This is a genomic window from Blautia caecimuris, assembly GCF_024622975.1.
Taxonomy (GTDB): Bacteria; Bacillota; Clostridia; order Lachnospirales; family Lachnospiraceae; genus Blautia_A; species Blautia_A caecimuris.
In genome coordinates this window covers 115,344-173,014 of the sequence record NZ_JANJZT010000003.1, presented here as the reverse complement: position 1 = coordinate 173,014, position 57,671 = coordinate 115,344, and the positions used below count along the sequence as shown (strand labels likewise).

The window sequence follows — 57,671 nt, the reverse complement described above, 5'->3', positions numbered from 1 at the left end:
GGACTGGAAATGGATGCGATCTCTTCGGCAGTTATCGGCGGAACACTGCTTTCCGGAGGTGTGGGAACTCCGATCGGAACCATGTTCGGTGTTCTGATCAAGGGAACTATCTCAAGTCTTATTACAGCGCAGGGAACACTTTCCAGCTGGTGGGTAAGAATCGTACTTTCCGCGCTTCTGTGCTTCTTTATTGTAATCCAGTCTGTACTGGCTTCTGCAAAAAAGAAAAAATAAAAAAGAAAGATGATCGGACCGTAATAACCGGCGCGAGAAAAAGAAATGGGCTGCTTTTAAGCAGCCCTGATATCGAGGAGGAAATGTGAAATGAAGACAGGGAGAAATTATAAATTCTGGTTTTGTACAGGATCTCAGGATCTGTATGGGGATGAGTGTCTTAGAAAGGTTGCAGAACATTCCAGGATCATTGTGGAAGAGCTGAATAAATCCGGCATATTTCCTTTTGAACTGGTGTGGAAACCCACTCTGATCACCAATGAGCTGATTCGCAAAACCTTTAATGAAGCCAATGCAGATGAAGACTGTGCAGGTGTGATTACCTGGATGCACACATTTTCTCCTGCAAAATCCTGGATTTTGGGACTGAAGGAATACAGAAAGCCTCTTTGCCATCTGCATACCCAGTTTAATCAGGAGATTCCCTACGATACCATTGATATGGACTTTATGAATGAAAACCAGTCTGCTCACGGAGGCAGAGAGTATGGTCATATTGTGTCGCGTATGGGAATTGAGAGAAAGGTGATCGTAGGACACTGGGCAGACAGAAAGGTTCAGGAACGGCTGGCATCCTGGATGCGTACAGCAGTGGGAATCATGGAAAGCAGCCATATCCGTGTGTGCCGTGTGGCTGACAATATGAGAAACGTGGCAGTTACGGAAGGGGACAAAGTAGAGGCGCAGATCAAATTCGGCTGGGAAGTTGACGCTTATCCGGTCAATGAGGTTGCAGAATATGTAAAAGATGTAAGCAAAGCAGATATTGATGTTTTAGTAGAAGAATATTATAATAAATATGATATTCTTCTTGAGGGAAGAGACCCGGAAGAATTCAGACGTCATGTGGCAGTTCAGGCAGGTATTGAGATCGGTTTTGAACGCTTCCTGGAAGAAAATAATTATCAGGCAATAGTGACACATTTCGGTGATCTGGGAGCTTTGCAGCAGCTTCCGGGACTGGCAATGCAGCGCCTGATGGAAAAAGGCTACGGATTTGGAGCGGAAGGCGACTGGAAAACAGCCGCGATGGTCCGTCTTATGAAGATCATGACAGCAGGGATCAGGGATGCAAAGGGAACCTCCTTTATGGAAGATTATACATACAATCTGGTGCCCGGCAGAGAAGGAATTCTGCAGTCTCATATGCTGGAAGTTTGTCCGAGCATTTCCGATGGAAAAGTCGGCATTAAGGTTTGCCCGCTTTCCATGGGGGACAGAGAGGATCCGGCAAGACTTGTGTTTACTTCCAAAACAGGTCCGGCCATTGCCACCTCTCTTGTAGATCTGGGAGACCGTTTCCGACTGATCATCAATGATGTAGAGTGTAAAAAAGCAGAGAAACCAATGCCGAAGCTTCCGGTAGGAAGTGCGTTCTGGACTTCGATGCCGGATCTGGCAACAGGAGCAGAGGCATGGATCCTTGCGGGAGGCGCACATCATACTGCATTTTCCTATGACCTGACAGCGGAACAGATGGGTGACTGGGCGGCTGCAATGGGAATTGAGGCTGTATACATTGACAAAGACACAACCATCCGTAATTTTAAGAATGAACTGAGATGGAACGAGGTTGCATTCCGTAAATAACCGGATGGAGGACTAAGGAAAATTCGGGAGGATTTACAATGGGTGTAAACGAAGCAAAGAATTCAATAAAGAATAATAAAACAGCTCTGGGTATTGAGTTTGGTTCTACAAGGATCAAGGCGGTCCTGGTAGATGAAAATAACATGCCTATTGCATCAGGAAGCTATGACTGGGAGAACCGTCTGGAAAACGGAATCTGGACCTATCATCTGGAGGATATTCATGCAGGACTTCAGGGCAGCTACCGGGCTCTTGCCGAGAATGTAAAAGAACAGTATGGCGAAGAGCTTACCAGCGTGGGCGCGCTTGGTGTCAGCGCCATGATGCACGGATACATGCCGTTTAATAAAGACGGCGAGCTTCTGGTTCCTTTCCGTACCTGGAGAAACAATATCACAGGACAGGCTTCTGAGGAACTGATGGAGCTGTTTCAGTATAATGTTCCTCAGAGATGGAGTATTGCGCATCTTTATCAGGCGATCCTGAATAAGGAAGAGCATGTGAAAGATATTGATTATATGACAACTCTGGAGGCATATATCCACTGGAAGCTGACAGGGAAAAGGATCCAGGGAATCGGAGACGCTGCCGGAATGTTCCCGGTTGATTCTGAAACAAAAGATTACAACGAGGAAATGGTGCAGAAGTTTGATAAGCTGGTGGAGCCATATGGCTTCCCGTGGAAGCTTCGCGATATTATGCCTCAGGTCATGGTGGCAGGACAGGACGCAGGCTGTCTTACAGAGGAAGGCGCAAGACTTCTGGATCCTTCCGGAAAGCTTCAGGCCGGAATTCCCATGTGTCCTCCTGAGGGTGATGCGGGAACAGGAATGGTTGCCACAAACAGCGTAAGACAGAGAACCGGAAATGTTTCGGCAGGAACTTCTGTTTTTGCTATGATCGTTCTGGAAAAAGCTCTTTCCAGACCTTATAAAGAAATTGATATGGTCACAACACCGGCCGGAGATCCGGTTGCCATGGCACATTCCAACAACTGTACTTCAGATCTGAATGCCTGGGTAAATGTATTTAAGGAATTTGCAGAAGCTATGGGCATGGAAGTGGACATGAACAAACTGTTTGGAACACTGTACAACAAGGCTATGGAAGGTGATGCGGATTGCGGCGGTCTTCTGTCCTACTGTTATTTCTCCGGAGAGCATATGACCGGATTTGAGGAAGGACGTCCTCTGTTTGTCCGTTCTCCGGAAAGCAGATTCACACTGGCAAACTTTATGAGAACCAATCTGTATACCTGCCTTGGCGCCATGAGAGTAGGCCTGAATATTCTGCTTGATAAGGAGCAGGTAAAGATTGACCGGCTTCTGGGACACGGAGGTCTGTTTAAAACAAAAGGCGTTGGACAGCAGATCCTTGCAGACGCTGTAAATGCCCCGGTTTCTGTTATGGAGACAGCAGGAGAGGGCGGCGCCTGGGGAATTGCTCTTCTGGCTTCCTATCTGATCAATAAAGAAGAGGGAGAGACTCTTCCGGACTTCCTGGACAGCAGGGTGTTTGCCGGAAATGAGGGAAGTACTCTGGATCCAAAGCCGGAAGGTGTGGAAGGCTTTAATATATTTATGGAAAGATATATGAAAGGTCTGAACATTGAAAAAGCAGCAGTAGAGTCTGAAATCTGGTAAAAATAACAAAATAAAAAAGTTCCCGATTTTCATTTGTACGAAAATCGGGAACTTTTTGTCTTGTTACAGAAACTGCTGATCATGGCTATGAGGTATGTTCAAAGCAGTTATAAAGTACAGTTTTAATAAGGTCTTCCGGTAAAAATAGCTACAGATCTCGGCCTCATAATGAAATTTCCTGTAATCCGTATTTCCTGCCCCTGAGGGTAAAAATATCGTCCCTGTCCATCGCCGTAAGTATTGACGCTCAGATACCAGAATCCACGTTTGTGAAGATCAGGAAGTGTGATGGAAACATCTTCCCAGTAGGAATTAACCGCAATATATACAAGATCATCTTTTCCTTTTTCACGGTCATATCCTGCAAAGCTTACAGCAAAGGTATAAGCATCTCTTGGAATGGAGATATCCTGTGCGTTTACATTATGGGTGTGGATAGAGTCCATGCCGCATACTGCATCAGGAAGTTTTTTACGGATAACAAGATGATCTTTTCTGTAGGAAATCATAAACCTGAAAAATTCAAACAGATCTTTGTTTTTTTCCAGAAGAGTCCAGTCCAGCCAGGAAATTTCGTTATCCTGACAGTAACTGTTGTTATTTCCGTACTTGGTATTTCCGAATTCGTCACCGGCAAGGAACATAGGTGTTCCGCGGCTGCACAAAAGCACTGCGCAGGCGTTTCGTATCATGCGGTATCGAAGCTTCAGAACCTCGGGATCGTTTGTCTCACCCTCTGCGCCGCAGTTCCAGCTTCGGTTGTCGTTTGCTCCGTCTGTATTGTCCCAGCCGTTATTTTCATTATGCTTTTCGTTATAAGAATAAAGATCATACAGAGTAAAGCCGTCGTGGCAGGTCAGAAAGTTGATACTGGAATTATAGCCTGCGTAATTGCCACCCTGTGAATCCTTGTACATACCGTAAAGATCGCCGGAGCCGGAAATACTCCAGGCAGCATCCCAGGAACTCCAGCAGTCTCCCTTCAGAAAGCTTCTGAGAGAATCTCTGTATCTTCCATTCCACTCTGCCCAGCGTCCGCTTGCGGGAAAGCTTCCCACCTGATACATTCCGCCTGCATCCCAGGCTTCTGCGATCAGTTTGACATTGCGCAGAAGAGGATCTGAGGCAAGCGTACGGAGAAGAGGAGGATTGTTCATAGGGGAACCGTCCTCATTTCGTCCAAGGATGCTGGCCAGATCAAACCGGAACCCGTCTACACGGTAGTTGACCGTCCAGTACCGGAGACATTCCAGGATCATCTGCTGTACTACCGGATGATTGCAGTTCAGAGTATTTCCGCAGCCGCTGAAATTATAGTAATTGCCGTCCGGCGTCAGCATGTAATAAATATTATTATCGAATCCTTTGAAACAGAAGGTTCTTCCCAGTTCATTGCCCTCTGCAGTATGATTGAACACCACGTCCAGGATTACTTCAATTCCGTTGTCGTGAAGGGCTTTGATCAGAGTTTTCAGTTCCGTTCCTTCCCGGTTGTATTCATTGACAGAGGTAAAACTTGTATTGGGGGCAAAAAAGCTGACAGTATTATACCCCCAGTATTCCAGAAGACGCTCCCCGTTGATTTCTCTGGCATTCATGGTTTCGTCAAACTCAAAAATAGGCATCAGCTCTACGGCATTGATTCCCAGCTCTCTGAGATAGGGGATCTTTTCCATCAGCCCTGCAAAGGTGCCTCTGTTCTGGACTCCGGAGGACTCATGTACGGTAAAACCTCTTACATGAAGCTCGTAAATAATAAGGTCACAGAGTTCTTTTTTGGACTGAGGCATATCGCCCCAGTTAAAGGAATCTTTTACAACACGGGCGTGGTAGGTTGGATCCCAGTGAGTACCCCAGGTCCTCTGGCCGGAAACTGCCTTTGCATATGGATCCAGAAGAATATTTTTTTTGTCAAAAAGCAGTCCCTTTTCAGGATCCCAGGGGCCGTCTACGCGGTAGGCGTATTCAAAGTCCCGGATATCCAGACCGTAGACGATCATGGAATATACGTCGCCGATTTTATAAGCCTCCGGAAAGGGAAGAACAGCAAAAGGTTCTTCCTCTTCACGGTGGAAAAGAAGAAGCTCACAGGCTGTTCCGCCACAGGTGTGTATGGTAAAGTTCACGCCGTTCTGAAGAGGAGTAGCTCCGTTCAGATCAAACATTCCCGGACTGACCGGAAATCCGGAGATTTCTCCGGTTGGATAAACATCCAGAGGCGTTTCGGATACAAATTTCTGATGATAGGATTTCATAATAGAAATAGCCTCCTGTTTTTACTATTCCATAAAAAGTTTTTCACATTTTGAAAGTATGTCCTGATTTCTTTTTTCGTAATCTACATGCATGGTATGGATCTTTCCTTCAACAAACATTTCCATTCCCTGAACAAGACCGTCTTCGCTGTTGGGAAGAAGCGTTCCTCCGTACTGCCGGATAAAAGCTCTTGCCCCGTTTACATCACAGGCAGCTGCGGGAACACCGAGAATATCGGCTTCAGGAACTACCAGTACCTGGCCTTCATAGTAAGAAGACAGCAGGAAAAAGTCGCAGGCTTTTACGACAGGGAAGGGATTGCTCATATATTTGATCAGGATAATGTGACTGCTGGATTTCACAGATGCTGCCAGTTCACAGGTACTTGTGTACAGGTTTCCCATTCCTCCAATGATGATCAGCCAGGTATCAGGATGATTTACCCAGAAACGGTCAAATGCCCGGATCAGTCTCTCATGACCTTTTTCCGGGGAAAAACGGCCTACATTGATAAACTTGCGATCACTGCTGTTCAGGATTTCCTGAAGTTTTTCAATGGAAACAGTGGACTCTGTATTTTTATCAAAGATAAGTGGTTTTTCAGATTTAGAACGAATGAGATCAAGATCCATATAATTGGAAATGACCTGGATTTTTTCTGGATGCCCTCCGATTCGTTCTGCTGCGCCCCTTATATCCTCTCCTACAGGTATTACGTGATCATAGGTTGAATAGGCTTTTTGGAGAAGAGGACGACTGACATTATGTTTTTTTGTAATTTCCATTTCCATATCATTATGGGCCCAGATGCTTTTTTTACACGGGGCATAACTAAAAAGTGCAATCATATAGTTTCCGTATCCGTCATAATGAACGGCATGGTCAAAAGAGATACATCCAAAGTGTTTTTTCCATTCCCTTTTATATGCGTGATCAAGGCGTTTGCCAATGCCAAAAGCTGTAATCCCCCAGTTCATATAAAGAATCTGAGCAGCAGCAGTCAGTATATCAAGATTCATCTCAGTGGCAAGTGGATAGAAATGGTATCCCTCTGGGATATTATTAAGTTTTTCCGGATGATCCTTTATAGAATGGGTTCGGAAAACAATATAGTATTCACAGGAGGATGGATCCAAATGATGTATAAGGCTATAAAAGGCAGTGGTAATCCCATTAGGGAGAAGGCTGCCTGTATAAATAAGGACTTTTTTCTTTTTTGTGCCGGGCATAGATGTACTTTTACATATTTTTTCTCCCAGAAGAACATGATGACAGATATTTCTGGTTGCATTTGTCTGTTCGAAAGTGCAGTATTTCTGGAGAAAAGCATCATCCGGATGTCCGGAATCAGTATTCAGCTCTTTTACCAGCTCCTCAGGAGTACGTACCAGTGGGAAGGGGTAATCAGAGATATCTTCATACATTCCTCTGCTTCCCTGATAGTATTCAAGATCATAAGCAAAAAGCAGGATCCTGCGACCGGTAACAGCAAAATCATACATGACACTGGAGTAGTCTGTAATCAGCACATCACAGGCATTGAGAACTTCATAAGTGTCATATCCTTCCGGAAAGAGACGGATATGACGGTAGGAATTTAATGTTAACTGGCTCTGTACAAATGGATGCAGCTTTACCAGCATGATCTGATTTTCATGAAGCAGTATATCAACGCGGTTCAGATAGTCTTTTATCTGATTTACATAATCCTCTTCCTGCACAGAAGAGGAGGTTCCACGGAAAGTAGGCATATAGATACTCAGCTGTGTACCGGCATATCCGAGAAGCTCTTTCAGTTTTGTACCCTGCTCAGGATGAAAGAATATGCAGTTGCGGGGATAGCCTTCATGAAGAACGGTCCCCTGATAGAGCTCTTTCAGATTATATGCTCCGGACATTTTTTCTTCCATATAAAGATTAGGGAATACAAGATAATCAGATTGAAGAAGATTCCGCATTACGTTTCCGGTATCATACCGTTCTTCCGGATTGTCCTGTCCCATTCGCTTCAGCGGTGTTCCGTGCCATACATTCAGATAGGTCTGACCGTCTTTTTTTATGTAGCGGCCGGGGAAAGTAGTATCATTGATCAGCCATCCGGCTTTTGCCAGATGATAGTAATAGGAGGGTTCTCTGGTGTAAACAAATTTATCTACTGAGATCCCGTACCGTTCCAGTTTTTTCTGAATCTGCTCTTTTTTGTTTTTCTGAACAGCCAGGACTTTATAAAACCCTTTATATTCCGGCTGATTCAGTTCCTTTAAAATAGCAAGGATATTGCTCTCCAGCGCAAGGCCGCTTCGTGAAACAAGAAGAATTTCTTTTTTGTCAACAGGAACTTTTTCATAGAAAGTATTATAAAATGGATACCAGGCTCCACTCTTGAGTTTTTTCTTTACTTTGGATATAAATGATGGCATAAAATCACCGCCTTAAAAATATTTTACAGATCGTTTGTCAGATGCAGTTTATCAAGTACATAAAATACAAGGCTCAGTATCATGGCAACCACACAGGCAAGAACCATTCCGGTAAGTTTTACATTTCCCAGATTCAGAGCGATTCCGGAAAGGCCTACAATAAATACCACAGAAGTCAGCGCCAGATTCCGGGATTTTCCGTAATCCACCTGATTATCTACCAGCATACGAAGACCTGAGGTTCCGATCATTCCATACAGCAGGAAGGAGATTCCGCCAATAACAGGCCCCGGGATGGTGTTGATCAGGGCTGCAAGCTTGCCAAGGAAGGAACAGCAGATAGAAAGTACGGCTGCTCCGCCGATGACCTGTACGCTGTAGACTTTTGTCATTGCCATTACGCCAATGTTTTCCCCATAAGTGGTAGTAGGAACAGAGCCTACCAGACCGGAAAGGGTAGATGAGAAAAAGTCTGCAAAAAGAGAACGGTGAAGTCCTGGATCTTTCAGAAGATCTTTTTCTACAATTTTACTGGTAACGATCTGATGACCAATATGCTCTGAGGTAACCAGAAGAAGCGCTGGCAGAATTGTCAGGATCGCTTCAATATTAAAGGACGGCGCCTGGAAGTTGGGCAGAGCAAAAAAGGAAGCTTCTTTTACTGCCGTGAAATCCAGAATGCCGCAGAAGCCTGCTGCTGCATATCCGGCAATGATCGCGATCAGAATCGGAATAACAGACAGGAAGCCTCGGAAAAGAATCTGGCCAAATACAGCCACTCCCAGAGTCACCAGAAATACGATCACGTTTCTGGAGTCAATTTTGTCATCCAGAAGTCCGGCAGTGCTGGCAGCGCTTCCTGCAAGCTCCAGTCCGATGAGTGCCACAACAGGTCCCATAGCGGCTGTAGGCAGAACAACGTTGATCCAGTCAGTTCCGCAGCGGCGGATGATCAGTGCAAGGATCATTCCGGCGATTCCGAGAACCACGAATCCGCCCAGTGCATATTCATAACCGAACTTGTCTGCAACCAGAAGGCCCGGGGATAAAAATGCGAAGCTGGATCCCAGATAGGCAGGCGCTTTTCCCTTTGTGATAAGAATGAACAGCAGCGTTCCCACACCGTTCATCAGAAGTACCACGGCCGGATTGATTCCGAACATAAAAGGAACCAGCACAGAAGCTCCGAACATGGCAAACATGTGCTGGATACTCAATGGTATCAACAGTTTTACAGGTACTTTTTCTTCTACTTGGATAATTTGTCTTTCCACTCTTTTCCTCTCTTTCTCGTGAGTACACGATGTAATCGGAATTATTATAGCATAGGAGACAGGGGAATACTATTCAAATTCATAACAATCAGTCATAACTTAAGAAAATCTAAAATTTTACATATCTTATGGTAAAATCCACAGGATAGTGATATACTATAGCTTACAGGAAAACAGTGCGGGCAGAGTATTCGGATGTCTGACCTGCGTAACGGCAGCATGGATGCCGATAAAGAAAGAGAGGATGGTGTGCATATGAATATGAATACAAAAATCGAAGAATTGCTGGCAGTTTTAAAGAAAAAGGAAGACGACAAACAGAAAAATACAGTCCTCTGGGTGTTGGCGATCATTGGTGCTGTGGCAGCAGTAGCAGGAATCGCGTTTGCCGTTTACCGTTTCTTCGCTCCGGATTATCTGGAGGATTTTGAAGAAGATTTCGATGATGATTTTGACGATTATTTTGAGGATGAGGAAGAATAAAAACCGACAGCTCCGGTTGATACCGGGGCTGTTTTCTTGCAGGTCCGTTGGGCAAAAAACATGCCATACCTGAGAATCACAGAAAAGGAGATATTAAGGACAGACATTATATGAAAAAAGGCGAGATATACGAAGGAATCATAGAAAAAGTGGATTTTCCCAATAAAGGTTATGTAATGGTGGAGGATCAGAAAGTACTTGTAAAAAACGGAATGCCTGGTCAGAAGATCCGCTTTGTTATTCAGAAAAAACGTTCAGGAAGAGCTCAGGGCCGTATTCTGGAGGTACTGGAAAAATCACCTCTGGAAAAAAGAGAGCCTGTATGTTCTTCATTTCCCCAGTGTGGAGGCTGCATGTACCAGACAATGCCATATGAAGAGCAGCTTCATATGAAGGAAAGACAGATTCGTGAGCTTCTGGAGGAAGTCCTGGTAAAGGAAGGACAGACAGACCTGAATGGAAAAGCAGATTTTGTGTGGGAGGGAATCCATGGAAGTCCGGAAGAGTTCTGTTACAGAAATAAAATGGAATTTTCTTTTGGAGATGAATATAAGGACGGGCCTTTGTCTCTGGGACTTCACAAAAAAGGAAGTACCTATGATGTGCTAAATACAGACGACTGCAAACTGGTCCATAAAGACATGACAGATATTCTTACCTGTGTGCGTGATTATTTTCTGGAAAAAGGGGTACCCTATTATAAAAAAATGCAGCATACAGGATATCTGCGTCATCTGCTTCTGAGAAGAGGGGTAACTACAGGAGAAATTCTGATCCATCTGGTAACTACAAGTCAGGAGGAGCATGATCTGGAACCTTTAAAGGATCTTCTTCTTGCACTGCCTCTGGAAGGAAAAATTGTAGGGATCATGCATATCATCAATGACTCTCTTTCCGATGTGGTAAAAAGTGACGAGACCAGAATCCTGTATGGTCAGGACTGGTTTTATGAAACTCTCCTGGGGCTGAGATTCCGGATCAGTACGTTTTCCTTTTTTCAGCCAAATTCCCTGGCGGCGGAGGTTCTGTATTCGATTGTCCGCACATATGTTGAAGATGCAAGAGGCATGGAGGTCTTTGATCTTTACAGCGGAACCGGAACCATTGCCCAGCTTCTGGCGCCGGTAGCAAAAGAAGTGATCGGTGTGGAGATTGTAGAAGAAGCAGTGGAAGCAGCCAGACAGAATGCTGCTCTGAACGGGCTGTCCAACTGCCGTTTTATTGCGGGAGACGTACTGAAGGTTCTTGATGACCTGGAGGTAAAGCCGGATATGATTGTTCTGGATCCGCCCAGAGAGGGGATTCATCCAAAAGCGCTTCCGAAAATCCTTTCCTATGGGGTAAAGAGGATCGTGTATGTATCCTGTAAGGCCACCAGTCTTGCCAGAGATATGGAAACCTTTCTTCATGCAGGCTATCGTCTGGAAAAAGCCTGCTGTGTAGATCAGTTCTGTCAGACAGTCTGGACGGAGGCTGTGGCGGTATTTGTCAGGGAGTGATAGGCATGGAAAACAAAGTGGAGCGAAAGAAAAAATTTATTATAAACGTTGTATTTTATGCCCTGATCGCGGTACTTGTATGGGTCGGATGCAAATATCTGGTTTCACCGATGATGCCGTTTATCATTGCTTTTCTGGTAGCGGCTCTGATCCAGGTACCGGTAAGGAAGTTCAAGGTATCAAAAAAGCAGAAAAAGCTTTTGTCTATTGTTTTTTGTGCTGTATTTTACGGGCTTTTGCTTTTGCTGGCAGCCTGGGCCAGTCTGAAGTTTCTGGACGGAGTGGAAAATCTGATACGGCAGGTTCCGCATTTTTATAATACTACAATAGTTCCGGTATTTGAGACAATTTCCAATTATCTGGAGGAGTCCATGACATCGGTACATCCTTCTGTGGCAAATACCATTGAAAATTCCTTTGAGGAAATGACAAATAATCTGGGCTCCTATGTATCCAGTCTGTCTGTAAAAGTTGTACAGATCATATCCGGAGGGATCAGCGGAGTACCGGGATTTGTTATTAAGCTTGTGATCACTGTTGTGGCAACTTTTTTCTTTGTTGGGGATTATGATGGAATTATTGCATTTTTTAAGAAGCTTCTGACACCGAAACAGGTAGCGCTGGTGGAAAAAGGACAATCCTATGTAAAAAACGTTCTGTTTATTTATATCAGATCCTACAGCTTTCTGTTCCTTCTGACCTTTACAGAGCTGTGCATCGGAATGTTCCTTCTGAAAATGCCTTATCCGGCGCTTCTGGCCCTGTGTATTGCAGTGTTTGATATTCTTCCGGTTCTGGGAACCGGCGGTGTGCTTCTTCCCTGGGCGGCAATTCTTTTTATTATGAAAGAACATGGACTGGCAGTGGGGATACTGATTCTGTATCTGGTGATCCTTGTTGTGAGAAATATGGTAGAGCCAAGAATTGTAGGAAAGCAGATCGGGCTGCATCCTCTGGCAACACTGGCAGCGCTTTTCCTGGGACTGAAGCTTTTTGGTCTGGTGGGTCTGGTTGCCTTTCCGGTAGCCCTGACTGTACTTGTGAATTTCAGCAGGGAAGAACTGATGGAAAAATTATAAAAATATATACAAGAAGAAATATAAAAGAGCTGTGGCCCTGGGACACAGCTCTTTTATTTGTTTTGATTCAGGGGAAAACAGGATCAGCCTGTTTTATTCTGGTTCCGTGAAGTTGTTTTGTTCAGAAAATATGAAATATCAGAAAAACTTACCGGTCAGAAAAGAAATAAGACCGCCTGCCCCACAAAGGCACATAACAAGAATGGGATTCCACTTCCACTTTCTGAGAATGAAAAAGGCTCCAAGGAAAAGCAGGGCGTTGGTCCAGTCAACAGAAGAGAGAGACACAGGAAGCTCTCCCCACAATGCGGTCTGGCTAAGAGAAAGGCCTGCGGCAGTAATCAAAGCCACAACAGCAGGCCTCAGACATCCGAGAACTGTGTCAATGGCAGTGGTTCCTTTATACTTTCTGTAAATCAGTGAAAGAAGGGAAACCAGGATAACGGCAGGAAAAATGGAGCCAAGAGTGGCTGTTACAGCTCCGGGCAGTCCGGCAATGCGAAGTCCTACAAAAGTAGCAGAATTAATTGCCACAGGGCCGGGGGTCATGGAAGAAATCGTGATAAGATTGGTAAATTCCTGCATACTGAGCCAGCCGTGACCGTTTACAATTTCACTCTGGATGAGCGGAATGGCTGCATAGCCTCCTCCTACACTGAAAAGTCCTATTTTCAGAAAGCTGAAAAAAAGCTGTATATAGATCATCTGGATACCTCCCTGTGAAAGCGCCGGATTATCAGAAGCCTGACAGTCCCAATGACTGCAGCAGCCAGAATAATATAGATGACGCTTACATGAAAAACAAAATTCAGAACAAAAGCCCCTGCCATAATAAAAACGGAAAGGCTGCTTTTTGTTTTAACAGTTGCCATGCCAAGGTCGCAGGCAACATCCAGAACTGTGGCGGCAACTCCGGCTTCCATGCCGTGAAGGACAGCGGATATCAGAGGGCTGGAGGCAAAGGCGGAATAAAACAAGGAGATCACTGAAAGAATGATCATAGGAGGGAGAATGGTTCCCAGAACAGCAGTAAGCATTCCTGCAAATCCGCAGATTTTCCAGCCTATTAAAATGGCGGCATTTACAGCTACTGCTCCGGGACAGGACTGAGCCAGAGCTGCGAAATCAAGCATTTCCTCCTCATCGATCCAGTGAAGATCATGGACAAATTTTCTGCGCATAAATCCCACGATCACAAATCCGCCTCCAAAGGTAAAAGCACTGATATATAAAGTGGAAAGAAAAAGAGTTTTCAGTTTTTTAAGATTTTGATGCCTGAGAGGTGTATCCATGGAAGTCTCCTTTTTAAGGTAATCAGTTATTTGAATAAGACTATTATACAGGAAGAAACACTTTTTGAAAATACCGGTGAAATAAAACAGAAAGTAATTGACTTTTTCCTTTTTCCTGTATATAATATAAACAAACATATGAATAACTGTTCATATGATAAAACGTAAACGAAAAGGAGATAAAAAATGAAGAAAACCTATAAGATCGAAGTAGACTGTGCAAACTGCGCGAACAAAATGGAAGAGGCTGCAAAAAGAACAGCCGGAGTAAAAGATGCCACTGTGAATTTTATGATGTTAAAAATGAACGTGGAATTTGAGGATGGACAGGACCCGAAGGCTGTTATGAAAGAGGTTCTGAAAAACTGTAAAAAAGTGGAAGATGACTGTGAGATCTATCTGTAATAAGTGAAAGGATAAGGTGCGGATATGAACAAAAAACAGAAAAAAATGCTGACTCGTATCCTTATTGCAGCAATAATGGTTGCAGCGTTGTCTCTGGTACCTGTTCAGGGGTATCTAAGGGCAGTTCTGTACATGATTCCGTATCTGGTGATCGGATATGATATTCTTTTAAAAGCATGGAAGGGAATCAGAAACAGACAGGTATTTGATGAAAACTTTCTCATGGCAGTAGCTACAGTGGGCGCCATCTGTCTGGGAGATTTTAAAGAGGGAACAGCAGTTATGCTGTTTTACCAGATTGGGGAACTGTTTCAGAGCTACGCAGTGGGAAAAAGCCGACGGAATATCAGCGAGCTTATGGATATCCGTCCGGACTATGCCAATGTAGAAAGAAACGGAAGTCTGGAAAAAGTAGATCCTGATGAAGTGGAGATCGGCAGTATCATTGTAGTGCAGCCGGGAGAAAAGGTTCCCATTGACGGAATTATCACAGAGGGAAAAACAACGCTTAACACAAGCGCTCTTACAGGAGAAAGCCTGCCCAGAGATGCAAAAGAGGGTGACGAGATCATCAGTGGATGCATTAATATGACAGGTGTTCTGAAAATCCGCACTACAAGAGAGTTCGGGGAATCTACGGTTTCCAAAATCCTTGATCTGGTGGAGAATTCCAGTTCAAGGAAATCCAGATCCGAAAATTTTATATCCAAATTTGCCCGTTATTATACGCCTGTAGTCTGTTACAGTGCGCTGGCGCTGGCAATTCTTCCGCCGCTTGTCCGGCTGATGCTTATGGGACTGGATCCCCAGTGGGGAGACTGGGTTTACCGTGCGCTGACATTTCTGGTAATCAGCTGTCCCTGCGCCCTTGTGATCAGTATTCCCCTCAGCTTTTTTGCAGGAATCGGCGGAGCAAGCAATGCCGGTGTACTGGTAAAGGGATCCAATTATATGGAAACTCTTGCTCAGACCAGATATGTGGTGTTTGATAAAACAGGAACACTGACAAAAGGTGTGTTTGAGGTCTGCGGTGTGCATCACAATGTAATGGAAGACCATAAAATCCTGGAATATGCGGCGCTGGCAGAGTGTTCTTCTTCCCATCCTATCAGCCGGAGTCTCCAGAGAGCTTACGGAAAAGAAATAGACCGTACCCGTGTAGAGGACATTGAAGAGATCAGCGGAAACGGCGTGACAGCCAGAGTGGACGGTATTCCCGTTGCAGTCGGAAACAGTCGGCTTATGGAGCGGCTGGGAGTTGCCTTTAAGGAGTGTCATCAGGTAGGAACCATTGTCCATGTTGCCATTGACGGTTCCTATGCAGGCCATATCCTGATTGCAGATGTTTTGAAGCCAACTGCAAAAGCTGCGGTAGCAGAGCTGAAGAAGTCAGGTATTCGTGAAACAGTAATGCTGACAGGTGATATTGACCGGGTTGCTCAGCAGGCAGCAGCAGAAACGGGAGTAGACCGGGTATACAGTGAGCTGCTTCCGGCTGATAAAGTGACAAAAGTAGAAGAGCTTCTGGAGAAAAAGAACCCCAGAGAAAAGCTTGCATTTGTAGGTGACGGAATCAATGACGCCCCGGTTCTTTCCAGGGCAGATATCGGAATTGCAATGGGAGCTCTGGGTTCAGACGCTGCCATTGAGGCGGCAGATGTGGTTCTGATGGACGATGATCCTCTGAAAGTAGTAAAGGCAGTAAGGATTGCAAAAAAATGTATGAGGATCGTTTACCAGAATATTTATTTTGCTATTGGAATCAAGATTCTGTGCCTGCTTCTGGGCGCAGTGGGAATCGCAAATATGTGGATTGCTATTTTTGCAGATGTAGGCGTTATGGTAATTGCAGTTCTGAATGCCATTCGCGCGCTGTTTGTAAAAAAATTATAATACCCGTGCAGAAAATCCCTGCATGTGATATGATAAAAAGGAAAGGCAGGGAAATTACATGGCAGAAACAAAAGAGAGTCTGTGCTGTGATACAGAGGAAATTCATGAGGAGCTTTTAAAAATCGTGGATGAGACAATGCCTGATGAGACAGAACTGGATTCGCTGGCAGAGCTTTTTAAGGTTTTCGGAGATCCTACCAGAATCAGGATCCTGTTTGTTCTTTTTGAAACAGAGGTGTGTGTCTGTGATCTGGCAAGAGCGTTGAATATGACCCAGTCGGCAGTTTCCCATCAGCTTCGGATCCTGAAACAGAGCCGTCTGGTAAAGAACAGAAGAGAAGGAAAATCCATGTTTTATTCTCTGGCGGACGACCATGTACGAACAATGATCGCCCAGGGAAGGGAACATATACTGGAGTAGAGATAAGCTGCTGTTTATATTTCTTACAGTAACAGAAATTTCAGAAAAGAGGCTGTGAAACCACAGCCTGTAAAAAGAAGGATCAGGGGTTCGCAAAGAATCCGGGATCCTTTTTTGTCTGCCGGGAAAGTCGTACATTCCATACTGATTTTTCAGTGGATGTATGATAAAATAAACAGGTAACTGTAAGTGAATAAATATTAAAATTTATATCGCTAAATAAGGCAGTACAGAATTTTGCGCAATAGAATCTATAATATATGGACACAAATAAATTTTAAACTATATATGTGCATCCAGCAAAGACAGAACAACGAGAATGTGTACCTTTTGATTTGATCATTTACAGCAGGTAATCCGGGATGTATTCTGAGCAGGTTATGGGGAATAGTGATCATATTTAATGAAGAGGAACTGGTTTCTTCTGTTATGCAACAGACAGAAACGGATAAAGTACACAGTTTTGTGAAGTGCAGCATTATGATTAAGGGGGGAAACGGGTGAAGAATCAGGAACTGTATCAGATTATGGCAGACCATATGGAGAAGAATAAAAATATGCTGGCCACAGTAATAGAAGGAGAAAATACAGGAAAACGTCTCTTTTTTACTGAGGGCAGGCTTGTGGCCGAAAGCGGAGAAGACAGGCTTTCACCAGAGCTGATAAGCCGGCTGGCAGAGACAGAGCAAAGCAGTATTATTGAAGCGGACGGATGCCGGATTTTTGTGGAACTGTTGGGAAAACCCGGAAAGCTTGTGATCTGTGGCGGAGGTCATGTGGCGCAGCAGGCAGTAATTCTGGCAAAACATACAGGGTTTCATGTGACTGTGCTTGAAGATCGTCCGTTTTTTGCGGATCAGGCCCGGGCGGCAGGGGCAGATCAGGTAATCTGTGATGATTTTGCTTCAGCCCTGGAAAAAATTCCCGGAGGCAGTGATACTTATTTTCTGGTTGTTACAAGAGGCCATCGGTATGATGGAATCTGCCTTACTGCAATTTTGAAAAAGGAACGGGCATATGTGGGAATGATGGCAAGCCGGAAGCGCGGGATCCTTCTGAAAAAAAAGCTGGTGGAAGAGGGATTTCCGGAAAGTGAGGTAGAACGTCTCCATACGCCGGTAGGACTTTCCATTTATGCGGAGACTCCGGAGGAAATTGCAGTCTCCATAGTGGCAGAACTGATTATGGTAAAAAACAGTATAAAAAAAACAGGCGGATATGATAAAGAACTTCTGGCATGCCTGACAGGGGAAAGCTATCCGGAGCAGAAAAAGGCTCTTGCGACTATTGTGGCAAGGCAGGGCTCTGCTCCCAGAGAAATCGGAACAAAGATGGCAGTACTTTCAGACGGAAGAATCGTTGGTACGATCGGAGGCGGATGTATGGAAAGCCGCATCCGGAATCAGTGTCTTCATATGCTGAAAGAGGAAAATCCCCAAAGCCGTCTTGTGCTTGAGGACATGTCCGGACAGGAGGCAGAAGAGGAGGGGCTTGTCTGTGGAGGAAGGATCAGGGTTTTTCTGGAAGTACTGTAAGCGTGTATCCGAAAATACAGTGATCAGACTGCGGAGTGGAGATATTATCACAGAGTTGCGGACATTATGGAATAAACAGGAAGATTTTCTGATATATTCAGATGATTCTATAGCAGGAAATGAATGCCGTATGGCGCCAAAAAGGGAAACGGCAGTTTTGAGGGTATATAACTGCCGTGAGAAAATATGGAATACAAATATGCCGGAAGGTGTGTTATAATAAAACTCACAGCAGGTTCCGCAAAACTGTAAACGGAACAGAGAATATCAGAATATCAGAATGTCAGTTTCAGTATATTTTACTTTTAATTAAACGGAGGACAGGATTATGAAAAAAAGAAGTGTGATCGCAGCATTACTTTGCAGCTTGTGTCTGACAGCCGGAGGTGCGGTTCCGGCTATGGCAGATTCAGCCAGAGTTGTAACACTTGGCGCAGACCTTACCCAGGATCAGAAGGATACCATGATGCGCTATTTTAAAACAGATGCCAGCCAGGTTCAGATCCTTACTATCACCAATCAGGATGAAAGAGAGCATCTGGGAGATTATATCCCGCTGGAGCAGATCGGAACAAGAACCCTGAGCTGCGCTTATGTAAAACCTACACAGTCAGGCGGAATCAAGGTCCGTACTGCAAATCTGAATTATGTAACCGGAAATATGATCGCCAATGCTCTTTCTACTGCAGGAGTAACCAACTGTGAAGCTGTTGCGGCATGCCCTTATGAAGTATCCGGAACAGGCGCTCTGACAGGTGTGATCATGGCATACGAAAGCGCAAGCGGACAGAAGCTTGACAGCACCAAAAAAGATCTTGCAACAAAAGAGGTTGTGGTGACCGGTGATCTTGCGCAGCAGGTAGGAAACGATAATGCGACCAATATCATCAATCAGGCAAAGCTTCAGATCATTGGCGATAATATCCAGAACGCAGATGAAATTTATAATATTGTAAACAACATTGCTGTTCAGAATAATGTTACTTTAAGCCAGGAGGAAATGGAAACGATCGTTGCTCTTCTTCAGGAGATCGCGCAGCAGAGCTACGATATCGAGCAGATGAAAGAGACTCTGGAAAATATTCAGCAGAATCTGGATAAAGAAGCTGCAGATGATCCTGTTTTTGACGGAACAGCTCAGGATGACGGCGTAGTTGATGCAGAGGATGACAATCTGGTAGACGAGGACAGTACAGACGGAGAAGATATTACACAGAATGTAGATCCGGACGCTCTTGGTGAAGACATTAAAGAAAGCTCCACAGAGGATCCGTCTCTTCAGGAAGAAACCATGGGAGAGGCTGTGGAAGGCGAGGACGGCGCAGTTGATGAAGAAACAGGAATCCCTGAAGCTACAGAGGACGGAACTGTTCTTGACGGAACAGCCCAGGATGACATGAGTGTGACACCGGAGGAAAATACAGCAGAAGATCCTCTGAATACAGATTCTTTAAGTGAAGAAGCAAAAGCATCCTTTGAACAGGCAAAAAGCTTCTGTAAGGGAGAGTATGAGGGAGATACGGCTTCTCTTCAGAGTGTAATGGGAGAGGATGCCATGGCATCAGTTACAATTACACCGGAGGTTGGTGCAGATCTGACTCAGAAGGTACTGGAATCCTATATCAAGGTACTGAAAGACGGAGGAATGAGCTATGTTCCGGCTGATACAGACATATATCTGTCAGCAGAGCTGAACATGGTAAATGCAGAGATGAGACTGATCTTCAGTATGGAACTGGATCCGGCTGAGGATGACATTCTGGTAAATGAAACACCGGAGACAAGACAGGCACTCTACAGTGACACTATGAAATTCTTTGAAAATCTGTATGGAGAGAGCAGCGTTTCTGCTGAAACCACACAGGAAGAAGTAATGGAATAATCCTGCATATGGCGGCTGTGCCATATCGGGCAAAAGGGTGTTTTGCCCAGGAGCAGATATGAGTTAAGATAACATATTAAGATCTCAGTATTAGAAATAGTACTGGGGTCTTTTATTTTCGGGAGAGAGTATCTCAGGTACAAACTTTTTAGTATAACAAAACATTCCACAAAGATTTTAGGATAAGCAGATCTGTCCTTTTTGTTTTTACAAAATACGGAAAAGTCACGCCAGAATATCATCCTTCATAGAATGTGATTATTTTGTGTCTTAGCGGAAATACTGGAAAATTCAGACTGTGTGTGCTACAATAAATGGAAATGCTGACGAATACAGTGGAAATATGTTTCCGAAAGGAGAAAAATACATGAGTCTGGCAGTAGTAACGCTGAAAAAAGGGGAAGGACGTCTCCTGAAATCCGGCGGAATGTGGGTGTTTGACAACGAGATAGCTTCTGTGATGGGAAGCTTTCTCAACGGAGATATTGTCCTGGTAAGAGATTTTGACGGATATCCTCTGGGAAGAGGATTTATTAATACCAACTCCAAAATCACAGTGAGGCTGCTCACACGGGATGAAAACCAGAAGATTGATGAGAAATTCCTTGAGCAGAGAGTAAGAGATGCCTGGGAATACCGGAAAAAGGTAACAGATACAGGAAGCTGCAGACTGATTTTCGGAGAAGCTGATTTTCTTCCCGGACTTGTTGTTGACAAATTTTCTGATGTGCTTGTTGTTCAGTCTCTTGCCCTGGGAATTGACCGCCTGAAGCTGCAGATACTGGAACTTCTGAAAAAGGTTCTGGAAGAGGACGGTATTGCTGTCAGAGGAATTTACGAGAGAAGCGATGCCAAGGTAAGACGTCAGGAGGGAATGGAGCTTTACAAGGGCTTTATCGGTCCGGAATTTCCTACTTTGGTAGAAATCGAAGAGAATGGGGTAAAATATCAGGTAGATATAAAAGACGGACAGAAAACAGGATTTTTCCTGGATCAGAAATATAATCGTCTGGCTATCCAGAAGCTCTGCAAAAATGCAAAAGTGCTGGACTGCTTTACCCATACCGGTTCTTTTGCCCTGAATGCAGGAATTGCAGGCGCCAGTGAAGTGACAGGAGTAGACGCCTCTCAGCTTGCTGTAGATCAGGCCACTGCCAATGCACGGTTGAATGGACTTGACGGTACGGTTAAGTTTATCTGTGAGGATGTATTTGAGCTTCTTCCTGAGCTTGAGGAACGCGGAGAAAAATTTGACGTTGTGATTCTGGATCCTCCTGCTTTTACAAAGTCCAGAAATTCTGTAAAAAATGCGGTGAAGGGGTACAGAGAGATCAACCTGAGAGCCATGAAGCTGGTAAAAGACGGCGGCTTTCTGGCAACCTGTTCCTGTTCACATTTTATGACCTATGAGCTTTTTACAAAAACAGTCGGACAGGCTGCGCGCAGCACCCATAAGAGACTGAGGCAGGTAGAGTACAGAACTCAGGCACCGGATCATCCGATTTTATGGGCGTCTGACGAATCCTATTATCTGAAGTTTTATATTTTTCAGGTGTGCAGTGAACGATAAGTAAAGACAGGAGATGCATTGACATGAAGGAAAAGTTTATAAAATTCATGGAAGGACGCTATGGTGTGGACGGATTTGCACGGTTTACCATGGGAGTTGCCCTGGTATGCATTGTGGCTTCTGTTTTTTTCCGTAATGGAAGCACCACGGGAGCGATTCTGAATACCGTGGGTCTGGCTGCCATCATTTATACATATTTTCGTATGCTTTCCAGAAACATTCAGAAACGTTATGCGGAAAATCAGAAGTATCTTTCCATGACAGCAAAAATCAGACAGTGGTTCAGAAAAGAAAAAAATATGATGGAACAGAGAAAAACACATCATATTTATACCTGTCCCAGCTGCGGACAGAAAATCAGGATCCCCAGGGGAAAAGGAAAAATTGAGATCGACTGTCCGAAGTGTCATACAAAATTTATCAAAAAAAGCTGAAAAGCCTGAGGATAAGCAGGAGGAGTTATGTTTGGGTATGTTGTGATGAACCGGCCGGAAATAAAATTTAAAGATTATGATCTGTATCGGTCTTTTTACTGTGGATTATGCAGGGAACTGAGGGAGCGCTATGGAATCTCAGGTCAGATCACACTGACCTATGATATGACTTTTGTAATCCTTCTTCTCAGCGGTCTGTATGAACCGCCCACAAAAAAAGGAACCAGCCGCTGCATGGTTCATCCGGTGAGAAAACAGCCGGTACGCAAAAATAAAGTGACAGAATATGCGGCTGATATGAACGTGTTTCTTGCTTATTACAAATGTGTGGACGACTGGAAGGATGAAAAAAAGCTTTCCAGACTGGCATACAGCAGACTTTTGAAAAATAAGGATAAAAAGGCGGAAGCTCTCTGGAAGAAAAAGACAGCAGTCATTATAAAACATCTGAATGAGATTTCTGCCATGGAAAAAGCAGGAGAAACGGATATTGATAAAATATCTGGATGCTTTGGGAAAATTATGGAGGAGATTCTTGCCTGGAGAGAGGACGAATGGGAACCTGCTTTAAGGCGAATGGGGTTTTATCTGGGAAAATTTATCTATCTGATGGATGCCTATGATGATGTGGAGAAGGATCTGGAAAAAGGAAATTACAATCCTTTTGCTCAGGATTATATAATGGAAGGGTTTCAGGAACGCGTATGCCAGATACTGATCATGATGATGGCTGAGGCGTGCCGGGAATTTGAGAAACTTCCTATTATTAAATATGCAGATATTCTGCGAAATATTTTGTACTCCGGCGTATGGTGCCGGTTTGAGGCAGTTTCAGAGCAAAGGAAGAAGAAACAGGAGAAAGAACATGTTTGATCCGTACAGTATTCTGGGTGTGTCGAGGGATGCATCTGATGAGGAAATAAAAAAGGCATACAGAAAGCTCAGCCGGAAGTATCATCCGGATGCAAATATCAATAACCCCAATAAGGACCAGGCGGAGGAAAAGTTTAAAGAGATCCAGCAGGCCTATGATCAGATCATGAAAGAACGGGAGTATGGTTCTTCGGGAAATTATGGATATGGCGGAAATACGGGATATGGAGGCTTCGGCGGATTTGGCGGCTATGGCGGAAGTCAGAGCAATAGCGGATATCGGGATGAGGAGGCCATTCGCAGACAGGCTGCTTCCAATTATGTTCAGAGCGGTCATTATCAGGAAGCAATGAATGTTCTGTCCTCATTAAAAGAAAGAAATGCTCAGTGGTATTATCTGTCAGCGGTTGCCAATATGGGACTTGGGAATAATGTAAATGCCATGAATCATATCCGTGAGGCTGTGCGTCTGGAGCCTGATAATATGCAGTACCGCATGATGCTTCAGCGTATGGAGGGCGGCGGAAGCTGGTATCAGGAACAGCAGAATCCATTTGGCGGAATGCCCACAGCTGGCAATGATCTCTGTATGAAATGTCTGATGGCAAATCTTGCCTGCAGCTGCTGCTGTCCGGGAAGCGGAGTCATCTGCTGCTGACAGCGATGGTACAGACCGCCGCGAATGGTAATGTAATGTAATATGCCATTACCGAAGATCATTTGTAATGGATTCTGATCAGGTTGCCGTAAATGAAGCGAACAGTAACTGATGCGGCAGAAATTTGTCAGGAACAAAAGAAAAAAATTGACATTATTCCTCTGGAAGATTAATATATAAGCAGAAAAAACGAGGAGGAAATTATTATGAGTATTCGAATTGGAATCATGGGATATGGCAACCTGGGCAGAGGCGTGGAATGTGCAGTGAAACACAATCCGGATCTGGAACTTGCGGCAGTTTTTACACGCCGTGATCCTGAGACAGTAAAAATACTTACAGAGACAGCTAAGGTCTGCCATGTGGACGAAGCAGAGAAGATGAAGGACGAGATCGACGTTCTGATCATCTGCGGCGGAAGCGCAACAGATCTTCCGGTACAGACACCTAAATATGCACAGTGGTTCAATGTTGTAGACAGCTTTGATACACATGCAAGAATTCCGGAGCATTTCGAAAATGTGGATAAAGCGGCAAAAGAAAGCGGCCATGTGGGAATCATCTCTGTAGGCTGGGATCCGGGAATGTTCTCTCTGAACAGAATGTATGCAAATGCCATTCTTACCAATGGAAAAGATTATACTTTCTGGGGAAAAGGCGTAAGCCAGGGGCACTCTGATGCAATTCGAAGAATTGACGGAGTAAAAGACGGCAAGCAGTATACAATTCCGGTAGAGGCTGCTCTGGAATCTGTAAGAAACGGAGAAAATCCTGAGCTGACAACAAGACAGAAACATACAAGAGAATGTTTTGTTGTTGCTGAAGAAGGCGCAGATCTGGCCCGCATCGAGCAGGAGATCAAGACCATGCCAAACTACTTTGCCGACTATGATACAACCGTACATTTTATTTCTGAAGAAGAGCTGAAACGTGATCACAGCGGGATTCCTCATGGCGGTTTTGTTATTCGTACCGGAAGCACCGGATGGGATAACGAAAATAAGCATGTGATCGAGTACAGCCTGAAGCTGGATTCTAATCCGGAATTTACATCTTCCGTGATCGTGGCATATGCAAGAGCTGCATACCGTATGAGCCAGGAAGGACAGAAAGGCTGCAAAACTGTTTTTGATGTTGCGCCGGCATATCTGAGCGCTATGGACGGAGCAGAGCTGAGAAAACACCTCCTTTAAAAATAAATAAGACAAATATTACAAAAGAGTGAAGTCAGAAAGACTTTGCTCTTTTTTGTTCTGTTTTACAATTTGTAATAAAAATATTGACGCATGGAAAAAGTTGAGATATAATAAATACACAATATTGTAACAAGATTGTAAAAAATAAAGTCCGAGAAGAGGAAATGTTTATGAATAAGGTATGCAAGCGCTGGAAATTCTGGGGTATTTTACTGGGGCTGATGCTATTTGCAGCCGGCTTTTCCATGCATTCCACTACTGTAGAAGTTCAGGCGGCACCTGTGAATGGATTTCATACAGTAGGTGGAAAAACATATTATTATAAGAATGGCAAGAAAATGACCGGGACTCAGAAAGTGAATAATAAGTATTATTATTTTGATCCCAATCAGTCAGGTGCAATGTTGAAAGGCTGGTACAAGAACAGTAAGGGTGACAGACGTTATTTCGACAAAAAGACAGGGGAAATGCGAACCGGACTGAGACCGATTAATAGTGAGTATTATTACTTTGATGCAAAAACAGGATGGGCTCAGAAGGGGTTCCAGACAGTCAACGGATATACACGATATTTTCAGCCTGCAACATTTACCATGTCTACCGGATGGATGAAAAATTCAAAAAATCAGAAATGGTATTTTGAAAAAGGAAACGGACGAATGAAGACAGGATTGCGTCCTATTGATGGAAGATACTATTATTTTGATCCTAAGACAGGAGCTGCAAAACAGGGATTCATTGAGTTCGAGGTTGGAATGAGATATTTTTATGGTGGAGGAACCTATGCTATGGCAACAGGATGGCATACTTCACCAGAGGGAGAGAAAAGATATTTTGACCCTAAAACAGGTGTCATGAGTAAGGCAAAAAAAGAAGTTGACGGAAACTGGTATTATTTCAGCAAAATCGATGGTGTTGCCAAAGGCGGATGGCTGAATGAAGACGGTCGAAAAAGATACTTTGATCCTAAAACATTAATTATGGTAACAGGAACAAGGGTCATTGACGGAAAAACTTATACGTTTGATTCCAAGGGACTTTTGATTTCTTCAGAGGATGATTATAATAAGCCTGTAACTCCATCAACTCCTACTTCTGAACGTACTGTTAAGAACTATCTTTTAAATGCATTGCAACCGGTAGGAAGAACATTGTACATCTGGGGTGGAGGGCATAATGACACAGATTCCACACGAAAGGGAATCAGCCCTAAGTGGACATCATTCTTCAGTAGTCAGAACAGCAGCTATAATTACAATAATTACAGATATCAGACAGAACTCGGACTTGACTGCTCGGGATATATAGGCTGGGCTACTTATCAGGTAACAGGACGTTATTCCACAGACGTTTCAGGAAACATTGGAAGTTTGTATAAAGGATACGGTTGGGGTACTATCTGTAATCAAAATTATCTAAGCAGTCATGATTATAAACTGTATCCGGGGGATATAGGATATGATGAGAATCATACCTGGATGATTCTGGGACAATGTAAAGATAAGAGTGCGGTGATCCTTCACTCCACACCGAATGCAGGTGTACAGATTTCCGGAACGCCTACACCGAATGGAAATTATGGAAGCCAGGCAATTGCCCTTGCAGAAAAGTATATGGAACGTTTCCCGGGGTATCAGAAAATGCAGAAGACCAACAGTAGCTTCTACCATACTTCATCAGGCGCTTATGTCCGTAGAGGAAATTACTTCAGATGGAATTCTTCCACCCTGAGTGATCCCCACGGATATAAAAATAAAACAGCAGATCAGATTCTTGCAGATCTGTTTAGTTAAATAAAAGTAAATATAATGATTTAGAAAGAGATGTTTCGTAAGGGAGCATCTCTTTTTTGTACTATCTGTAATAAGTACAGTATGGAAAAGATTGAAGATGAAAGAGCATTTCTTTTTTACAGTTTGGACATTGCAGAGGATCGTAGACTATAGTAAGTAGAAACAGTGTACGCCAGGTATTAAAATCAAGAAAGTTCCGATGTTTTGATTTACGGACAGTTTTATGTAGCTAAGTTTCGATTTCGCGGTATTTGGCACAAAATCTATAGTAGCATATCATTTTGAAATTTTTTCAAGGATATGCTGGATGAGTAATTTAATAAAATTAATTGCCGGAAGAGTTTTTATGATAAAAAATCAAACAGAAAAACAAAATCTGCTGCGGTTAATGGATTAGGATGAAATAAACATTTCAAAATATGAAATAAAGGAATTATGTGATAAAAAACTTTTCTTTTTTTGAGTCTTTTGTCAATGGAATTTTACAGAAAAATATTTTACAATAGGGACAGTAAAATCAATGAAACAGAGTAGCAGAAGAACAGTATTTTAATAGTTTCTGTAAGACAATTTATTGAAATTGGGAGGTAAAAGATGAAGGTTGGATTTATCGGACTTGGAATTATGGGAAAACCTATGTGCAAAAATCTGATTAAAGCAGGTCATGATCTTATCGTTACTACTCATAATCCGGATACCTTAAAAGAGATGGAGGCGCTGGGCGCCAAAGCAGTTCATAATGGAAAAGAGGTAGCAGAAGAAGCAGAAGTGATTATTACCATGCTTCCAAACTCTCCTCAGGTCAGAGAAGTTGCGCTTGGAAAAGGCGGAATTATTGAAGGTGGCAGAAGGGGAATTGTTCTGATTGATATGAGTTCCATTGACCCTACAGAGAGCAAAGCGATTTCGGCAGTACTTGCAGAAAAGGGAATCGATATGCTGGATGCACCTGTATCCGGAGGGGAGCCGAAAGCCATTGACGGAACGATTTCAGTTATGGTTGGCGGAAAAAGAGAAACCTTTGATAAATACTATGAACTTCTTATGAATATGGCAGGGTCAGCTGTCTATGTAGGTCCGATAGGCTCCGGAAATGTAGCCAAGCTTGCCAATCAGATTATTGTAGCAGTGAATATAGCGGCTGTTTCAGAAGCTCTGACTCTGGCGACAAAAGCAGGTACAGATCCTGAGCTTGTATATCAGGCGATCCGAGGAGGACTTGCAGGATCCACGGTGCTTGATGCAAAAGCTCCGATGATGATGGACAGAAATTTTAAGCCGGGATTTCGTATTGAACTGCATATGAAAGATCTGAACAATGCATTAAATGCAGGACATGCGGTGAATGCAGCACTTCCTCTTACAGCAGAGCTTATGGAAATCATGCAGTCTCTGAAAGCGGATGGCTGTGAAAAGGAAGATCACAGCAGTATTGTAAAATATTATGAAAAAATTTCCAATGTTTTTGTAGAGCGGGAAAGGAAGTAAAAACAGAAAATTTCTTTGATGCATCCCCGGTCAGGTATGCCATGAGCCTGGCCGGGGATATTTGTATATGGTACTTGAGGATTACGAAAAGGAGAAATAATTATATGTCAAAAATAGCAGTTCTTCTTCCAAAAGAGTATATGCTGGAACAGGCGCGCAAGGTGATACAGGAAAAAAATGCGGATATAAATATATTGAAAGTAATAAAAACATCAGATTCTGTATATGAAGCGCGTAAGGCAATGGAGCAGGGGGCAGGAATCATTGTTGCCCGGGGAGTGCAGGCAGCATATATCAGAGAATATACCAATATACCGGTGGCAGAAATCATACTGACAGGTCAGGAAATAGCGCTTATGGTTGCGGCGGCAAAAAAGATTATACCTGAAAAGAAACATCCCCAGATTGCCCTGATCGGTTTTGAAAGTATGTTCAGCGATACATCTTATTTTGATGAGCTGTTTGGAATCACATTAAAAACTTATTTTATGAAAAGTATGGAGCAGGCTGCAGAAAAGGTGGAGCTTGCGATCGCAGAGGGGGCAGATGTACTTCTGGGAGGAGATACAGTGAACAGTCTTGCTTCACAAAGAAATTTTCCCTCCTGTTTTATAAATTCCACAGAGGAGTCTATACGTTCAGCTCTTGCTATGGCAGAGCATATGGCGTTGTCAGCAGAAACAGAAAAAACATATGCGGCGCAGTTTGAAACAGTTCTTGATAATGCCAATAATGGTATTTTTGAGATTGACGAAAAAAGAAAAATTACAATTATTAATCGTACAGTAGAGGAGCTGCTGAAAAAATCTGCCGAGAAGGTGAAAGGAGAGGCTTTAGAAAGCTTTTTTCCGGAGCTTGATATAAAATATGTCAATGACGTACTGGAAGGAAGAAGGGATATGTTTACAACTTCTACATATCTTGCCGGAATACCGATGATGATAACAGTTGCTCCTGTTCAGTATGAGGAAAAAATCTGCGGCGCTATCATAAGCTGCTACAGGTATATATCAGCTCAAAAGAGCAGTACGGACGAGCTGCATTCTCATTATTTGAAAGGATATGTGGCGAAAGCACGGTTTTCAGATATGAGAATTACCGGAAAAGAGATGGAATATTGTGTGGAGCTTTCCAGAATGTATGCTCTTTCTAAAAGTCCGGTATTGATACGGGGGGAGGGAGGAACAGAAAAAGAGTTCCTGGCTCAGTGCATCCATAATAATAGTTCTTATAAAACAGGACCTTTTGTGACGATCAACTGCAGCGGAATGTCGGAGCAGATGCAGATGGACCGTATTTTCGGCAATCCGGCTTCTGAGGATATCGGAATTCAGAAAGGCGGACTTGCAGTGGGAGATCTTGGAACAGTACTTATCGCAGAGATTGAAAAGCTTACTCCTGTGTGTCAGTACAGACTGTATCGCGCCATACGGTATGAGGATCTTATTCAGAACGATTTAGAGCGAAGCCAGACTCTTGATAATCGTATTATAGCCACAACATCTGTTGATTTGGGACAGCTTGTAAAGGAAGGACGGTTCAGAGAGGATCTGTATTATCTTTTGAACGGGCTTGTGGTAGAAATACCGCCGCTCCGCAAAAGAAAAGAGGATATTCGCTCTATAGTCGAAGAATGTCGTACAAAATTTTCAAGAAGATATGCAAAGTTTCCTAAAATATCAGAGGATGCCATGGAAGCGCTGATGGAATTTCCGTGGCCGGGAAATGAGCTTCAGCTGGAGACCTTTTGTGAGCGTATGCTGCTGACAACCTTGAAAAAAACCATTGCCGGTGATTTTGTACATTTTCTTCTGAATGAACTTTATCCGCAGACGGAAAGTGAACAGGAGGACGGAAAAACAGTTATTTATCAGCATCCTGAGGCTGCTGAACTGCAGACCCTTCTGGAAAAATACAGAGGAAACAGAAGCGCAGTGGCAAAAGAGATGGGAATCAGTACAACAACACTGTGGAGACGTATGAAAAAATACGGGATTATAAACCGGTATGATTTACTGGAAAGAAGACAGTCGGCTGAAAAGGATGTTTTCAAATAAAAATTTTCAAAGTCATTTTTTCAGAGGAGATAAAAATTATGGCAATTCATATTATTGATGAGGCAAACAGATGCCTTAACTGTAAAAAACCGAAATGTATGGAAGGATGTCCGGTGCATACCCCTGTTCCGCATATTATTCAGCTGTTTAAGGAGCATCAGGTTATGGATGCGGGAAGAGAACTGTTTGAAAATAATCCGATGTCTCTGATCTGCTCCATTGTATGTAATCATGAAATGCAGTGTGCAGGGAACTGTGTTTTGGGAAAAAAGGGAAGTCCGGTACACTTTTCCAGTATTGAAACCTATATTTCCGATATGTATCTGGACAGAATGAAGGTAAAAACAGCAGAACAGAAAAAACAGAATGTGGCTGTCATAGGAGCCGGACCGGCAAGGATGACAGTAGCGGTGATTCTTGCTCAAAATGGATATCAGGTAACGATTTTTGAACAGCAGGATAAGATCGGCGGGATTAAACAGTACGGAATTCCGGAGTTTCGACTTCCCAAAACCATTCTTTCCAGATATCAGAAAAAACTTCTGGAACTGGGAATCAGAATACGACCCAATACAGCCATTGGCACAACCCTGACCATTGAAGATCTTCTTCGGGACGGGTATGCCAGTGTGTTTGTGGGAACAGGAGTATGGAAGGCGAGAAATCTTGGAATACCGGGAGAATGTCTTGCCAACGTACATTTTGGAATTGATTACCTTGCCAATCCTTCTGCATACAGTCTGGGAGAAAAGGTTGCTGTGATCGGTATGGGAAATGCAGCAATGGATGTAGCAAGAACTGCTTTGAGAAACGGCGCTCATCAGGTGACCATGTATGCCCGGGGCAGACGGATAGCTGCCAGTTCCCATGAGATGGCTTATGCAGAGCTGGATGGCGCAGAGTTTGTTTTTGGAAAAGCAATTGAGCGGATCACGGAGAAAGGGCCTGTATTTAAAACTTCCATTATGGATGAGAATAACAGAGTAACAGGATATGAAGAAGGAGAAGAGCAGACAGAGGCGGATTCTACGATTATTGCCATCAGTCAGGGACCCAGAAACCGTCTGATCCGTACTACAGTAGGGCTTGAGGGATCAGACAAGGGGCTTCTGATCGTAGATGAAAATCATATGACAACCAGAAAGGGGATTTTTGCGGCAGGAGATGTGGTTACAGGGTCTAAAACAGTTGTTCATGCAGTAGAAGCTGCAAAAAAAGCAGCAGAAGCAATGATGCGTTATATGGAAAAAGAAGGAGCATGATCAAAGCTCCTTTTTCCAGAATTCTTCCGCCAGAGCTATGAAGTCTCTGGTGGATTTGCTTATATAGCGGTTTTTGTGGCAGCAGGCCATAATATTCCATGCAGGGTTATCCGGAAGTGTAAAATAGCGGATGCCATATGGAGAATTTCTGGCATAGTATTCTGGAATGAGTCCGCAACACATTTCCGCATGTATCATAGTGGCAATTGTGGCGTTATTAGAGGTCTCAAAAAGTACATGGGGAGTAAATCCGGCTTTTTTAAAAATCTGATCTGTCATTTCCCTTAAGGTAGATTCCTGGTAGGTGAGAACAAACGGCTCCTCCCGGAGCCGGTAAAGATCAAGCTCCTGAAGTTCGGAAGACATATCAGTCATATCAGCAACAGGTGTGCCGTCAGAGCTGTCCAGTGGAGTTGCCACCGGATGGCGGAGAGGAACACCGGCCAAAATTCTTTCTTCAGAAAGATTTATGTATGTAAGAGAAGCCTTCTGCTGGGAAGGCGTTAAGGTGACAAAGCCCAGATCCAGGCTGCCGGACAGAAGAAGCGACTGCTGTTTCTGTACACTGAGCTCCCTTGGTATAACTGTGATACCCGGATACATCCTGTGGAATCGGGGATAAATATGAGAGAACATGATAATGCCCCGTCCGGGAGTAAATCCAACGGAAAGCTGTCCTTTTTGAATTTCAGCAAGATCGTGGATCCGGTAATAGGTATCTTTTTTCATCTGAAGCATTTTACGTGCTGCGCTCAGATAGATTTCTCCTGCTTCTGTTGGGTGCCAGTCAGTGCGTGAACGGTGAAAAAGCGGGACACCAAGTTCTTTTTCCAGCTTCAGAAGCTGTTGATTCAGGGCAGACTGAGTAATATAAAGCTTTTCCGCTGCCCGGGTAATATTATTTTCTTCTGCAATTTGTACAATATATTCAAGCTGTCGTAAATCCATGGCAAATTCCTTTCTAAAAAATATGGTTTTTCATCAATATCAAGAGGCAGAGACGCAGCTGGGATAATAAGAGCTGATTTTACTTTACCATTTTTTTATCAAAAGGTCTATACTTCTATTAATAAAATTAATAGATAACTAATATTTATTAATTTTACTTATACAATATCATATATTATAATAGTAGCATAAAAACAAAGGAGGAATTCCCATGTCACTCTTAGTGAAAGTTCACAGTTCTGATAATGTTGCCATTGCTGTGAAACAACTGAATGCAGGAACTGAGATCGAAGGTCTGCATATTAATCAGGATATTCCCCAGGCGCATAAGGTTGCCCTGACTGACATTCCGGCAGGGAGCCCGGTTATCCGTTACGGCGTGATTCTCGGTTATGCCATGAATCCGATCAAACGCGGCGACTGGATCAATGAATTTATGCTGGAGCTTCCGACACCGCCGTCGGTAGATAATATGGAATATGGAAAAAATATTGTAACCGAACTTCCGGAGCCTCCGGTAACTACATTTGAGGGATATGAAAATCCGGATGGAGGATACGCGGGAACAAGGAATATTCTGGGAATCAGCACAACGGTACAGTGTGTGACAGGTGTACTTAATGTAGCAGTTAAAAAAATGAAAGAAGAACTTCTTCCCAAATACCCGAATGTAGATGACATTGTTCCCATTAATCATGCATATGGCTGCGGTGTCGCTATCAATGCGCCAGAGGCAAAGGTTCCTATACGGGCTCTTCGTAATCTGGCAAAGCATCCGAATTTTGGCGGCCAGCTTATGGTTGTAGGACTTGGCTGTGAGAAGTTTACAGTAGATATGCTTCTTGACCAGGCAGACATATCACCGGAAAATGTGATTATTTTGCAGGAATTAAGGGGATTTGACGCTATGGTGGATGCGCTGATGAAAATGGCAGATAAGAAGCTTGCCATTTTGAATCAAAGAAAGCGTGTTACGCTTCCTCTTTCAAAGCTTTGTATCGGAATGCAGTGCGGAGGCAGCGATGCTTTTTCCGGCGTTACAGCGAATCCTTCAGCCGGTTATGCAGCAGATATGCTTGTAAAAGGTGGAGCAACGGTTCTGTTTTCTGAGGTGACAGAGGTTCGTGACGGAGTCCATTATCTGGCAGAACGCTGCATCAGTCCTGAGGTCAGAGATAAACTGGCGACAGAAATGCGCTGGTATGATAATTACCTTGCAGAAGGAGAGGTGGACAGAAGCGCCAACCCGACACCGGGAAATAAAAAGGGAGGTCTCTGCAATATTGTGGAAAAGGCAATGGGGTCCATTGCAAAATCAGGAACCTCTCCTATTGTAGAAGTGCTTTCACCGGCAGAGAAGCCCGGCAGACACGGACTCATTTATGCGGCTACACCTGCCAGCGATATTGTCTGCGGTCCCTGTCAGCTTGCGTCAGGAATCACTGTCCAGGTATTTATGACCGGACGGGGAACGCCTTATGGTCTGGCAGCAGCACCTGTGATCAAGGTTTGTTCAAGAAATGAAATGAAAGAAATGTGGCAGGATCTGATTGATGTAAATGCAGGCCCTATTGCTATGGGGCAGGCAACGATCCAGGATGTCGGAACAGAACTGTTTTATAAGATCATTAACGTAGCAAGCGGAAGGGAGCAGTCCTTTGCGGAAAAATACAAGCTTCACAATGATCTGTGCATTTTTAACCCTGCGCCTATTACCTGATTTTTGTTTACCATATTCGATGGAAATTCCTGTTTACCCTCTTTCTTTTGGGAATTTCCATAAAAAGCTGTCGGTATATGCTGGCAGCTTTTTTATGTGAAAAAACAGGACGGATAAAAAATTTTACAATGTAAAAGTTATGTAAAGTGGAAAAACAAAATTCTGTGAAAGAAATGAATATTTTTGAAATAAAAATGAAACAGAAATATTTCATAAAATGAAAGATTGAAGTATATATATAAAAATTACCTGTTTATCTTGAGTATTTTGCGAATTGAATAACAAAAGGGATTGTATATAATAAAATGCATAGAAAAGAACGGTGGCCGTAACCTTTTAAGCACATTGAGGAGGATATATTGATGATACCAGTTGTAGAAAAAATGGAAGTTTATCCGGTAGCCGGACATGATTGTATGGAACTTAATCTGTCTGGCGCACATGCTCCATATTTTACACGAAATATTGTAATACTGACAGATTCTACCGGAACAGAAGGAGTAGGAGAGGTTCCGGGAGGAGAAAAAATTACAAAGGCACTGGAGCAGGTGAAAGACCTTGTGATCGGAACCAGTATTGCGGATTATAAGCAGACCTTAAATAAGGTACGCGGCTGGCTTGACAAAAATATAAAGGATGATGTCCGCGGACTTCAGACCTTTGATCTTCGTACAGGGGTTCATGTGGTCACTGCTGTTGAAGCGCCGCTTCTGGATCTTCTCGGAAAGTTTCTTGAGGTTCCGGCAGCAGCTCTTATGGGAGACGGAATCCAGAGAGAACGGGTACAGTTCCTGAGTTATCTCTTTTACATTGGGGATCGTAAAAAAACAGATCTTCCATATGAAGAAGAGCCGGATGCAGAGTGCGACTGGTATCGTCTGCGCCATGAGGAGGCTCTTACCCCGGAAAGCATTGTAGCGCTTGCAAAGGCAACTCATGAGAAATATGGCTTTGTGGATTTTAAATTAAAGGGCGGCGTTCTTCCTGCAAAAGAAGAGCTGAAAGCTGTCCAGGCAATTAAAAGAGAATTTCCAAATGCCCGGGTAGACCTTGACCCCAACGGATGCTGGAGCCTTGAAGAAGCACTGGAAATTGCGCCTCAGCTGAAAGAGTGTCTTGCTTACTGTGAAGATCCATGTGGAGCAGAAAACGGATTTTCCGGCCGTGAGATCATGGCTGAGTTTAAAAGAGAGTCCGGAATGCCTACTGCAACAAATATGATCAATACAGACTGGCGTCAGATGTGCCACTGCCTTTCTTTAAAAAGTGTAGATATTCCGCTGGCTGACCCGCATTTCTGGACCATGAACGGTTCTGTGCGGGTAGGTCAGATGTGCAATGACTTTGGGATGATGTGGGGATGCCATTCCAATAATCACTTTGATATCAGTCTTGCAATGGTTGTTCAGTGTGCTGCTGCAATTCCTGGAAAAATGAACGGAATTGATACTCACTGGATCTGGCAGGAGGGACGTGAGCGCCTGACAAAAGAGCCGATGCAGATCGTAGACGGATGCATTGATCTTCCGAAAAAAGGCGGCCTTGGCATTGAGGTTGACCGCGACCAGGTACTGAAGGCACATAAGCTTTACATGGACAACTGTCTTGGCGCACGTGATGATGCAAAGGGAATGCAGTATCTGATCCCCGGATGGGAATTTGATAACAAACGTCCGTGTCTGGTTCGCTAGACAATGTAAAAAACAGTTTACGGTCTGTCAAAAAACCGGATACATAAGGAAAAGGAGAGAAAAACATGTCTGAATCAACAAGAATGTTACTGGGACTTGCATTAGGTATTATTGTTATGATTCTCCTGGTAATGAAAACAAAGGTTCATTCCTTCATGGCGCTTCTTATTGCAGCCATGATTACAGGAATCATCGGCGGAATGCCGATTTCAGACGTAACCCTCGCTGACGGCACAACACAGACTGGTCTGATCACTGCCATTCAGGATGGTTTCGGAAGTACACTGAAAAGTACAGGTATTATCATTGGTCTTGGAGTTATGATGGGCGGTGTCCTTGAAAAATCCGGCGCTGCTGAAAAAATGGCATACAGCTTCATCAAACTCATTGGCCAGAAAAACGAAGAATGGGCGCTGGCAATTACAGGATGGTTTATTTCAATTCCGGTATTTGCAGATTCCGCAATCGTGATCTTTGCCCCTCTTTGTAAAGCAATGTCCAGAGTAACCGGAAAGTCTGTTATCGGTCTTGCCCTTTCTCTGGCGGTTGGTCTTCAGCTTACACACTGTCTTGTTCCTCCTACACCCGGCCCGCTGACAGCGGCAGGTATGCTGAATGTAGACGTGGGAACCATGATCATCGGTGGAGCGCTGATTTCCATTCCTATGCTGATTGTAGTCGTTTTCTATACAAAATGGATTGGAAAACAGATTTATCAGATTCCTACTGCAGACGGTGGATTTGACAGAAAAGAATTCAAAAAAGAATACATCAAATCCATGGACGAGCTGAATGCAATGATGGATGCAAAACCGCTTCCGGGATTCTGGGTATCCGTAGCTCCGATCATCATTCCGATCGTCCTGATCCTTCTGAAAACAGTCCTTGATTTCGTAGGTGTCGGCAATGCATTTATCGACTTTTTTGGTTCGCCGATTGTTGCTCTTGGAATTGGTACTCTTCTTGCTATTTACGGTCTCGTAAAAAAAGAAGACAATAAAAAAGTCCTTGGTATGATGGATGAGGCAATCAAGGATACCGGTATCATCATGCTGATCACAGGAGCGGGCGGAAGTCTTGGAAACGTAGTGAAAGTCAGCGGTATCGGTACAGCTCTGGGTGAGATGGTAACATCCTGGCCAATTCCGGCAGTTCTGATTCCGTTTATCATTGCAGCTCTTATGCGTATTGCTCTGGGATCTGCAACGGTTGCCATCACAACAGCAGCGACACTGACTGCTCCTCTTATGAGCATGCTCAGCATCAGCCCGCTTCTTATGGCTCTTTCCTGCTGCGTAGGTGCGATTTCCTTCTCCTACTTCAATGACAGTGGTTTCTGGGTATTTAACGGTATGTTCGGTCTGACAGAGCTGAAGGATCAGGTAAGATGTAAAACGGCAGTTTCCATGATTATGTCGGTTGTAGGTGTTGTCGAACTTCTGATTGCACAGTTTTTTATCTGATATTTGACAGTACAGCTTCCTGTCTCTGCTTCACAGCAGCAGGACAGGAGGCCACCCTCACAGCTTATTAAAATTAAATAAATATATAAAGGAGATTTTAAAATGAAAGTTGGATTTATTGGACTTGGAATTATGGGTAAACCTATGAGTAAAAACCTGGTAAAAGCAGGTCACGAGCTTGTGGTATTTGATTTCAATGAGGCAGCGGTAAAAGAGCTTGCAGATATGGGAGCAGTTGCTGCAAAGAGCAGCGCTGATGTAGCCGGCCAGTGTGATGTGATCATCACTATGGTGCCAAATTCTCCTCATGTACGTGCAGTGTGCCTTGGTGAAAATGGTATTTCTGATACAGCAAAGCCGGGAACAGTCGTGATTGACATGAGCTCTATTGACCCGGTTGAATCAAAAAAGATCGGCGCAGAGCTGGCTGAAAAGGGCATTGAGCTTATGGACGCTCCGGTTTCCGGAGGAGAGCCGAAGGCGATTGACGGAACACTTTCTGTTATGTGCGGCGGTAAAAAAGAAACCTTTGACAAATATTATGATCTTCTTATGAGTATGGCAGGATCTGTTGTATATGTAGGTGATCTTGGTTCAGGAAACGTTGCAAAGCTGGCAAACCAGGTAATTGTTGCAATTAATATTGCAGCAGTTTCAGAAGCGCTGACTCTTGCAAAAAAAGCAGGCACAGATCCGGAGCTTGTATATCAGGCGATCCGCGGAGGCCTTGCAGGCTCTACGGTTCTTGACGCAAAAGCGCCGATGATGATGGAGCATAACTTTAAACCGGGATTCCGTATTGAGCTTCACATTAAAGACCTGAATAATGCTCTGAATGCATCTCATGCAGTAAACGCATCTCTTCCTCTGACTTCTCAGCTTATGGAGATCATGCAGTCACTGAAAGCTGACGGATGCGAGATGGACGACCATAGTGCAATTGTAAAATACTATGAAAAAATATCTAAGGTTTCAGTAGAAAAAGAAAAATAATTTATCGCTTTTAGGCGAAGGAGGTACCAAAAATGGGATTTGTGCCAAGAGGTATTATTCCCCCGATTATCACTCCTCTTACTGACGAGGGTGAAGTCAACTATCCTGTTCTGAGACAGATGGTAAATCATCTGATAGATAATGGAGTGCACGGTTTGTTTCCGCTTGGAACAACCGGCGAGTTTTATGCGTTTGACGATGACACATACCGTAAGATACTGGAAACAGTAAAGGACGAAACAAGAGGACGTGTTCCGGTATATGGCGGAGCAAACCATATTACAACAAGAGGCGTAATCCGCCTTGTAAAAATCTGTGAAGAGGTTGGAGTAGATGCAGTCTCTGTTCTGACACCGATGTTTGTATCTCAGACACAGGAAGAGCTTTATGATTATTTTGCAGAGATAGCAGCCAGTACAAAGCTTCCGATCATTCTTTATAATAATGCTCCGAAGACAAATGTTACGATCGCCCCGGGAACTGTAGCAAGGCTGGCAGAAATCGACAACATTATTGCGGTCAAAGACAGTACAGGAGATATGACCAATACTGCAGAGTATATCCGTCTGACGCGTGATAATGATAATTTCCATGTACTGATGGGAAGAGATACTCTGATTCATGCTGCGCTCTGCTATGGAGCATCAGGCGCCATTGCATCCTGTGCCAATGTAGCTCCCCGTATCACTGCCGATATTTATGATAAGTATATGGCGGGAGATCTGAAAGGCTCTCTGGATGCCCAATTTACTTTAGCGCCTCTGCGTATTGCCTGCAGTATGGGAACATTTCCGGCCGTTATTAAGGAAGGTCTTGTACAGGAGGGAATTCCGGTAGGAAAATGTCTTTCACCGATTGCAGAGCTTAAACCGGAGGAGAAAGAAAAGCTCCATCAGGTTCTTGCAGAAATGAAACTGGTATAAAGGTTCAGAAAGAGTTCTGAGCCTGTAAATAAAAAATGCTGCCTTATGTATCCGGCGATACCCCCAGATATAAATCCACCGGATATGTGAGGACAGCATTTTTTGTATAAACAGGTGAGGCAAAAAGCTTTATAAATACAGATATGTGGATATAAAACAGCAAAAAAAGGAGGACTGTGGATAAGTATGAGAATTTTTTACGAGGATATGAAAAGGGAATTTGAAAGGGTCCTTCTGAAAAAAGGATTCAGTCAGGAAAGAGCGGAGACTTCGGCAAAAATGTTTGCAGATACGTCTCTTGACGGTGTTTACTCTCACGGGTATCAGAGGTTTCCCCGTGTGATAGAATATATTGACAAGGGATATATTCATGTAAATGCGATACCGGAAAAGCTTGCGGGAGTCGGCGCGGCAGAACGCTGGGACGGACATCTCGGAATGGGAAATCTGAATGCAGCGTCTGCTATGAAAAGAGCTATGGAGCTGGCCGGAGAGTTTGGAATTGGCCTTGTGGCAATGTGTAATACGAATCACTGGATGAGAGGAGGCACTTACGGATGGCAGGCAGCAGAGTCCGGATATATTGGAATATGCTGGACAAACACCATGCCAAATATGCCTGCCTGGGGAGCCGTTGACAGTAAGATCGGGAATAATCCTTTTGTGATGGCAGTTCCCGGGCCCCAGGGAAAACATGTGGTGGTTGATATGGCTATGGCTCAGTATTCTTATGGGAAGCTGGCTGTATGCCGACAGGCTCAGACAGATCTTCCTTATCCGGGCGGATATGATGAAGCCGGAGTTCTGACCTGTGATCCGGCAGCTATTGAAAAGACAAGGCGCGTCCTTCCTATCGGATATTGGAAAGGATCCGGAATGTCAATCCTTTTGGATCTTGCAGGTGCCGCTCTCACCCTTGGGAGAACAGTATCTAAAATCGGGAAAGAGTGTAAAGAAGAATATGGGCTGACGCAGGTATTTATTGCAGTGAAGCCGGAGCTTCTTAGCGGGGATGCGGAGGCAGCCAAAGCACTTGCAGAGGAAACCCTGAAAGACATTCAGAACTCTGTGCCGGAACATGCAAATAAAAAAATCCGTTATCCGGGAGAGGGGACTCTGATTCGCAGGAAAGAGAATACAGAGCTGGGCATTCCGGTTGATCCTGAGATATGGAAAAAAATCTGTGAATTATAAAAACTACCTGCCTGATAATTTCAGAGCCATATACAATACAACTGCATCCTGAAAGCTGCGGGGATTGTAGCCGCAGCGGTGATAAATCTGATTCAGTCTGTACTGAAGTGTGTTTTTGTGAAGAAAAGCTTTTTCGCAGGTGTCCTTCAGTGACATATTACATTTAAAATAAGTGTTCAGAAGGTTCAGATCTTTGTCCGAAAGGCTGCTGACAGTCTTTGAAAGATAGGCGGAGCGGATTCTGGCCGGCGCAGAGGAAAGAATCAGTTCCAGGGTCAGGTCGCTGAATTCTGCAAAGGTTCTGCCGGAAGTCAGGAGACTTTGCAGAACCGTTTCAGATTCGTCATAAGAATCGCTGATCTGACGAATGGGCACAGCATTTCCAACAGCAATTTGTACAGGAAGACCTGAGCTTTCCGGAAAAGCTTTTAGGATATGTCTGCTGTTTTCAAAAACAGAATGTTCCAGTACTGCCAGATACTGATCAGGATACATAAATGTATAAAGAGTGATCCCAAGTTTCTGAAAAAGCTGATGTATCACCGGTTCCGGAAGAAGAAAAGCTGTATCGTTATGAGAGGCTGCATGGGAACCGGAAAGCGTATTTTCGTGATCAATATAAATACGGATTAAATGATACCGGCTGTTTTCCTGTATTCCCCAACGGGAAAAATTTTCTGCCAGATAATCCGGATGAATATCCTTATGCTCGATCAGACCCTGGAGAATATGGTTTTTCTTTTCGGCTTCTGTGCGATGAAAAGCATCCAGTTCTTTCTCGCGGATCAGAAGTCTGGTAATACGTTCTGCAAGATGAGCATATTTTCGGATCTCATCCGGATTTCCGGTAATTCCGATGACAGCAATTACCTTATGATTATGATAAACAGGAAGATTGACTCCCTGTTGGGTTCCGGTAAATCTGTCAGTTTCTGTTACTTCGATTACTTTGCCGCTGACTGCCGCCTGTCTGCCGATTTCGTGAAAATTTCCGATCCGTTCTTCATTTGTGCTCGCAAAGATAATACCCGAACAGTCTATAAAATTTACATTCTGCCCGCAGAGATCACTGACAGTATTTACAATCTGACAGGCAAGCGACTTGCTGATATATGGATTCATGCTTTCCTCCTGAAATAATACTGTAAAAGGTATTGGGTATATGGCCTATTATACCAGAGCGGAAAGCGGTTGTCGAACGGGCAGAATTATTTAAAAAAGCCTAAAATAAGGATATGTTTCAGTCAGAAGCTGTCCTTTTTCATCCGGGAGACTTTTTACAGAAGGCGGAATACCTGCTCGGCGCAGGAGCGCATATTGTATTTTGCTGTTTCTGTATCCATGGCTTCTTCCAGAGTGGTGATTCCTCTTACTATTGGAAAGAAAGCGTCAATCTCTGCCTGGTTGCAGGCTGCGGCATCTTTTGTAACACTGCCTGCAAAAGCAATTGTTTTTGCTCCATATTTCTTTCCCAGCTTTGCAACCCCTACAGGAGCCTTTCCCATAGCAGTCTGATGGTCAAGGCGGCCCTCTCCGGTAACCACAATATCTGCATCTTTCATTTCATCTTCCAGATGAACTGCATTCAGAATCAGTTGGATTCCGGGAGTAAGCTGGCCATTCAGATAACTTAAAAAGGCAAAGCCAAGTCCGCCGGCTGCGCCTGCGCCCTCTGCCGGGGAATGATCTTTTCCGGTCAGAGAGGCAGTAACCTCTGCATAATTTTTCATGCCGGCGTCAAGAACCGGAGCCATTTCTTCTGTAACTCCTTTTTGGGGGCCATAGATATAGGTAGCGCCCTGGGGCCCGCAAAGGGGATTTGTCACATCGCAGGCGATCTGAAAACAGCATTGGGCAAGGAGCTCTTGTTTGTCAGAACTCCTTACAGAGGAGATTTTTGCAAGAGCCTGTCCGCCTTCGCCTACGTCATTTCCGTCTCTATCCAGAAATGTAAAGCCCAGGGCTTTTAACATTCCGATTCCTCCGTCGTTTGTGGCGCTGCCTCCGATCCCGATAATAAAGTTGCGGATACCATTGTCTATGGCGTGAAGAATCATTTCTCCAACTCCAAAGGTGGTTGCTTTCATGGGATCAGCGTGATCTGAAATTGTGATTCCCGCAGCAGAGGCCATTTCCATAACTGCAGTGTTTGTATCTTCCAGATAGCCGTAGTAAGCGTCTACAGGCTCTCCCATGGGCCCTGTAACTGTCAGATTGATTCGTTTTCCGTTTAAGCCCTCCGTCAGGGCATCGGTAGTTCCTTCTCCGCCGTCTGCCAGAGGTCTGACTATTACCTCCGCATCAGGGTGGGCAGCCAGAATACCGGACTTTACTGCAGTACCGGCTTCCATAGATGTCATACTTCCCTTAAAAGAATCAACTGCAACAACAACTTTCATATTAAAAACCCTCCTGTAAGTATACTTGAAATTTATATTTGTATTTTACCACGGGAAAAATCAGAGGCATATGTTGTACAGGACAAAATATCTGTGATTTTTAAGGATTTTTTGGTACAGATACCAAGGAAGAGGGTAATACACTTAATGGCAATTTAATCAAGGAAGAAAGCTTTAAAGCGATTGGTCGGTTTTTAAGTAAGAATTGTACGACCATCTCCGAAGAAGTGAAAAATCACATCTGCTTTGAAAACAGTGGGGCATATGGCAGAGCTTTCAATGTTTGACGCCTGGATTTTCTACATTGGTGCTCTGCACAAATGGTTTGTCGTGAATGTTCCTTCCGCAAAGAGTGATTCTGTGTCAAATGTTCCTTTTCCTGCCTTTTTATGAAAAATATATTTGCCCCAGACTCTCTAAACCGCCTTATGTCTGCAACGGCTGTCCGGAACGCAATAAATGTTCTCCGGAAAAGCATCTCTATCAAGATGCTTATGTCAAAAAAGGGTATGAGATGGTCAGAAAGAGCATAAGCCGGATTTTTTGTGATGATCTGCAGACAGAGAAGGTAAAGAATATCTTGTATGGAGAAAACGGATAGGAACTGGAGATGATAAGGAACTTTGAGAACAGGATGGGAAATCCCAAAATCCATAATAGATGCGATAGGGGCAGTTTGTGCGTATTCTTCCGTATGGAAAGAGAAAAGTCGGAAAGCAGCAGAAAAAAGAAGGGTTTTATAAATATGCAGAGTTAAAAGCGAAACCCCTGAGTAAAATAAGTTTTTGTTTTCTTTTTGAAGGCAGTATGATAAAATTATAAAAATAATATCTACTGTGAAAAATTATAAAATTGGAGAAGGGCAACGGTACTTAAAGATATGATATGGTAGAATCAAGGGGAAGGATATGTATGAAAAAGAATAGAATAGATTGGGTGGATTGTGCAAAAGGAATTACTTTGTTGCTTGTTATTATAGGACATACAGTAAGTACCGATGCTTCAAATATGGTAAGAGCAGGAATATTTTCTTTTCACATGACGCTGTTTTTTGTAGTAAGCTGCGTTACAGGAAAACTTTCAAATAGTAACGATGAATTTGTGAAAAAAACAGAAAAAGGTTTTAAACATTTAATTCTTCCGGCATTGTTTATATATATTACAGTTTTAATTTATGTTAGTTCTAAGTGCATTTCAGAATTTCGTTCCTGGGAATTTGTGAGAAAATTTCTAAAAGAAAGTTTATTGACAATGGTTTTTTCATCCGGAGTTAACTTACATGTATTATCAGCGGAAATTAAAGGTTTGGGTATTCCATGGTTTTTAGTAGTTATGTTTTTGGGAAAAACATTGTTTGACTATATGCATTTAAAATTATCAGAAAGAAAACTGATTGTAGGTTGTTTACTCCTTTCAGTAACAGGAGTGGCAATCAGTCGATTACAATGGTTACCATTGTCTTTTGATATTGTACTAACAATTATGCCAATGTTTTATATTGGATATATTTTGAGGAAGTTTTGTGTAGAACATAAGCCGGTATTGAAACTATTGATATTTGGAACTGGTTGGTTTGTAACATTTTATTTATGTTATAAAATAAACGAGGGATGTAATGGATATCCCTATATGGTTTATGCCAGCAGACAATACCCATCATATCCGTTTTGCTTTTTGCCCGCCATTTTAGGAACATTAATGATTGCAGAGCTTAGTGTAATACTTTGTAAGCAAAAAAAGATAATCAGTCCTTTGCTGTATTTTGGGAAAAATTCTCTTTATATGCTTGTGATACATGGGATTGACAGTACATGGATGAAAAGAATCTGGCTTATATCAGAAAATATATACATAAATATAATATGCAGAATCATTGTGGATATAGTAGTATTTGCAGCAGTAATGTATGTGCGTGGATTATGGAATAAAAGCAAGCAGCAGAGAATAGAAAGTATGCCTGAAACCTGATAAGTATGATTGTATATTATGTTCTGAAAATAACAACACTTAAAGGAAAATCAAAGACTGAGAAAAGGAGCCTGATATCTGGGGTTCTGACTTTGGCACAACATAAAGGAGTTCAGACTTGAAAAGCTTACAGGAAGATTTAAAAACAGGAAATTTTAAACAGGCGTATCTTTTGTTTGGGGAGGAGGCCTATCTCAGACAACAGTATAAGGATAAGCTGATACAGGCATTGAATCCGGATGGAGATACCATGAATTTTACCAGATATGAAGGAAAGGGAATAGAAGTTCGTGAAATGATCGATCTTTGTGAAACGATGCCCTTTTTTGCAGAGATCAGGGTGATCCTTGTGGAAAACTCCGGATTTTTTAAGAATAAGTGTGAAGAACTTGCGGATTATATGAAATCATTGCCGGATTATATCCGGATGGTTTTTGTGGAAGAGGAAGTGGACAAGCGAAGCCGGATGTATAAAGCAGTGAAAGCCTGTGGCCGTATCACGGAATTTGCCAGACAGGATGAAAAATCTCTGATGCGCTGGGCGGCAGGAATCCTGGGACGGGAAGGCAGGAAGATCAGAACTTCAGATATGGAGCTTTTTCTTACAAAAACAGGAACTGATATGGGAAATATCCGTATGGAGCTGGAAAAGCTGATCACTTACACCCAGGGGAGAGATATTGTTACTGCTGAGGATATTGAGGCAGTGTGCACCACCCAGACTGCAAACAAGATTTTTGACATGGTGCGTGCGGTAACGGAAAGAAATCAGAAACGGGCATTGGAACTGTATTATGATCTTCTGACCTTGAAGGAGCCGCCAATGAGAATTCTGTTTCTTTTGGCAAAACAGTTTCACCAGCTTTTTCTGGCAAAGAAGATGTCAGAGGAAGGCGTGGCGCAGCCGGAAATTGCTTCCCGGTTAGGAGTACCGTCTTTTGTGGCACGAAATATTTCCGCCTGTGCCCGTTCCTACTCGGCTGCGGAGCTTCAGAAAGCAGAGGAAGACTTTGTGGAGGCAGAGGAAGCAGTGAAAACAGGACGGCTTCAGGATGTGCTGAGTGTGGAGCTTCTGATCGTAAAATACAGTTCTGCACGGTAAGTCGGAGATTTTTAAGAGTCAGCCGTAACCGTCAATTTTGCTGCCTTGGTACAATACAGAGGAAGAAAATATAGTGAAGGAGACTATAGTTTCAGTAAAATGCAGAGGAACTGTTACAGGGAGATGTTCGGGATATCAAGAATATCTGTTTTTTTGCATGAGCGGAATTATGAAATAAACAAGCCGGGATTTTCCGGCTTGTTTTATGTGCTTTACAGGTGTCTTGACACCTATCAAGTTTGGTGGTATACTTGCAAAAAATGTTAAGAACAGTCAAAGATTATGTAAAGAAAACCGCTCAGATGTCGGAAAATGACAGCTATGCGGTGCGAGGGAGAAAATGAAAGAATATTATGACGTGATCATTGTGGGAACTGGCGCAGCAGGTCTTTACTGTGCCCTGAACCTTCCGGAAAGAAAGAATATCCTGATGATCACAAAAAAGGAAGCGGATCAGTCTGATTCTTTTCTGGCTCAGGGCGGCATCTGTATGCTTCGTGGTGAGGATGACTATGAGGATTATTTTGAGGATACCATGCGGGCCGGACATTATGAAAATAATAAAAAGGCAGTAGATCTGATGCTTAGAAGTTCCAACAGTATTATCCGGGATCTTCTGACGAGAGAGGTTGATTTTGAGAGAAATGAAAAAGGAGATCTGGAATTTACCAGAGAAGGAGCTCACTCTCAGCCGAGGATCCTTTTTCATGAGGACATTACAGGCAAGGAGATCACTTCAAAGCTTTTGGCTCAGGCACAGGCCAGAGAAAATATTGAAATTGTTGAATACATGACAATGGTAGATCTGATTTCAGCAGATAATATCTGCGGCGGAGTTGTTGCCATGGACGAACAGGACGAAATTTATGAGATACGCGCTCCTTACGTGGTGCTTGCCTGCGGAGGACTTGGGGGCCTGTATAAAAATTCTACCAATTTTCCGCATATTACAGGAGATGCTCTGGGAATTGCCATGAAGCATGGGATTCTGCTGGAAAATATTGATTACATACAGATCCATCCCACAACTCTGTATTCAAAGAAGCCCGGAAGACGTTTCCTGATTTCAGAATCAGTGAGAGGCGAGGGAGCTTACCTTTATGACAAAAACGGACAGCGTTTTACAAATGAGCTTCAGCCAAGAGATCTGCTGAGCCAGGCAATTTTTTCTCAGATGGAAAAGCAGGATACAGAATTTGTCTGGGAGGATATGAGACCTCTGGGAGAGAGTACTATTATGAAGCATTTTCCGAATATTTTCAGCAGATGTCTGGAGGAAGGCTTTGATGTAAGAAAAGAACCGATTCCTGTAGTTCCTGCCCAGCATTATTTTATGGGGGGGATCAAAGTAAATCTGGGAAGCAGAACCTCCATGCAGGGGCTTTACGCCTGTGGAGAGACCAGCTGCAATGGTGTTCACGGTAAGAACCGTCTTGCCAGCAATTCCCTTCTGGAATCTCTTGTATTTGCAAGAAGGGCAGCTGATGATATATTATTTGGGAAGAAGCCGGAGCCATGCCAGGCAGGCGCAGTAGACCGGAAGGCGTATGAGGACCGGGAAAGTCTTATGGCAGGCTACCGTACAGTGATTTTAAATGAAATTGAAAGGATGAAAAAAAATCATGAATGAAATTACAATGAAAATGCAGGCAGATGAGCTGATTATGATGGCTCTGAGAGAGGATATTACAAGCGAGGACGTTTCCACAAATGCCGTTATGCCAAAGGCACAGAAGGGAACGGTTGATCTGATCGCCAAGGAGGACGGCGTGATTGCAGGACTTCAGGTTTATGCAAGAGTATTTACACTTCTTGATGACAAAACAGAAATTGAATTTTTCTGCCAGGATGGAGAAGAGGTAAAGAATGGACAGCTTCTTGCCAGAGTAACAGGAGATATCCGCGTGCTTCTTTCAGGAGAACGTGTGGCTCTCAACTATCTTCAGAGAATGAGCGGAATTGCCACCTATACAAGAGAAGTGACAAAACTTCTTGAGGGAAGCAGTCTGACTCTGCTTGATACAAGAAAGACAACTCCCAACTGTCGTGTGTTTGAAAAATATGCAGTGCGTGTAGGCGGGGGAAATAATCACAGATATAATCTTTCTGACGGAGTTCTTCTGAAGGACAATCATATCGGTGCGGCAGGAAGCGTTGCAAAAGCTGTCGCTATGGCAAAAGCATACGCGCCTTTTGTCCGTAAAATTGAAATTGAGGTAGAGTCTCTGGAGCAGGTAAAAGAAGCTGTTGAGGCAGGAGCCGATATTATTATGCTGGATAATATGACTTCGGAACAGATGAAAGAGGCAGTAGAGTTCATTGACGGAAGAGCGGAAACAGAATGTTCGGGAAATGTTACAAAAGAAAACATTGCCAGAATCCGTGAGGTGGGTGTTGATTATGTTTCCAGCGGTGCTCTCACTCATTCTGCACCGATTCTTGATATTTCCATGAAAAATCTTCATGCAATCTGAGAGGAGGGAAAGCATGAATACCTCTGAGAGGAGAAAGGAGATTCTGAAGACTCTTCAGAACTCGGATTTTCCGGTGGCAGCCAGAGAGCTTGCGGCGAAATTCGGCGTGAGCCGTCAGGTGATCGTGCAGGATATGGCGGTGATACGTGCGTCAACACCGGGAATCCTTTCCACTACAAAGGGCTATACCATACAGCAGGAAAACAGCTGTACAAGAGAATTTAAGGTTCGTCACAGTCAGGAGCAGGCAGCGCAGGAACTGAACCTGATCGTGGACTGCGGCGGACGTGTAAAAAATATCAGCATCAGCCATCGGGTATATGGCCGTGTTTCCGCAGAAATGGACATCCGTTCCAGGCATGATGTGACGGAATTCGTAGAAGCTCTGAACAGCAGCCATTCCACAGTTCTGAGCAATGCCACTTCCGGTTACCATTATCATCTGGTAGAAGCAGAAAGCCAGCAGCGGCTGGATCTGATCGGCCGTCAGCTGGAGAACGCAGGATTGCTGGCGCCTCTGCAGCCCTGGGAAAAGAAAGAGAAAAAGGAGAACATAAGATGACAGTAGCGGAGTTACAGGCAGAAATCATTCGCCTGAAAAAAGAAAAAAACATCTGTATTCTGGCACATGCCTATCAGGGACATGAGATCCTGGAGGTAGCGGATTATACAGGAGATTCCTACGGATTAAGTGTGGAGGCTACAAAAAGCCACTGCAGCGGTATGATCATGTGCGGTGTCCGGTTTATGGCTGAGACCTGCAAGATTCTGAATCCTGATAAAAGAGTCTGGCTGGCAAATCCGGCAGCAGGCTGTCCTATGGCTGAACAGCTTGATGTTCAGGGACTTCGTCAGTTGAAAAAGAAATATCCCGGTTATGCAGTTGTTGCCTACATAAATACCACTTCAGAGCTGAAAACAGAGTGCGATGTATGTGTCACTTCCGCTTCTGCACTGGAAATCTGCAGAAAGCTTGACAATGATAAGATCCTGTTTATTCCAGATCCGAATCTTGGACATTTTGTGGCAGAGCAGCTTCCGGAAAAGACTTTTGCTTTTTATGACGGAGGATGTCCACGTCATAAGATGATTACAGGTCAGGAGGCAGAAAATGCAAAAGCGGCTCATCCGAATGCCCTTCTTCTTGTACATCCGGAGTGTTGTCCTGAGGTGACCCGGCAGGCTGATTATGTGGGCTCTACAACGGGAATTATGGCATATGCGGAAAAATCGGACGCAGAAGAATTTATTATCGGAACAGAAAACAGTATTGTAGAGCATCTGCAGTTTTCCTGCCCGGATAAAAAGTTTTATCCTCTGTCTGTTTCTCTTACATGCATGGACATGAAGGTTACTACATTAATGGATGTTTATAATTGCCTGAGAGGAACTGCAGGAGAAGAGATCGAGCTTTCTCCGGAAGTAATGGAAGGCGCAGGAAGATGTATCAGAAAAATGGTTGAATAAACATATGGAGCAAGGGGAAGCGCGAAAGCGCTTCCTTTTGTTGTCAGTGGGAAAACAGATAATTTTGATCAGAAACTGATATCATAGCTTACATTATTACAGTGTTATCTGAGGCGCAGGCAACGGGGGAGGAGGGATTTTAAAATTTTTTAAACACATAAAACCTTGACTTTTATATCTTACATATGTAATATTTGTATATAAAGATTACATATGTAGGATTTAAAAAGAGGTGATTATGATAAAAAAGTCAAAAAAGATTTTGTTTACAGTTTTGCTGCTTGCAGTAGGTATACTTCTGATTGTTTTTGCAGCAGGTCTGGCATTCCGGATGAAGACAGAAAAGCCGGAAGAAATTTTGAGGGCGTATTTTTCCGCAGTGGAAGAAAAGGATTATGAATCTATGTATCAGATGGTGGATCCGGATACGTTGATCAATCTTGATAAAGAGGGTTTTATCCAGAGAAATTCCAGAATTTATGAGGGAATGGAAGCCCATAATATCCGTATTGAAAACATTCAGGAAATCAGCAGCAGGGGAAAGACTACTGTGCTGTCCTATGATATTTCTATGGATACTGCGGCCGGAACCATTGCTTTTTCTGATGAGACAGGCTTTGTCAGGACAAAAAACAGATATTTACTTTTATGGAATGACGGGATGATTCTTCCTGATCTGACTCCATCAGACAAGGTAAGTGTTGTTACAGATAAGGCACAGCGGGGAAGGATTCTTGACCGGAACGGAAAGACACTTGCCGGTCCCGGAATTGCTTCTTCTGTGGGCATTGTCCCGGGAAAGCTTCAGAATAAGGAGGAAGCTGTAAAGGAACTGGCTCTGCTTCTTGATATGAGGGAGGAAACCATTCTTCAGAAGTTAAGCGCATCCTGGGTAAAGGAAGATTCCTTTGTGCCGCTGGCAACTATTCCAAAAGTCAGTGAACTGGAGCTTATGGCAGAAAATCCCGGTCAGGAGCTTCTTCAGGAGCAGCAGCGTCAGGAACAGCTTCTTGCCGTCCCGGGAGTTATGCTGACAGATCAGGAGATCCGGACGTATCCTCTGGGTGAAGCCGCCTCTCATTTGATCGGGTATGTGCAGCCTGTAACCGCAGAGGATCTGGAAGAGCATAAGGGCGAGGGCTATGATGCTGCCAGTGTGATTGGAAAAAGCGGGGCAGAGCTTCTCTATGAAAAAGAACTGAAGGGGAAAAATGGATGTGAGATCAGAATTGTAGATCAGGCTGGAAACACCAGGAAAGTGGCAGCCAGTGTTCCAAGAGAAGACGGACAGAACATTCAGCTTACCATTGACAGCGGCCTGCAGCAGTCCCTTTATGAAAAATTTCAGGAGGATCCCGGCTGTTCTGTGGCAGTAAATCCTTATACGGGAGAAGTTCTGGCTCTTGTAAGCACTCCTTCCTATGATAATAATGATTTTATTCTGGGACTTTCGGATACTCAGTGGAAGGATTTGAATGAGGATATAAAAAAGCCAATGTATAACCGTTTTCGTCAGATCTGGTGTCCGGGCTCTGTGTTAAAGCCTGTGATCGCGGGAATCGGAATGAAAACAGGCAGTCTGGACCCGGAGGAGGATTTTGGAAATGCAGGACTTTCCTGGCAGAAGGATTCCTCCTGGGGAGATTACCATGTAACGACTCTTCATGAGTATGAGCCGGTTACACTAAAAAATGCCCTGATCTATTCTGATAATATTTATTTTGCAAAGGCAGCTTTGAGAATCGGGGCAGAGACATTGGCGGATTCTCTGGAACAGCTTGGTTTTTGCCAGAAGCTTCCTTTTGAGATTTCTGTGGCGGAATCCCATTATTCGAATACTGATAAAATTGAAACAGAGATCCAGCTTGCGGACAGCGGGTACGGGCAGGGTCAGATTCTTGTGAATCCTCTTCATCTTGCAAGCATTTATACGGCGTTTCTCAATCAGGGAAATATGCTTCGTCCCTATTTGAGATACCGGGAAAATCCTTCTGCAGAAACATGGATTACACAGACCTTTTCTCCGGAGATCGTGGATAAGCTTATGGAAGGAATGACTGGGGTTGTGAACGATCCTTCGGGGACCGGATATGGAGCCTGCAGACAGGACGTTCTTCTTGCGGGAAAAACAGGAACCGCAGAGCTTAAGGCAACCCAGGAAGATTCTACAGGTACAGAAATCGGATGGTTTGCTGTTTTTCCTGTGGAAAAGGATGCTTCCAGACCAGTTCTTTTGATATCCATGGTGGAAAACGTAAAGGAACTGGGAGGAAGCGGATATGTAGTCCAAAAGGATGCGGAAGTTTTAGAGGAATATTTTGGAGGATAATACAGAACGGGTGATTGCAGCGGCCTGCGAGCCGTCTGCATGGTCTGCACCCTGGATATTTGCAGCAAAATACAGAACATTATCATCTGTTTCCACAAAACCTACAAACCATCCACTGATATCCCTGCCGTTTCTCCGAATAGTTCCGGTTTTGCCGTACAGCGTTCTGCCTGAGAACTCTCCTACCCGAAGCGCATCCTTTACTGCCTGAATGTTTTGTTCGGAGCAGTCAAAGGTATTCGTATAAAAATTCTGAAGAAGCTCCACCTGTTCTACTGCGGAAATCTTCAGTGAGTCGTCAGCCCAGTAAAGCTTCAGATCTTTACTTATCTGCTTGTTTCCATAATTGATTTTTTTCAGAAAGGAGGAGATTTCTGTTCTTCCAAGCAGCTGATCTATGTTCTGAAAATACCAGTTTACAGAGTCCTTCATGGCAGAATCAAGGGTCTGGTCCTGTTCCCACCGGGGAAATGCGCAGGGAGTGCCGTCCCATTTCATGGAGGAGGATTCCGGTGAGATAATGCCCTTTTCCAGCCCGTGAAGAGCAGAATAAATTTTGAAGGTAGAGGCCGGAGAAAAACGTTGGACTGCAAGCTCCGGCCGGTAAATTTTCCAAAGCCCGGTCTGACTGTCATACAGAACAAAGCTTCCGTCAAAACCATGGAAATCTGTGAAAAGCTCAAGATTCTCTGTGGTTTTTCCATGTAAAGAAACAGTTTCTTCGGAGCCAGCGTATGCAGACAATACAGGTATCATTCCTGCAATAAGAACAGAAATGAGAAGATAGGAAATTACGCTTTTCCATTTTTGTTTCCTGTTTCTGTGCCGGAAAGAGGTGATTCCCAGGATTCGCCGGCGGAGCTGGCTGCCTTTGCTTACCATTCCGGAAGCAGACGGATAAGAAGAGAGCTTTTCCGCCAGATTTAAAAGCGAAGCTCCGTAAAGAGGGTAATCCTCTGCTGATAGATGAGCCAGCACAGAGGCATCGCAGGCAAGTTCCCGCTCCAGGGGGATTTTTTTCAGTACCAGGATAACTGCCGGGTTAAACCAGTAAATAATGCGGAACATAATACAAAGATTATTGACAAGCCCGTCCAGACGGCGGCAGTGCTGAAGCTCATGGAGAAACATATACCGTAATTCATGGGTCTGAAGGACAGAGTCAAGATCGGCAGGAATAAAAATCCGGGGTTTCAGAAAGCCGGTTGTTACAGGCGAATGGATTTTGGGGCTGACAAAAACCAAAATCTTACGACGAATATGGAGCTCTGTACAGCAGTCTGAAAAAAATTTTTGGATTTCCGGTTTCTCAAGGAGACTGGCGCCGCATTTTATTTTATGGAACTTCCATGTAATATGGAAAAATAAAAGCAGGGTTATGGCAGCACCGGTAATCCAGAACGAAAGAAGTATAAGATTCCAGTGTCCGGGAGCTGCAGAATTTACAGAGACTGCAAAATCCCGGATTACGGAGCTGGAATCCGAGGCTGTCATAGAGGAAATGCCAGGGAGGTTTTGCGCGGAAGCCGGCTGCAGGCTGTTTATAAAAGCAGAAAGCCATTGGAATAATGAGCTTCGGGATACGGGAAACGAAAATCCGAAAAAGGACAGTGGGAGAAAAGGCACGGACAGAAGGATAAAATACGGTATGCAGAGATAATACCGGAGCCCCGGAGAAAGCTGGTTTTTCAAAAGTCTTTTTGCACAGACCAGTATTCCTGTAAGAGCTATAAGAATAAGATTGCAGATCAGAAAGCGGATACCAAAATTCTGCAAATTAATTTCCCCCTTCCGGAAAACGATCGTTCAAAAGCTGACGAAGAGATTCCAGTTCTTCCCCGGAAACTGGTTCCGTGTCCAGAAAAGAGGAGAACATGGCAGAAAGCTTTCCATTATAATACCGGTCCAGAAAACTGGAATTTTTCTGGCGGAGGTAATCCTCTTCAGAAAAAACAGGAGAGTAGACAAACATCCGGCTGCGTTTTTCATAGGAAAGAACACCCTTTGTCACAAGCCGCTTCAGCATGGTCTGGACAGTTTTTGGGCTCCAGTCCGTAGTCCGGCAAAGTATGTCAGTTACCTGGTTGGTACTGATGGGGGCATGTTTCCAGATGATTTTCATTACCTCGTATTCTGCTTCAGAAATCTGGGGAAGTTTCATGACAGTCTCCTTTCGGGATGGATAGAATGGAATCTTACATATGTAAGATTATTATAGCCCGGGCGAGGGCGGGTGTCAAATACATAAAAAGGTATTTTCATAGGCAGTTACTGAAATGAATACGGTAATGTTGATGAAAAATGGCAAGGAATTGAGATGAAATATTGCACAGGGACAGAGAGGAAAATATATTGCGGTATATAGAAAAAAGAGATATATTATAAGAAAGAAAAAGGAGAGGAAAGAAAAGGAGTGCGTATGATGAAAAGAAAGGGAACAGAAAAGGCATTGCGTGTAGTATTTGTATGTGTGCTAATATTAATCAGTGCATTTATTTTTGGACAGGATACATCTGTTCAGGCGGCTGCACAGCAATTGCGGATTATTTATGGTGATGTGAATTATGATGGGAAAATCAATAATACAGATAGTATTATAGTGAATCGCCATATTGCTGCTGAAAAATCCAAAGAAATTTACCAAAAACATCCAGACTGGATTTTGAAAGGGAAATTTTATACTGCTGCAGACATAGATAAAAATAATAAAATAGATATTACGGATCTTTTAATGATTCAGAGACATATTGCGTGGTATAAAGGAAGCAGAGTTTCCAAAATTGTAACAGTAACATTAATGAGTGATGAGAGATGCTATGACTGTTTTCCGATTATTTATGATGTAAACAGAGGTGCATATTATCCATATTTACCTTCGATATATAAAACCGGTTATACATTTCAAGGATGGTATACTAAAAAAACAGGAGGCGAGAGGGGGTTTTCATATTCTCCTATAAAAAAGGCAGAAAATCATACTCTTTATTCTAAATGGTCAATTAATAGTTATAAAGTATCGTTTGATACAAACGGAGGAAGTTCCATTAATACAACAAAATCAGTGCCTTATGGTAAGTATTATGGGACTCTGCCAACCCCTGTGAGAACTGGTTATAAATTTGGGGGATGGTATACCCAAAAAAATGGAGGAACAAAAGTTTCTTCCACAACAAGAATGGAAGCACAGAATGTTTTGCTTTATGCCCATTGGAATCCTATAGTACCAGGTAAGCCGTCACTCTCTGGAATTAAAGCAAATTCTTATAATAAAATTACCATTACCTGGAGAGCAGCATCAAATGCTACACATTATGGTATTTTTTATAAAACATCTGGAGAATCATGGAAACAGATTGCGACTCTTGGAAGTACAGATAGGAGTTATACCCATATTTCCTCTAAACGTTTTCCCATTAAACTTGGAAAAAAATATGTATATACAGTTCGTGCATATAACAGTTTTTCGAAAAAATGGGGAAATTATGATAAGATAGGCATATCTTCCAGAACGTCTCCGACAGCAGTTAAGTTGAAAAGTGCCAGACTGGATGCAAAGAAAAGTACAGTAACCATAAGTTGGAACAAAGCTTATGGCGGGGATACTTATTATGTTTATCGAAAGACAAGTTCCAATGCTGCATGGAAGAGAATTGCAACTTTAAGATCAAACGTTTTGTCATATACAGATAAAAAACCAGTAAAAGGAACAACTAATATTTATACAGTAAGAATGTACAGCAGTAAAGAAAAGATCGCAGGTGGATATGACAAGAAAGGAGTATCGGCTACAGTATCTATATATCCGGGAAAAGTACAGTTGGCGCAGATATCGTCTAACAATAATAATGTGAAGATTGTGTGGAAAAAAGTATCAAATGCAACACATTATAAAATATACTATAAGGTTCCAGGTGGGAAATGGAAGGGCATTGCACAGGTAGGACCTGCGACGACTTCATTTACTCATAAGGGCTTAACAGCTGGAAAGAAATATTATTACGTTGTAAGGGCGTACAATAGTCGTTTTAATACGTATGGTGCCTATGATTCTGGCGGATGGGGAATTACGGTAAGAGGCAGTAATAATGGAGTTTCTTTTCGAAGTTTACTGGGAAAAGTTTATGAATATAAAAATACAAAATTTAAATATGGTATAGCGTTCGGTAAAAATCATAAAGCATATCTTGGAGTATGGAACAGGAGTGGAACAAGCTCGTCTTATGAGGATTTCTTTTTTGAGATTAAAGAAGGAAAATCCAGTTATAGATTAAAAGGAGCTCGAAGTGGTTATTATTATCGTGTAAATCTTATTCCAGGAAAGAATTATGTTAAGGTGAAAATATCCTGCGAAGTATCTTCATATAATCATTTTAATATCAATACAACGTTTAATTACACAAAGAATGATTATTTGCTGCAATATACTGGTTCACAGATAGAAAATTCATCTGGAAATGCAACCAAAGCATTTGAAAATTTTATGAAAAAAAATTATAAGGGGTATTATTATGCGATTGTAAATGCTGGGTATAATAAGGAAACAATCCTTATTGTGACTACAGCTTTTCGTGGAAATTCGCATTATAAGCCGTCAGATAATGTGGGATATCCAATTTATGTATACAGATATAAAAATGGAATAGTTCAATTGGCTGTGAAAGACCAGCTTACACAAAGTATTTCCGCAGGCCCTTGGTATTACTATAAGAATAAGTTATACACTTTGGCGCGTCGAGGCGGATATTATCGTTTGGATATTTTTGCAAGTGGATATGAACGAAAATTTGTTAATAGTTACAGTAGTACGATTTTTGCAGACAAAAATATTGTAAAGTTGAAAAAATGCAACTAAAAAAGAAAAAAAGACAGTCACATGACGGTTGTGACTGTCTTTTTTAATTATAAGCTTATAATTAAAAATAAAAGGCGTTTTTATTAGCCGATGTTGTTTACGGCTTTTGTTAAACGGGAAACTTTTCTTGCACAGTTGTTTTTGTGGTAAACACCCTTGGATGTAGCTTTGCTGATTGTAGCAATTGCCTCGTTAAGTGCAACCTGTGCAGCAGCCTTGTCGTTATTCTGAACTGCAGCTTCTACCTTTTTGATGGAAGTTTTAACAGCAGAACGGATAGACTTATTTCTCGCAGCTTTAGTTCTGTTTACTAAGATTCTTTTCTTTGCAGATTTAATGTTAGCCAATGTGGACACCTCCATTTCGAGTTTTTTTGATTGATTGCTACAGGAACAGACACGGGCGCTCCTGTAAACATGCTTATTTATTTTAGTATACATATTCTGGAATGTCAATACATAATTCTCATAAAAATGTAAATCTTATAGAAAAGGAGCTATCAACTGCTTTATGCGCAGTATAACACTGGAATTTATTTCAGATGTCCCGGGAAAATGAGCGCATTAATTGTATGAAATCGGACAGGATTGCATGTATAGCAGGGAAAAGACACTGGCAATATCATTTACAGGCATGGAGGGAAAAATGTCAGGAAGCAGCAGAATCAGAACCGACCTGGCTCTTGAAGCAACGGAGAGCTTTGCACAAAGCAATACAGAGCTTCGGGGAGTAGAAGTAAAGGAACAATATGATGAAGAAAGAGACATCCGCACTACGGTTGTTAAAATAACAACAGAAAACGGGGCAAAGGCTATGGGAAGGCCTCAGGGAAATTATATTACCATAGAAGCGCCAAATCTTTCGGCCTCGGACGAGGATTATCACAGAGAAATTTCAGAAGAGATCGCCCG

Annotated in this window: 47 protein-coding genes and 1 pseudogene (2 of these 48 cut by a window edge); 36 read left to right on the top strand and 12 right to left on the bottom strand. The window is 43.2% G+C overall.

Annotation, left to right across the window (positions count from 1 at the left end; genetic code table 11):
* The 3 genes from NSA57_RS03365 to NSA57_RS03355 form a co-directional block, all read left to right on the top strand.
* On the top strand, positions 1 to 234 hold the 3' portion of the coding sequence (locus NSA57_RS03365) for an ABC transporter permease subunit (RefSeq protein ID WP_147598440.1). 777 nt of this gene lie to the left of the window's left edge; the window shows 234 of its 1,011 coding nt (coding positions 778-1,011); its start codon lies off the left edge, out of view; it ends in the stop codon at positions 232 to 234.
* A gap of 90 nt (positions 235 to 324) precedes the next feature.
* On the top strand, positions 325 to 1,824 hold the full coding sequence (araA, locus tag NSA57_RS03360; RefSeq protein ID WP_257464020.1) for an L-arabinose isomerase: 1,500 nt from the start codon (positions 325 to 327) through the stop codon (positions 1,822 to 1,824).
* A gap of 38 nt (positions 1,825 to 1,862) precedes the next feature.
* Positions 1,863 to 3,467 carry a xylulokinase gene (locus NSA57_RS03355; protein WP_022068372.1) on the top strand — a complete coding sequence of 535 codons (1,605 nt, stop codon included), beginning with the start codon at positions 1,863 to 1,865 and terminating at the stop codon, positions 3,465 to 3,467.
* A 122-nt stretch (positions 3,468 to 3,589) separates the two neighbouring features.
* On the opposite strand, the gene NSA57_RS03350 is transcribed toward NSA57_RS03355, so the two are convergent.
* From NSA57_RS03350 to uraA, 3 genes are read right to left on the bottom strand one after another with little or no spacing between them, the layout of a single operon-like run.
* Positions 3,590 to 5,722 carry a glycogen debranching protein gene (locus NSA57_RS03350; protein WP_257464019.1) on the bottom strand — a complete coding sequence of 711 codons (2,133 nt, stop codon included), beginning with the start codon at positions 5,720 to 5,722 and terminating at the stop codon, positions 3,590 to 3,592.
* A gap of 24 nt (positions 5,723 to 5,746) precedes the next feature.
* Positions 5,747 to 8,143: a CDP-glycerol glycerophosphotransferase family protein gene (locus NSA57_RS03345; RefSeq protein WP_257464018.1), complete on the bottom strand. Its 2,397-nt coding sequence runs from the start codon at positions 8,141 to 8,143 to the stop codon at positions 5,747 to 5,749.
* Positions 8,144 to 8,166: 23 nt separating this feature from the next.
* Positions 8,167 to 9,417, bottom strand: coding sequence for a uracil permease (gene uraA, locus NSA57_RS03340; RefSeq protein WP_138271591.1), 1,251 nt, complete (start codon positions 9,415 to 9,417; stop codon positions 8,167 to 8,169).
* Between the two features lie 261 nt (positions 9,418 to 9,678).
* Between uraA and NSA57_RS03335 the strand changes: the two genes are divergently transcribed.
* The 3 genes from NSA57_RS03335 to ytvI all read left to right on the top strand — a co-directional run bounded on the left by NSA57_RS03335 (position 9,679) and on the right by ytvI (position 12,478).
* Positions 9,679 to 9,900 carry a hypothetical protein gene (locus NSA57_RS03335; protein ID WP_138271598.1) on the top strand — a complete coding sequence of 74 codons (222 nt, stop codon included), beginning with the start codon at positions 9,679 to 9,681 and terminating at the stop codon, positions 9,898 to 9,900.
* 110 nt (positions 9,901 to 10,010) lie between these two features.
* The gene (gene rlmD / locus NSA57_RS03330; RefSeq protein ID WP_022068367.1) at positions 10,011 to 11,399 is read left to right on the top strand and encodes a 23S rRNA (uracil(1939)-C(5))-methyltransferase RlmD; all 1,389 of its coding nucleotides are present in this window, start codon (positions 10,011 to 10,013) and stop codon (positions 11,397 to 11,399) included.
* Positions 11,400 to 11,404: 5 nt separating this feature from the next.
* Positions 11,405 to 12,478, top strand: coding sequence for a sporulation integral membrane protein YtvI (gene ytvI / locus NSA57_RS03325; RefSeq protein WP_022068366.1), 1,074 nt, complete (start codon positions 11,405 to 11,407; stop codon positions 12,476 to 12,478).
* A gap of 138 nt (positions 12,479 to 12,616) precedes the next feature.
* Here the strand turns inward: ytvI and NSA57_RS03320 are convergent, their stop codons facing one another.
* The gene (locus tag NSA57_RS03320; protein WP_257464017.1) at positions 12,617 to 13,183 is read right to left on the bottom strand and encodes a chromate transporter; all 567 of its coding nucleotides are present in this window, start codon (positions 13,181 to 13,183) and stop codon (positions 12,617 to 12,619) included.
* Entirely contained in the window at positions 13,180 to 13,770 is a 591-nt protein-coding gene (locus NSA57_RS03315) for a chromate transporter (protein WP_257464016.1), read from the bottom strand. The genes NSA57_RS03320 and NSA57_RS03315 overlap by 4 nt, the downstream gene beginning before the upstream one ends.
* Before the next feature lie 186 nt (positions 13,771 to 13,956).
* Here NSA57_RS03315 and NSA57_RS03310 point away from each other — a divergent pair, with 186 nt between their 5' ends.
* The 12 genes from NSA57_RS03310 to NSA57_RS03255 all read left to right on the top strand — a co-directional run bounded on the left by NSA57_RS03310 (position 13,957) and on the right by NSA57_RS03255 (position 26,430).
* Positions 13,957 to 14,175 carry a cation transporter gene (locus NSA57_RS03310; RefSeq protein ID WP_022068363.1) on the top strand — a complete coding sequence of 73 codons (219 nt, stop codon included), beginning with the start codon at positions 13,957 to 13,959 and terminating at the stop codon, positions 14,173 to 14,175.
* Between the two features lie 24 nt (positions 14,176 to 14,199).
* Positions 14,200 to 16,068 carry a heavy metal translocating P-type ATPase gene (locus NSA57_RS03305; protein WP_257464015.1) on the top strand — a complete coding sequence of 623 codons (1,869 nt, stop codon included), beginning with the start codon at positions 14,200 to 14,202 and terminating at the stop codon, positions 16,066 to 16,068.
* A gap of 58 nt (positions 16,069 to 16,126) precedes the next feature.
* Positions 16,127 to 16,489, top strand: a complete 363-nt coding sequence (locus NSA57_RS03300; RefSeq protein WP_022068361.1) for an ArsR/SmtB family transcription factor — start codon at positions 16,127 to 16,129, stop codon at positions 16,487 to 16,489.
* Between the two features lie 500 nt (positions 16,490 to 16,989).
* Positions 16,990 to 18,024, top strand: coding sequence for an XdhC family protein (locus NSA57_RS03295; protein ID WP_257464012.1), 1,035 nt, complete (start codon positions 16,990 to 16,992; stop codon positions 18,022 to 18,024).
* Entirely contained in the window at positions 17,987 to 18,244 is a 258-nt protein-coding gene (locus NSA57_RS03290; protein ID WP_257464071.1) for a hypothetical protein, read from the top strand. The genes NSA57_RS03295 and NSA57_RS03290 overlap by 38 nt, the downstream gene beginning before the upstream one ends.
* A 108-nt stretch (positions 18,245 to 18,352) precedes the next feature.
* The gene (locus NSA57_RS03285) at positions 18,353 to 19,906 is read left to right on the top strand and encodes a DUF1002 domain-containing protein (protein WP_257464011.1); all 1,554 of its coding nucleotides are present in this window, start codon (positions 18,353 to 18,355) and stop codon (positions 19,904 to 19,906) included.
* A gap of 367 nt (positions 19,907 to 20,273) precedes the next feature.
* Positions 20,274 to 21,476, top strand: coding sequence for a class I SAM-dependent rRNA methyltransferase (locus NSA57_RS03280; protein WP_257464009.1), 1,203 nt, complete (start codon positions 20,274 to 20,276; stop codon positions 21,474 to 21,476).
* 23 nt (positions 21,477 to 21,499) lie between these two features.
* Positions 21,500 to 21,910, top strand: a complete 411-nt coding sequence (locus NSA57_RS03275) for a TFIIB-type zinc ribbon-containing protein (protein ID WP_147598432.1) — start codon at positions 21,500 to 21,502, stop codon at positions 21,908 to 21,910.
* Between the two features lie 27 nt (positions 21,911 to 21,937).
* The gene (locus NSA57_RS03270; protein ID WP_022068355.1) at positions 21,938 to 22,783 is read left to right on the top strand and encodes a DUF5685 family protein; all 846 of its coding nucleotides are present in this window, start codon (positions 21,938 to 21,940) and stop codon (positions 22,781 to 22,783) included.
* Positions 22,776 to 23,441, top strand: a complete 666-nt coding sequence (locus tag NSA57_RS03265; protein ID WP_257464008.1) for a J domain-containing protein — start codon at positions 22,776 to 22,778, stop codon at positions 23,439 to 23,441. The genes NSA57_RS03270 and NSA57_RS03265 overlap by 8 nt, the downstream gene beginning before the upstream one ends.
* 206 nt (positions 23,442 to 23,647) lie before the next feature.
* Positions 23,648 to 24,634, top strand: coding sequence for a diaminopimelate dehydrogenase (locus NSA57_RS03260; RefSeq protein WP_022068353.1), 987 nt, complete (start codon positions 23,648 to 23,650; stop codon positions 24,632 to 24,634).
* 173 nt (positions 24,635 to 24,807) lie between these two features.
* Entirely contained in the window at positions 24,808 to 26,430 is a 1,623-nt protein-coding gene (locus NSA57_RS03255; protein WP_257464007.1) for an N-acetylmuramoyl-L-alanine amidase family protein, read from the top strand.
* A gap of 100 nt (positions 26,431 to 26,530) precedes the next feature.
* Here NSA57_RS03255 and NSA57_RS20030 read toward each other — a convergent pair.
* Positions 26,531 to 26,784, bottom strand: a pseudogene (locus NSA57_RS20030) (IS91 family transposase); the annotation flags it as partial.
* Between the two features lie 240 nt (positions 26,785 to 27,024).
* Here NSA57_RS20030 and garR (NSA57_RS03250) point away from each other — a divergent pair.
* The 3 genes from garR (NSA57_RS03250) to NSA57_RS03240 all read left to right on the top strand — a co-directional run bounded on the left by garR (NSA57_RS03250) (position 27,025) and on the right by NSA57_RS03240 (position 31,237).
* On the top strand, positions 27,025 to 27,918 hold the full coding sequence (gene garR, locus NSA57_RS03250; protein ID WP_138271539.1) for a 2-hydroxy-3-oxopropionate reductase: 894 nt from the start codon (positions 27,025 to 27,027) through the stop codon (positions 27,916 to 27,918).
* 104 nt (positions 27,919 to 28,022) lie between these two features.
* On the top strand, positions 28,023 to 29,975 hold the full coding sequence (locus NSA57_RS03245) for a sigma 54-interacting transcriptional regulator (RefSeq protein ID WP_257464006.1): 1,953 nt from the start codon (positions 28,023 to 28,025) through the stop codon (positions 29,973 to 29,975).
* A 38-nt stretch (positions 29,976 to 30,013) separates the two neighbouring features.
* A complete protein-coding gene (locus NSA57_RS03240) occupies positions 30,014 to 31,237 on the top strand; it encodes an FAD-dependent oxidoreductase (RefSeq protein ID WP_257464005.1) in 1,224 nt (407 codons plus the stop codon).
* On the opposite strand, the gene NSA57_RS03235 is transcribed toward NSA57_RS03240, so the two are convergent.
* A complete protein-coding gene (locus tag NSA57_RS03235; RefSeq protein WP_257464004.1) occupies positions 31,238 to 32,185 on the bottom strand; it encodes a LysR family transcriptional regulator in 948 nt (315 codons plus the stop codon). It abuts the gene before it with no gap.
* Positions 32,186 to 32,396: 211 nt separating this feature from the next.
* On the opposite strand from NSA57_RS03235, the gene garD reads away from it, so the two are divergent.
* From garD to yiaK, 6 genes are all read left to right on the top strand, one after another.
* Positions 32,397 to 33,905 (top strand): galactarate dehydratase, encoded by a 1,509-nt coding sequence (garD, locus tag NSA57_RS03230; protein WP_306814021.1) that lies wholly within the window; start codon positions 32,397 to 32,399, stop codon positions 33,903 to 33,905.
* Positions 33,906 to 34,267: 362 nt separating this feature from the next.
* Positions 34,268 to 35,596 (top strand): enolase C-terminal domain-like protein, encoded by a 1,329-nt coding sequence (locus tag NSA57_RS03225; protein ID WP_257464003.1) that lies wholly within the window; start codon positions 34,268 to 34,270, stop codon positions 35,594 to 35,596.
* Between the two features lie 65 nt (positions 35,597 to 35,661).
* Entirely contained in the window at positions 35,662 to 37,059 is a 1,398-nt protein-coding gene (locus NSA57_RS03220; RefSeq protein WP_147598425.1) for a GntP family permease, read from the top strand.
* Between the two features lie 102 nt (positions 37,060 to 37,161).
* A complete protein-coding gene (gene garR / locus NSA57_RS03215; protein WP_138271532.1) occupies positions 37,162 to 38,052 on the top strand; it encodes a 2-hydroxy-3-oxopropionate reductase in 891 nt (296 codons plus the stop codon).
* 32 nt (positions 38,053 to 38,084) lie between these two features.
* Positions 38,085 to 38,975 (top strand): dihydrodipicolinate synthase family protein, encoded by an 891-nt coding sequence (locus tag NSA57_RS03210; RefSeq protein WP_147598423.1) that lies wholly within the window; start codon positions 38,085 to 38,087, stop codon positions 38,973 to 38,975.
* Between the two features lie 186 nt (positions 38,976 to 39,161).
* The gene (yiaK, locus tag NSA57_RS03205; RefSeq protein WP_257464002.1) at positions 39,162 to 40,169 is read left to right on the top strand and encodes a 3-dehydro-L-gulonate 2-dehydrogenase; all 1,008 of its coding nucleotides are present in this window, start codon (positions 39,162 to 39,164) and stop codon (positions 40,167 to 40,169) included.
* A gap of 3 nt (positions 40,170 to 40,172) precedes the next feature.
* Here the strand turns inward: yiaK and NSA57_RS03200 are convergent, their stop codons facing one another.
* Together NSA57_RS03200 and NSA57_RS03195 are read right to left on the bottom strand one after the other, a co-directional pair.
* Entirely contained in the window at positions 40,173 to 41,291 is a 1,119-nt protein-coding gene (locus NSA57_RS03200) for a CdaR family transcriptional regulator (RefSeq protein ID WP_257464001.1), read from the bottom strand.
* 155 nt (positions 41,292 to 41,446) lie between these two features.
* Positions 41,447 to 42,568, bottom strand: coding sequence for a glycerate kinase family protein (locus tag NSA57_RS03195; RefSeq protein ID WP_257464000.1), 1,122 nt, complete (start codon positions 42,566 to 42,568; stop codon positions 41,447 to 41,449).
* A gap of 912 nt (positions 42,569 to 43,480) precedes the next feature.
* Here NSA57_RS03195 and NSA57_RS03190 point away from each other — a divergent pair.
* The 7 genes from NSA57_RS03190 (at position 43,481) to NSA57_RS03160 (ending at position 51,908) form a co-directional block, all read left to right on the top strand.
* Positions 43,481 to 44,536: an acyltransferase family protein gene (locus NSA57_RS03190; RefSeq protein ID WP_257463999.1), complete on the top strand. Its 1,056-nt coding sequence runs from the start codon at positions 43,481 to 43,483 to the stop codon at positions 44,534 to 44,536.
* Positions 44,537 to 44,654: 118 nt separating this feature from the next.
* Entirely contained in the window at positions 44,655 to 45,638 is a 984-nt protein-coding gene (holA, locus tag NSA57_RS03185) for a DNA polymerase III subunit delta (RefSeq protein WP_138271775.1), read from the top strand.
* 340 nt (positions 45,639 to 45,978) lie between these two features.
* Positions 45,979 to 47,268, top strand: coding sequence for an L-aspartate oxidase (locus NSA57_RS03180; protein WP_257463998.1), 1,290 nt, complete (start codon positions 45,979 to 45,981; stop codon positions 47,266 to 47,268).
* Entirely contained in the window at positions 47,261 to 48,112 is an 852-nt protein-coding gene (gene nadC, locus NSA57_RS03175; protein WP_257463997.1) for a carboxylating nicotinate-nucleotide diphosphorylase, read from the top strand. Before NSA57_RS03180 ends, nadC begins: the two co-directional genes overlap by 8 nt.
* A 13-nt stretch (positions 48,113 to 48,125) precedes the next feature.
* Complete coding sequence (locus NSA57_RS03170; protein WP_257463996.1) at positions 48,126 to 48,674, top strand: transcription repressor NadR; 549 nt, start codon at positions 48,126 to 48,128, stop codon at positions 48,672 to 48,674.
* Positions 48,671 to 49,579 carry a quinolinate synthase NadA gene (gene nadA, locus NSA57_RS03165; RefSeq protein ID WP_257463995.1) on the top strand — a complete coding sequence of 303 codons (909 nt, stop codon included), beginning with the start codon at positions 48,671 to 48,673 and terminating at the stop codon, positions 49,577 to 49,579. Before NSA57_RS03170 ends, nadA begins: the two co-directional genes overlap by 4 nt.
* 238 nt (positions 49,580 to 49,817) lie before the next feature.
* Entirely contained in the window at positions 49,818 to 51,908 is a 2,091-nt protein-coding gene (locus NSA57_RS03160) for a penicillin-binding transpeptidase domain-containing protein (protein ID WP_257463994.1), read from the top strand.
* On the opposite strand, the gene NSA57_RS03155 is transcribed toward NSA57_RS03160, so the two are convergent.
* Complete coding sequence (locus NSA57_RS03155; RefSeq protein ID WP_257464067.1) at positions 51,885 to 53,600, bottom strand: BlaR1 family beta-lactam sensor/signal transducer; 1,716 nt, start codon at positions 53,598 to 53,600, stop codon at positions 51,885 to 51,887. The genes NSA57_RS03160 and NSA57_RS03155 overlap by 24 nt on opposite strands.
* A gap of 85 nt (positions 53,601 to 53,685) precedes the next feature.
* Positions 53,686 to 54,069, bottom strand: coding sequence for a BlaI/MecI/CopY family transcriptional regulator (locus NSA57_RS03150; protein WP_178709067.1), 384 nt, complete (start codon positions 54,067 to 54,069; stop codon positions 53,686 to 53,688).
* A gap of 258 nt (positions 54,070 to 54,327) precedes the next feature.
* Between NSA57_RS03150 and NSA57_RS03145 the strand changes: the two genes are divergently transcribed.
* Entirely contained in the window at positions 54,328 to 56,760 is a 2,433-nt protein-coding gene (locus NSA57_RS03145) for an InlB B-repeat-containing protein (RefSeq protein WP_257463993.1), read from the top strand.
* Positions 56,761 to 56,843: 83 nt separating this feature from the next.
* On the opposite strand, the gene rpsT is transcribed toward NSA57_RS03145, so the two are convergent.
* The gene (rpsT, locus tag NSA57_RS03140; protein WP_138270776.1) at positions 56,844 to 57,122 is read right to left on the bottom strand and encodes a 30S ribosomal protein S20; all 279 of its coding nucleotides are present in this window, start codon (positions 57,120 to 57,122) and stop codon (positions 56,844 to 56,846) included.
* A 283-nt stretch (positions 57,123 to 57,405) separates the two neighbouring features.
* Between rpsT and gpr the strand changes: the two genes are divergently transcribed.
* Positions 57,406 to 57,671, top strand: partial view of a GPR endopeptidase gene (gene gpr / locus NSA57_RS03135; RefSeq protein WP_257463992.1) — the start only. The gene runs 643 nt beyond the window's last position; 266 of the gene's 909 nt are visible here — the first part of the coding sequence; the start codon lies at positions 57,406 to 57,408; the stop codon falls past the right edge of the window.

What these genes read in the sequence shown, in the direction of transcription:
- rlmD (WP_022068367.1), top strand. Translation starts at nt 10,011, where the DNA reads ATGAAAAAAGGCGAGATATACGAAGGAATCATAGAAAAAGTGGATTTT.
- garR (WP_138271539.1), top strand. Translation starts at nt 27,025, where the DNA reads ATGAAGGTTGGATTTATCGGACTTGGAATTATGGGAAAACCTATGTGC.
- NSA57_RS03355 (WP_022068372.1), top strand. Translation starts at nt 1,863, where the DNA reads ATGGGTGTAAACGAAGCAAAGAATTCAATAAAGAATAATAAAACAGCT.
- NSA57_RS03255 (WP_257464007.1), top strand. Translation starts at nt 24,808, where the DNA reads ATGAATAAGGTATGCAAGCGCTGGAAATTCTGGGGTATTTTACTGGGG.
- NSA57_RS03245 (WP_257464006.1), top strand. Translation starts at nt 28,023, where the DNA reads ATGTCAAAAATAGCAGTTCTTCTTCCAAAAGAGTATATGCTGGAACAG.
- NSA57_RS03170 (WP_257463996.1), top strand. Translation starts at nt 48,126, where the DNA reads ATGAATACCTCTGAGAGGAGAAAGGAGATTCTGAAGACTCTTCAGAAC.
- NSA57_RS03350 (WP_257464019.1), bottom strand. Translation starts at nt 5,722, where the DNA reads ATGAAATCCTATCATCAGAAATTTGTATCCGAAACGCCTCTGGATGTT.
- NSA57_RS03315 (WP_257464016.1), bottom strand. Translation starts at nt 13,770, where the DNA reads ATGGATACACCTCTCAGGCATCAAAATCTTAAAAAACTGAAAACTCTT.
- NSA57_RS03160 (WP_257463994.1), top strand. Translation starts at nt 49,818, where the DNA reads ATGATAAAAAAGTCAAAAAAGATTTTGTTTACAGTTTTGCTGCTTGCA.
- rpsT (WP_138270776.1), bottom strand. Translation starts at nt 57,122, where the DNA reads ATGGAGGTGTCCACATTGGCTAACATTAAATCTGCAAAGAAAAGAATC.
- NSA57_RS03225 (WP_257464003.1), top strand. Translation starts at nt 34,268, where the DNA reads ATGATACCAGTTGTAGAAAAAATGGAAGTTTATCCGGTAGCCGGACAT.
- NSA57_RS03260 (WP_022068353.1), top strand. Translation starts at nt 23,648, where the DNA reads ATGAGTATTCGAATTGGAATCATGGGATATGGCAACCTGGGCAGAGGC.
- nadA (WP_257463995.1), top strand. Translation starts at nt 48,671, where the DNA reads ATGACAGTAGCGGAGTTACAGGCAGAAATCATTCGCCTGAAAAAAGAA.
- araA (WP_257464020.1), top strand. Translation starts at nt 325, where the DNA reads ATGAAGACAGGGAGAAATTATAAATTCTGGTTTTGTACAGGATCTCAG.
- NSA57_RS03150 (WP_178709067.1), bottom strand. Translation starts at nt 54,069, where the DNA reads ATGAAACTTCCCCAGATTTCTGAAGCAGAATACGAGGTAATGAAAATC.
- NSA57_RS03180 (WP_257463998.1), top strand. Translation starts at nt 45,979, where the DNA reads ATGAAAGAATATTATGACGTGATCATTGTGGGAACTGGCGCAGCAGGT.
- NSA57_RS03345 (WP_257464018.1), bottom strand. Translation starts at nt 8,143, where the DNA reads ATGCCATCATTTATATCCAAAGTAAAGAAAAAACTCAAGAGTGGAGCC.
- NSA57_RS03285 (WP_257464011.1), top strand. Translation starts at nt 18,353, where the DNA reads ATGAAAAAAAGAAGTGTGATCGCAGCATTACTTTGCAGCTTGTGTCTG.
- NSA57_RS03220 (WP_147598425.1), top strand. Translation starts at nt 35,662, where the DNA reads ATGTCTGAATCAACAAGAATGTTACTGGGACTTGCATTAGGTATTATT.
- NSA57_RS03190 (WP_257463999.1), top strand. Translation starts at nt 43,481, where the DNA reads ATGAAAAAGAATAGAATAGATTGGGTGGATTGTGCAAAAGGAATTACT.
- NSA57_RS03195 (WP_257464000.1), bottom strand. Translation starts at nt 42,568, where the DNA reads ATGAAAGTTGTTGTTGCAGTTGATTCTTTTAAGGGAAGTATGACATCT.
- NSA57_RS03275 (WP_147598432.1), top strand. Translation starts at nt 21,500, where the DNA reads ATGAAGGAAAAGTTTATAAAATTCATGGAAGGACGCTATGGTGTGGAC.
- NSA57_RS03270 (WP_022068355.1), top strand. Translation starts at nt 21,938, where the DNA reads ATGTTTGGGTATGTTGTGATGAACCGGCCGGAAATAAAATTTAAAGAT.
- NSA57_RS03200 (WP_257464001.1), bottom strand. Translation starts at nt 41,291, where the DNA reads ATGAATCCATATATCAGCAAGTCGCTTGCCTGTCAGATTGTAAATACT.
- nadC (WP_257463997.1), top strand. Translation starts at nt 47,261, where the DNA reads ATGAATGAAATTACAATGAAAATGCAGGCAGATGAGCTGATTATGATG.
- NSA57_RS03320 (WP_257464017.1), bottom strand. Translation starts at nt 13,183, where the DNA reads ATGATCTATATACAGCTTTTTTTCAGCTTTCTGAAAATAGGACTTTTC.
- yiaK (WP_257464002.1), top strand. Translation starts at nt 39,162, where the DNA reads ATGAGAATTTTTTACGAGGATATGAAAAGGGAATTTGAAAGGGTCCTT.
- NSA57_RS03310 (WP_022068363.1), top strand. Translation starts at nt 13,957, where the DNA reads ATGAAGAAAACCTATAAGATCGAAGTAGACTGTGCAAACTGCGCGAAC.
- NSA57_RS03265 (WP_257464008.1), top strand. Translation starts at nt 22,776, where the DNA reads ATGTTTGATCCGTACAGTATTCTGGGTGTGTCGAGGGATGCATCTGAT.
- garR (WP_138271532.1), top strand. Translation starts at nt 37,162, where the DNA reads ATGAAAGTTGGATTTATTGGACTTGGAATTATGGGTAAACCTATGAGT.
- NSA57_RS03210 (WP_147598423.1), top strand. Translation starts at nt 38,085, where the DNA reads ATGGGATTTGTGCCAAGAGGTATTATTCCCCCGATTATCACTCCTCTT.
- garD (WP_306814021.1), top strand. Translation starts at nt 32,397, where the DNA reads ATGTCACTCTTAGTGAAAGTTCACAGTTCTGATAATGTTGCCATTGCT.
- NSA57_RS03145 (WP_257463993.1), top strand. Translation starts at nt 54,328, where the DNA reads ATGATGAAAAGAAAGGGAACAGAAAAGGCATTGCGTGTAGTATTTGTA.
- NSA57_RS03300 (WP_022068361.1), top strand. Translation starts at nt 16,127, where the DNA reads ATGGCAGAAACAAAAGAGAGTCTGTGCTGTGATACAGAGGAAATTCAT.
- NSA57_RS03235 (WP_257464004.1), bottom strand. Translation starts at nt 32,185, where the DNA reads ATGGATTTACGACAGCTTGAATATATTGTACAAATTGCAGAAGAAAAT.
- NSA57_RS03335 (WP_138271598.1), top strand. Translation starts at nt 9,679, where the DNA reads ATGAATACAAAAATCGAAGAATTGCTGGCAGTTTTAAAGAAAAAGGAA.
- NSA57_RS03305 (WP_257464015.1), top strand. Translation starts at nt 14,200, where the DNA reads ATGAACAAAAAACAGAAAAAAATGCTGACTCGTATCCTTATTGCAGCA.
- ytvI (WP_022068366.1), top strand. Translation starts at nt 11,405, where the DNA reads ATGGAAAACAAAGTGGAGCGAAAGAAAAAATTTATTATAAACGTTGTA.
- NSA57_RS03240 (WP_257464005.1), top strand. Translation starts at nt 30,014, where the DNA reads ATGGCAATTCATATTATTGATGAGGCAAACAGATGCCTTAACTGTAAA.
- NSA57_RS03280 (WP_257464009.1), top strand. Translation starts at nt 20,274, where the DNA reads ATGAGTCTGGCAGTAGTAACGCTGAAAAAAGGGGAAGGACGTCTCCTG.